The organism is Flavobacterium sp. HTF (assembly GCF_003105115.1).
In the GTDB taxonomy this organism is placed as follows: domain Bacteria; phylum Bacteroidota; class Bacteroidia; order Flavobacteriales; family Flavobacteriaceae; genus Flavobacterium.
On the sequence record NZ_QETH01000029.1, the window covers coordinates 1 to 49,885 of the forward strand.

Annotated in this window: 54 protein-coding genes; 33 read left to right on the plus strand and 21 right to left on the minus strand. The window is 34.3% G+C overall.

From position 1 onward, the window contains the following. The 3 genes from DCO46_RS10760 to DCO46_RS10770 form a co-directional block, all read right to left on the minus strand. On the minus strand, positions 1–658 hold a 658-nt coding region (locus tag DCO46_RS10760), incomplete at its 3' end, for a GNAT family N-acetyltransferase (RefSeq protein WP_116752557.1). Between the two features lie 32 nt (positions 659–690). Then, positions 691–1,293: a trimeric intracellular cation channel family protein gene (locus DCO46_RS10765; RefSeq protein WP_116752558.1), complete on the minus strand. Its 603-nt coding sequence runs from the start codon at positions 1,291–1,293 to the stop codon at positions 691–693. Between the two features lie 44 nt (positions 1,294–1,337). Then, positions 1,338–2,081 (minus strand): RDD family protein, encoded by a 744-nt coding sequence (locus tag DCO46_RS10770; protein WP_116752559.1) that lies wholly within the window; start codon positions 2,079–2,081, stop codon positions 1,338–1,340. 20 nt (positions 2,082–2,101) lie between these two features. On the opposite strand from DCO46_RS10770, the gene DCO46_RS10775 reads away from it, so the two are divergent. From DCO46_RS10775 to DCO46_RS10860, 17 genes are all read left to right on the plus strand, one after another. Then, positions 2,102–3,082, plus strand: a complete 981-nt coding sequence (locus DCO46_RS10775) for a stage II sporulation protein M (RefSeq protein ID WP_116752560.1) — start codon at positions 2,102–2,104, stop codon at positions 3,080–3,082. A 13-nt stretch (positions 3,083–3,095) separates the two neighbouring features. After that, on the plus strand, positions 3,096–3,872 hold the full coding sequence (locus DCO46_RS10780; protein ID WP_116752561.1) for a DUF4129 domain-containing protein: 777 nt from the start codon (positions 3,096–3,098) through the stop codon (positions 3,870–3,872). Next, positions 3,865–5,073 carry a DUF4350 domain-containing protein gene (locus DCO46_RS10785; RefSeq protein ID WP_116752562.1) on the plus strand — a complete coding sequence of 403 codons (1,209 nt, stop codon included), beginning with the start codon at positions 3,865–3,867 and terminating at the stop codon, positions 5,071–5,073. Before DCO46_RS10780 ends, DCO46_RS10785 begins: the two co-directional genes overlap by 8 nt. 39 nt (positions 5,074–5,112) lie before the next feature. Continuing rightward, positions 5,113–6,126 (plus strand): AAA family ATPase, encoded by a 1,014-nt coding sequence (locus DCO46_RS10790; protein ID WP_116752563.1) that lies wholly within the window; start codon positions 5,113–5,115, stop codon positions 6,124–6,126. A 69-nt stretch (positions 6,127–6,195) separates the two neighbouring features. Next, positions 6,196–6,813 carry a hypothetical protein gene (locus tag DCO46_RS10795; protein ID WP_116752564.1) on the plus strand — a complete coding sequence of 206 codons (618 nt, stop codon included), beginning with the start codon at positions 6,196–6,198 and terminating at the stop codon, positions 6,811–6,813. An 18-nt stretch (positions 6,814–6,831) separates the two neighbouring features. Then, positions 6,832–8,160 carry a DUF58 domain-containing protein gene (locus DCO46_RS10800; protein ID WP_165828912.1) on the plus strand — a complete coding sequence of 443 codons (1,329 nt, stop codon included), beginning with the start codon at positions 6,832–6,834 and terminating at the stop codon, positions 8,158–8,160. 119 nt (positions 8,161–8,279) lie between these two features. Further along, a complete protein-coding gene (locus DCO46_RS10810; protein ID WP_116752567.1) occupies positions 8,280–9,365 on the plus strand; it encodes a phosphoglyceromutase in 1,086 nt (361 codons plus the stop codon). Between the two features lie 196 nt (positions 9,366–9,561). Next, the gene (locus DCO46_RS10815; protein ID WP_116752568.1) at positions 9,562–10,350 is read left to right on the plus strand and encodes a TrmH family RNA methyltransferase; all 789 of its coding nucleotides are present in this window, start codon (positions 9,562–9,564) and stop codon (positions 10,348–10,350) included. 388 nt (positions 10,351–10,738) lie between these two features. Further along, the gene (locus DCO46_RS10820) at positions 10,739–12,958 is read left to right on the plus strand and encodes a RelA/SpoT family protein (RefSeq protein ID WP_116752569.1); all 2,220 of its coding nucleotides are present in this window, start codon (positions 10,739–10,741) and stop codon (positions 12,956–12,958) included. A gap of 15 nt (positions 12,959–12,973) precedes the next feature. Continuing rightward, positions 12,974–13,516: a hypothetical protein gene (locus DCO46_RS10825; protein ID WP_116752570.1), complete on the plus strand. Its 543-nt coding sequence runs from the start codon at positions 12,974–12,976 to the stop codon at positions 13,514–13,516. Between the two features lie 186 nt (positions 13,517–13,702). Further along, positions 13,703–14,161 (plus strand): Fur family transcriptional regulator, encoded by a 459-nt coding sequence (locus DCO46_RS10830; RefSeq protein ID WP_031453777.1) that lies wholly within the window; start codon positions 13,703–13,705, stop codon positions 14,159–14,161. Between the two features lie 93 nt (positions 14,162–14,254). Beyond that, positions 14,255–15,526, plus strand: coding sequence for an adenylosuccinate synthase (locus DCO46_RS10835; RefSeq protein ID WP_116752571.1), 1,272 nt, complete (start codon positions 14,255–14,257; stop codon positions 15,524–15,526). 49 nt (positions 15,527–15,575) lie between these two features. Next, positions 15,576–16,160, plus strand: a complete 585-nt coding sequence (locus DCO46_RS10840) for an NUDIX domain-containing protein (protein WP_116752572.1) — start codon at positions 15,576–15,578, stop codon at positions 16,158–16,160. A gap of 16 nt (positions 16,161–16,176) precedes the next feature. Further along, positions 16,177–16,746 (plus strand): hypothetical protein, encoded by a 570-nt coding sequence (locus DCO46_RS10845; protein WP_116752573.1) that lies wholly within the window; start codon positions 16,177–16,179, stop codon positions 16,744–16,746. Positions 16,747–16,833: 87 nt separating this feature from the next. After that, on the plus strand, positions 16,834–17,724 hold the full coding sequence (locus DCO46_RS10850) for a L,D-transpeptidase (protein WP_116752574.1): 891 nt from the start codon (positions 16,834–16,836) through the stop codon (positions 17,722–17,724). Between the two features lie 200 nt (positions 17,725–17,924). Next, positions 17,925–18,425 (plus strand): hypothetical protein, encoded by a 501-nt coding sequence (locus DCO46_RS10855; protein ID WP_116752575.1) that lies wholly within the window; start codon positions 17,925–17,927, stop codon positions 18,423–18,425. A gap of 74 nt (positions 18,426–18,499) precedes the next feature. After that, positions 18,500–18,865 carry a hypothetical protein gene (locus DCO46_RS10860; protein ID WP_116752576.1) on the plus strand — a complete coding sequence of 122 codons (366 nt, stop codon included), beginning with the start codon at positions 18,500–18,502 and terminating at the stop codon, positions 18,863–18,865. 66 nt (positions 18,866–18,931) lie between these two features. On the opposite strand, the gene guaB is transcribed toward DCO46_RS10860, so the two are convergent. The 4 genes from guaB to DCO46_RS10880 form a co-directional block, all read right to left on the minus strand. Continuing rightward, positions 18,932–20,404: an IMP dehydrogenase gene (guaB, locus tag DCO46_RS10865; protein ID WP_116752577.1), complete on the minus strand. Its 1,473-nt coding sequence runs from the start codon at positions 20,402–20,404 to the stop codon at positions 18,932–18,934. A gap of 207 nt (positions 20,405–20,611) precedes the next feature. Then, positions 20,612–22,012 (minus strand): DUF5723 family protein, encoded by a 1,401-nt coding sequence (locus tag DCO46_RS10870; protein WP_116752578.1) that lies wholly within the window; start codon positions 22,010–22,012, stop codon positions 20,612–20,614. Beyond that, positions 22,009–22,518 carry a hypothetical protein gene (locus DCO46_RS10875; protein WP_243416295.1) on the minus strand — a complete coding sequence of 170 codons (510 nt, stop codon included), beginning with the start codon at positions 22,516–22,518 and terminating at the stop codon, positions 22,009–22,011. Before DCO46_RS10875 ends, DCO46_RS10870 begins: the two co-directional genes overlap by 4 nt. A gap of 122 nt (positions 22,519–22,640) precedes the next feature. Beyond that, complete coding sequence (locus tag DCO46_RS10880; protein ID WP_116752580.1) at positions 22,641–23,507, minus strand: hydroxymethylglutaryl-CoA lyase; 867 nt, start codon at positions 23,505–23,507, stop codon at positions 22,641–22,643. Between the two features lie 210 nt (positions 23,508–23,717). Between DCO46_RS10880 and DCO46_RS10885 the strand changes: the two genes are divergently transcribed. Next, the gene (locus tag DCO46_RS10885) at positions 23,718–24,323 is read left to right on the plus strand and encodes a SatD family protein (RefSeq protein WP_116752581.1); all 606 of its coding nucleotides are present in this window, start codon (positions 23,718–23,720) and stop codon (positions 24,321–24,323) included. A gap of 4 nt (positions 24,324–24,327) precedes the next feature. Further along, positions 24,328–25,044, plus strand: coding sequence for a DUF3307 domain-containing protein (locus DCO46_RS10890; protein ID WP_116752582.1), 717 nt, complete (start codon positions 24,328–24,330; stop codon positions 25,042–25,044). On the opposite strand, the gene DCO46_RS10895 is transcribed toward DCO46_RS10890, so the two are convergent. Next, the gene (locus tag DCO46_RS10895; protein ID WP_116752583.1) at positions 25,030–26,064 is read right to left on the minus strand and encodes a quinone-dependent dihydroorotate dehydrogenase; all 1,035 of its coding nucleotides are present in this window, start codon (positions 26,062–26,064) and stop codon (positions 25,030–25,032) included. The two genes, DCO46_RS10890 and DCO46_RS10895, sit on opposite strands and share 15 nt — an antisense overlap. A gap of 245 nt (positions 26,065–26,309) precedes the next feature. Here DCO46_RS10895 and DCO46_RS10900 point away from each other — a divergent pair, with 245 nt between their 5' ends. The 5 genes from DCO46_RS10900 (at position 26,310) to DCO46_RS10920 (ending at position 31,808) form a co-directional block, all read left to right on the plus strand. After that, the gene (locus DCO46_RS10900) at positions 26,310–27,530 is read left to right on the plus strand and encodes an OprO/OprP family phosphate-selective porin (RefSeq protein ID WP_116752584.1); all 1,221 of its coding nucleotides are present in this window, start codon (positions 26,310–26,312) and stop codon (positions 27,528–27,530) included. An 85-nt stretch (positions 27,531–27,615) separates the two neighbouring features. Continuing rightward, on the plus strand, positions 27,616–28,566 hold the full coding sequence (locus DCO46_RS10905) for a DUF6515 family protein (RefSeq protein ID WP_116752585.1): 951 nt from the start codon (positions 27,616–27,618) through the stop codon (positions 28,564–28,566). A gap of 110 nt (positions 28,567–28,676) precedes the next feature. Continuing rightward, entirely contained in the window at positions 28,677–29,819 is a 1,143-nt protein-coding gene (locus tag DCO46_RS10910) for a formylglycine-generating enzyme family protein (RefSeq protein ID WP_116752586.1), read from the plus strand. Between the two features lie 122 nt (positions 29,820–29,941). Further along, entirely contained in the window at positions 29,942–31,219 is a 1,278-nt protein-coding gene (gene pepT / locus DCO46_RS10915; RefSeq protein WP_116752587.1) for a peptidase T, read from the plus strand. A gap of 1 nt (position 31,220) precedes the next feature. Next, a complete protein-coding gene (locus DCO46_RS10920; protein WP_243416296.1) occupies positions 31,221–31,808 on the plus strand; it encodes a YdeI/OmpD-associated family protein in 588 nt (195 codons plus the stop codon). A gap of 330 nt (positions 31,809–32,138) precedes the next feature. Here DCO46_RS10920 and yajC read toward each other — a convergent pair whose 3' ends face one another. The 3 genes from yajC to DCO46_RS10935 all read right to left on the minus strand — a co-directional run bounded on the left by yajC (position 32,139) and on the right by DCO46_RS10935 (position 34,715). Next, positions 32,139–32,414 (minus strand): preprotein translocase subunit YajC, encoded by a 276-nt coding sequence (gene yajC / locus DCO46_RS10925; protein ID WP_116752589.1) that lies wholly within the window; start codon positions 32,412–32,414, stop codon positions 32,139–32,141. Positions 32,415–32,469: 55 nt separating this feature from the next. Further along, entirely contained in the window at positions 32,470–33,381 is a 912-nt protein-coding gene (gene nusB, locus DCO46_RS10930; RefSeq protein ID WP_116752590.1) for a transcription antitermination factor NusB, read from the minus strand. Positions 33,382–33,608: 227 nt separating this feature from the next. After that, positions 33,609–34,715: a Glu/Leu/Phe/Val family dehydrogenase gene (locus tag DCO46_RS10935; RefSeq protein WP_116752591.1), complete on the minus strand. Its 1,107-nt coding sequence runs from the start codon at positions 34,713–34,715 to the stop codon at positions 33,609–33,611. 205 nt (positions 34,716–34,920) lie between these two features. Between DCO46_RS10935 and DCO46_RS10940 the strand changes: the two genes are divergently transcribed. The 4 genes from DCO46_RS10940 to DCO46_RS10955 all read left to right on the plus strand — a co-directional run bounded on the left by DCO46_RS10940 (position 34,921) and on the right by DCO46_RS10955 (position 38,629). Then, the gene (locus tag DCO46_RS10940; protein WP_116752592.1) at positions 34,921–36,699 is read left to right on the plus strand and encodes an ABC transporter ATP-binding protein; all 1,779 of its coding nucleotides are present in this window, start codon (positions 34,921–34,923) and stop codon (positions 36,697–36,699) included. A gap of 68 nt (positions 36,700–36,767) precedes the next feature. After that, positions 36,768–37,136: a PUR family DNA/RNA-binding protein gene (locus DCO46_RS10945; protein WP_116752593.1), complete on the plus strand. Its 369-nt coding sequence runs from the start codon at positions 36,768–36,770 to the stop codon at positions 37,134–37,136. 95 nt (positions 37,137–37,231) lie between these two features. Further along, positions 37,232–38,053 (plus strand): alpha/beta hydrolase, encoded by an 822-nt coding sequence (locus DCO46_RS10950; RefSeq protein ID WP_116752609.1) that lies wholly within the window; start codon positions 37,232–37,234, stop codon positions 38,051–38,053. A 21-nt stretch (positions 38,054–38,074) separates the two neighbouring features. Then, positions 38,075–38,629 carry an RBBP9/YdeN family alpha/beta hydrolase gene (locus tag DCO46_RS10955; protein WP_116752594.1) on the plus strand — a complete coding sequence of 185 codons (555 nt, stop codon included), beginning with the start codon at positions 38,075–38,077 and terminating at the stop codon, positions 38,627–38,629. 53 nt (positions 38,630–38,682) lie between these two features. Here the strand turns inward: DCO46_RS10955 and DCO46_RS10960 are convergent, their stop codons facing one another. After that, a complete protein-coding gene (locus DCO46_RS10960; RefSeq protein WP_116752595.1) occupies positions 38,683–39,018 on the minus strand; it encodes a tRNA-binding protein in 336 nt (111 codons plus the stop codon). A 132-nt stretch (positions 39,019–39,150) separates the two neighbouring features. Between DCO46_RS10960 and DCO46_RS10965 the strand changes: the two genes are divergently transcribed. The 3 genes from DCO46_RS10965 (at position 39,151) to DCO46_RS10975 (ending at position 41,452) form a co-directional block, all read left to right on the plus strand. After that, a complete protein-coding gene (locus tag DCO46_RS10965; RefSeq protein ID WP_116752596.1) occupies positions 39,151–40,044 on the plus strand; it encodes an alpha/beta fold hydrolase in 894 nt (297 codons plus the stop codon). A 114-nt stretch (positions 40,045–40,158) separates the two neighbouring features. After that, positions 40,159–40,713 carry a thioredoxin family protein gene (locus DCO46_RS10970; RefSeq protein WP_116752597.1) on the plus strand — a complete coding sequence of 185 codons (555 nt, stop codon included), beginning with the start codon at positions 40,159–40,161 and terminating at the stop codon, positions 40,711–40,713. Between the two features lie 358 nt (positions 40,714–41,071). Further along, positions 41,072–41,452, plus strand: a complete 381-nt coding sequence (locus tag DCO46_RS10975) for a GreA/GreB family elongation factor (RefSeq protein WP_116752598.1) — start codon at positions 41,072–41,074, stop codon at positions 41,450–41,452. Between the two features lie 90 nt (positions 41,453–41,542). Here DCO46_RS10975 and DCO46_RS10980 read toward each other — a convergent pair whose 3' ends face one another. The 9 genes from DCO46_RS10980 to DCO46_RS11020 all read right to left on the minus strand — a co-directional run bounded on the left by DCO46_RS10980 (position 41,543) and on the right by DCO46_RS11020 (position 48,301). Continuing rightward, positions 41,543–41,866 carry a c-type cytochrome gene (locus DCO46_RS10980; protein WP_116752599.1) on the minus strand — a complete coding sequence of 108 codons (324 nt, stop codon included), beginning with the start codon at positions 41,864–41,866 and terminating at the stop codon, positions 41,543–41,545. Between the two features lie 93 nt (positions 41,867–41,959). Further along, positions 41,960–42,892, minus strand: a complete 933-nt coding sequence (locus tag DCO46_RS10985) for a peptidylprolyl isomerase (RefSeq protein WP_116752600.1) — start codon at positions 42,890–42,892, stop codon at positions 41,960–41,962. Positions 42,893–42,949: 57 nt separating this feature from the next. Next, on the minus strand, positions 42,950–44,110 hold the full coding sequence (locus tag DCO46_RS10990) for an MFS transporter (RefSeq protein WP_243416297.1): 1,161 nt from the start codon (positions 44,108–44,110) through the stop codon (positions 42,950–42,952). A 307-nt stretch (positions 44,111–44,417) separates the two neighbouring features. After that, entirely contained in the window at positions 44,418–44,765 is a 348-nt protein-coding gene (locus DCO46_RS10995; protein WP_116752602.1) for a cupin domain-containing protein, read from the minus strand. 11 nt (positions 44,766–44,776) lie between these two features. Next, positions 44,777–45,322 (minus strand): NADPH-dependent FMN reductase, encoded by a 546-nt coding sequence (locus tag DCO46_RS11000; RefSeq protein ID WP_116752603.1) that lies wholly within the window; start codon positions 45,320–45,322, stop codon positions 44,777–44,779. Between the two features lie 3 nt (positions 45,323–45,325). Continuing rightward, on the minus strand, positions 45,326–46,033 hold the full coding sequence (locus tag DCO46_RS11005; protein ID WP_116752604.1) for an aspartate/glutamate racemase family protein: 708 nt from the start codon (positions 46,031–46,033) through the stop codon (positions 45,326–45,328). A 22-nt stretch (positions 46,034–46,055) separates the two neighbouring features. Continuing rightward, a complete protein-coding gene (locus tag DCO46_RS11010; RefSeq protein ID WP_116752605.1) occupies positions 46,056–46,922 on the minus strand; it encodes a Zn-dependent protease in 867 nt (288 codons plus the stop codon). Positions 46,923–46,935: 13 nt separating this feature from the next. Beyond that, positions 46,936–47,808, minus strand: a complete 873-nt coding sequence (locus DCO46_RS11015; protein WP_116752606.1) for a sugar phosphate isomerase/epimerase family protein — start codon at positions 47,806–47,808, stop codon at positions 46,936–46,938. 28 nt (positions 47,809–47,836) lie between these two features. Next, positions 47,837–48,301 (minus strand): nuclear transport factor 2 family protein, encoded by a 465-nt coding sequence (locus tag DCO46_RS11020; protein WP_116752607.1) that lies wholly within the window; start codon positions 48,299–48,301, stop codon positions 47,837–47,839. Between the two features lie 195 nt (positions 48,302–48,496). Between DCO46_RS11020 and trmD the strand changes: the two genes are divergently transcribed. Together trmD and rplS are read left to right on the plus strand one after the other, a co-directional pair. Next, the gene (gene trmD / locus DCO46_RS11025) at positions 48,497–49,177 is read left to right on the plus strand and encodes a tRNA (guanosine(37)-N1)-methyltransferase TrmD (RefSeq protein WP_116752608.1); all 681 of its coding nucleotides are present in this window, start codon (positions 48,497–48,499) and stop codon (positions 49,175–49,177) included. A 306-nt stretch (positions 49,178–49,483) separates the two neighbouring features. After that, on the plus strand, positions 49,484–49,834 hold the full coding sequence (rplS, locus tag DCO46_RS11030; RefSeq protein ID WP_007804248.1) for a 50S ribosomal protein L19: 351 nt from the start codon (positions 49,484–49,486) through the stop codon (positions 49,832–49,834). Positions 49,835–49,885 lie beyond the last annotated feature (51 nt).

Genomic DNA, 49,885 nt, shown 5'->3' on the forward strand with positions numbered 1-49,885 from the left:
ACTGATTAATATGTGTAGGAAAAAAAGATTTTAAACGGTTTATTTCTTTTATGGAATGAACAGGCTTTGCGTTATGTTTTTTATCCAGATTCGGAATTAAAATTTGATTCCAAAAAAGTTCAAAATTATTTTCTTCCTTTATAATCAACTGATTTGAAACTGCTTTTTTAAAATTTCTTTTTCTAATTTTTGAAATAGCATTTTCCTGTGACAAATCAATTACGGAAAGAGAATCCCTTCGGATCAATTTTGCTTCTGCTAAAAACAAGCTATATAAAATTTCCTCTGCAGGCTTTCGGTTATAAATTGACGGAAGTATTTTAATCATCAATTTCGAGATTTTATTTTCATTCAGAAAAATCAAAACTGACTGAAAAATTTCAATTACAGAACTTAATCTGGTCTGGTCATTATAAACCAGACTTCCATAAGTAAGTCCCTGATGCGAATACACTGAATTTTCCAGTTTATTGGCAGGCAAAACTGCTGCTAACTTTTTATTTTCAAAAACAAGGAGAGAAAAATCATCAAAACGATCTTTGTGGTATTCCATAAAATCACGATGAAACAAAAACGTCGCATTTTTGGCCTGACCAATAAAGTCGTTCCAAATTGCATAATCGTCCGGATCATATTTTTTTATGGTATATTTTGTCATAGATTTTAATATTTTCCAGATTTCTTAAAATCTTATTTGTGATCAAATGCTTTTAAATACCATTTATATTTTACAGCCAATAATCGTATCGCAATGATAATCAAAGAAGTTACCAAATATAAAATATCATCTTCAAGATTTAATTTCCTAAGAAGGAAAAAAATGATTCCGCCAAAAATACAAATCGTTGCATAAATTTCCCTTCTGAAAATAGTTGGAATTTCTGTACACAAAATATCACGAATCACACCGCCAAAACAGGCTGTCATGGTTCCCAGAGCAATACATATTACAGGATGCAATCCGATAGAAAGTCCCTTTTCAAGACCGATTAAAGTAAAAACACCCAAGCCAATAGTATCAAATAAAAATAAGGACGTCCTTAATTTGTCAAATCTTTTACGGAATAAAATGGCCAGTACAAATCCTAAAATTATCACATACACGTATTGCAGATCCATCATCCATCCGACAGGCGTTCTTCCAATTAAAACATCACGGAGTGTCCCGCCGCCAACCGCAGTAACAAATGCAATAATAAAAACCCCAAACGGATCGAGTTTTTTGTGCATCGCTGTTAAAGCACCGGACATTGCAAAGGCCATCGTGCCAATTATATCTAATAAGTGAAACATTTCTTTTTATTACGAAGTTGCGAATGCTTATAAAACATTTCGGGTTACATATTCTGTGTATAAAAATTGTAATCTTTTAAAATGGTGCGAAGAAAATCACGTTGGTTTCCTGATTGGTTTTTGATTCCGGTAACGCTTTCAACCTTGGCGACTAATTTTGTTATTGTTTCGTAATCATTTTTAAGTTCTGCCTTTTGAAAGGTTTCCTTAACAATACGCATATCATTATCAGACAACTTAATAACCAAAGGATATGTGGGAATATAAGCAGTTCCGATTTCCTCAAGAATCGTGTGACTTATGTTGATTTTGTTCTTTAAAGTAATTACAGACGTACCTGCAACCATATCACCTAAACGCTGTCCTTTTTTACTTGATGCAACTGTTATTAAAGCAATTGCGCCGCTAAAAATAGAAATATCAACCAGCCTGAAAAACCAGCGCATAAGATAATCACCGAAACCTGCCTGATAGCCGTCAATTTTTACAACTTTAATTTTAACTAGTTTTTTTCCAATCGTCTGTCCTTCAAAAATGCTTTCCAGAGTGATCGAATAAATTACTACCGGTAAATAAAATAAGAAAATAATAGACATTCTCGACCAGTTGTCTAATTTATCCAGCAGCAAACCAAGCTTGAGCCAGTAAAAAAATACCATGGTAATTACTATAACATAGGCTATTTTTATAGCAAGATCTATAAAATAAGATCCTATTCGCTCGCCCGCAGAGGCAGCTATAAAATTTATTTTGACATTTTGTGTCGTATTTATTGATAATTCTGACATATTTTATATTTTAGCCTTCAATGAGAGAGATCGCCTTCATAAAACAAAATAAAGAAAAATGGCTGGAATTTGAGCTAGCAATTTTCGGTAAAGCTAAAAAAAATCCTGATGAGTTAGCTAATTTGTACATTCAAATGATGAATGACCTGTCGTATGCCCAGACGTATTATCCAAAAAGTAAGACGGTAATTTACTTAAACCATCTGGCATCGCAGATTTATCAGAAGATTTACAAAACCAAACGGGCTGAAAGAAACAGGTTTATGGAATTTTTTAAAACCGAAGTTCCGTTGCTGGTTTACGAATACAGACGATACTTAATGTATTCGTTTGTTCTGTTTTTTATAACCGTAGGCATTGGTGTGGTTTCTGCTATTTATGATCAGAATTTTGTCCGTTTAATTCTGGGCGATGGCTACGTTAATATGACTTTGGACAATATTAAAAAAGGAGATCCAATGGCTGTTTACGGGACCGGAAGCAATTGGGGAAGTTTTATCGGTATTACAATGAATAACCTTTATGTAGGCGCGAGATGTTATATTTATGGCATTTTTGGCGGACTTGGAACTTTTTATATTTCGATGCAAAACTGTATTATGTTAGGCTCTTTTCAATACTTTTTTTATGAACAGGGAGTTTTCTGGAAAAGCGTGCGCGGAATCTGGATTCATGGTTCGATGGAAATTTTTGCGATTGTAATCGAAACCGCTGCCGGATTTATCCTGGGCGCTTCTATTCTTTTTCCTAAGACTTTTTCGAGAATAAATTCTTTTAAAATTGGTTTTAAAAACAGCTTCAAAATTTTCCTGAGCACATTTCCATTCACGATCAGTGCCGGATTTCTTGAAGGTTTTATCACAAGATATTCGATCGATATGCCTAACTGGTTAAGCAGTTTTATTATTTTGTTTACTTTAGGTATAATTTCATTTTATTATCTGGTTTACCCTTTTATCGTTCACAAAAAAACACAACAACTATCAGCCAATTTGACTTAACCAGAAACCAGTAATGAATAAAATTTTCTTTGTTTTATCCTTTCTTTTTTTCTTTAGCATATCAAATGCCCAGGATGATCTGGAGACCGATACAGCTTATGCAGAAACACCTTCGGTAAAATATACCGAAAAAGATATCCAAATCGATTCGGGTGCAGTTGAGGCTAAAAATTTCCCTAAAAATTTTAAGAAAAAATATACCGACAGTGATTTTGTATACGAATACAAAGCCCCTGAAAAAAATTGGTGGGATCATTTTAAAGAATGGCTTGCCAGCATTTTAAGAAACCTCTTTACTTTTAAAAATCCGGCTGCAGCGCTCAATGTGGTAGCTATCCTTTTAAAAGTAATAGCAGTCGTGATTATTGTTTTTGTAATTTATCTGATTGTAAAAGCGCTCATCGGAAAAGAAGGAAAATGGATTTTTGGTAAAGATGCCAACAAAAAAACAATTCATTATTCTGAATTAGAGAAAAATATCCACCTTTTGGATTTTAAAAAATTAATTCAGGAGAGCCTCGAAAAAGGCGAAAGAAGAATTGCTATTCGTTACTACTATCTATGGCTGTTGAAAGTTATGGCGCAGAATCACTACATTGAATGGGATATCGAAAAGACCAATTCAGATTATTTGTACGAGATTCAAAGCCCTGTTTATAAAGAAGATTTCACCTATTTGTCTTATTTATACAACTATATATGGTATGGTGAATTTGAAATTGACGAAACTATTTTCAAAAAAGCCGAAACCCGCTTTAAAAAATCAATAAAAACCTTTGGCAATGAATAAATCGATCAAAATTTACATCGCTATTCTGGTTTTTGTTTTTGCAATGATTTTAATAGCAAGCTCAGGACAGCGCAAGCCTATTGACTGGCGTCCAACCTATTCTGTTAATGATAAAATCCCGTACGGATTATATATTTTTGATAAGGAAATCAACAACATTTTAAAAAACCAGAAAATCGAAAGGGTTTCTGCTGTAACGCCATATGAATTTTTAGATTCAAAATACGTTCCTGATACAGTTGTCGGGAAATATAAAATAAAAGGAACCTTTTTTAGCATTGCTGAAAACAACGAAATTGACGATCAGTCTATTAAAGAACTTTTCTATTTTGTTTCTCACGGAAACAGCGTTTTTCTAAGTATGAAAAACTTTCCTCAGACTTTAATGGACAGTTTAAAAATTGAGCTAAATACCGATTTTCAGGCTGTTGAAAATTCAACTGTCTGGCTGGCAAATAAAAAATTAGACAACAAAAAATATCGTTTTAAAGATGATAGTGGTGTCGAAAATTATTTTGCAAAAATTGATACCGCAAGCACTACCGTTCTTGGCTATCAGGGCAATGAAAAGCAGAAACACGTTAATTTTATAAAAGTTCCGTATGCAAATGGGTATTTCTATTTGCACATGCAGCCTGTTGCTTTTACAAATTATAATTTATTAAAAGCAGATCATTATCAATATGCCGAAAAAGTACTTTCGTATGTTCCAAAAGGAGACATCTACTGGTACACAAAAGGCCAGAACAACGAATCAATTTCTGATTCGCCTTTACGTTATATATTAAGTCAGCCTGCGCTAAAATGGGCGTGGTATTTATTTATAATCGGAATTCTGATTTTTATTCTTTTTAATGTAAAACGAAAACAACGAATTGTTCCGATACTAAAACCACTGCCAAACCTTACCGTTGACTTTACCAAAACAATTGGAAATTTATATTATCAGGAAGGCGATCATGGCAATATTATCGATAAAAAAATCATTTACTTTCTGGAAAGAATGCGAAATGAATATTTGCTCGACACCACAAAACTTGACGAAGATTTTATAAAAAAACTACAGCATAAATCCGGAAAAAATGAAGATGATATCCGGGATCTTGTATTTTTGATTAACGAACACAGAAAAAGTTATCACGGAAGTCTCGAAGAAGATTTAATAAGAATCAATAATGCAATCGAGAAGGTTTTACACTAATATTTAACAGAATTCACTCAAAAGAAAACATACCAAAACATGGACGATTTTAATACATCAGAAGCAGAAATTACAAACGAAAATGTAAATTTTGAAACCAGATTAAATTTAGCACCTCTTTTAGAGCATGTTAATACAATCAAGAAAGAACTTGAAACAGTAATTGTGGGTCAGCACAAAATGATTGACCAGCTTTTGGTTGCCATCCTGTCAAACGGACACGTTTTACTGGAAGGTGTTCCCGGAGTTGCCAAAACAATTACCGCCAAATTATTATCAAAAACATTGAATATCGGTTTTAGCAGAATCCAGTTCACACCGGATTTAATGCCTTCTGATATTTTGGGAACTTCCATTTTCAACTTAAAGAGCTCTGAGTTTGAATTTAAAAAAGGGCCTATTTTCTCTAATTTGATTTTGATTGACGAGATCAACCGTGCTCCTGCCAAAACACAGGCTGCCCTTTTTGAAGTTATGGAAGAGCGTCAGATTACAATTGACGGTTCTGCTTACCAGTTACAGACTCCCTTTTTGGTTATTGCTACACAAAATCCCGTGGAACAAGAAGGAACATACCGTTTACCGGAAGCACAATTAGACCGTTTTTTATTCAAAATTAAAATTGATTATCCAAAATTAAACGAAGAAATTTTAATTATACAGAGAGAGCATTTATTACAGGATCATGGTAAATTAGAAGCCATAAAAACGGTACTTTCTGCCGAGGAAATCAAAGGGTACCAGGCACTTATTAAACAAATCAGGGTTGAACAAAATCTACTGGAATACATTGCCCGAATTGTAGTAAATACACGTGAAAATGCATTTTTATATTTAGGGGCTTCGCCTCGTGCATCGATCGCCATTCTTAATGCTTCAAAAGGTTTTGCTGCCATAAACGGCCGTGATTTTGTAACACCGGAAGATATTAAAGAAGCTGCTGTTCCTGTTTTACAACACCGTGTAATTGTTACGCCGGAACGCGAAATGGAAGGTATCACAAGTTCTGAAATCATTAAACAAATTATAGAAACGGTAGAAATACCAAGATAATTTTTAGTTGTAGTATTACTATTTAATCAGTAAAAAAATACTGATATTTAAAATTCTAAACCTTTTTTAATGAAATTGTCTAAACTTTTTTTCCTGCCGTTTATCTGGGTTTTATTTCTCGGTTTTAAATCTGTATCTGTTGATTCTACAGTTACAAAAAAGTCATTTTATTTTGTGAATGACAAACAGCAGCTTGAAACCCTGCTTTTGAAAACTTATGAATGGGTTGAAACCAAAAATTCAAATAATGATTTTAATCCTGTTGCAAATAAAAAAGGCGACAAATACATTGGATTAAACTTAAAAGAGCACAATAAAAGATTAGAAGAGCTTAAAAAAACCAATTTTTTTTCGCAGCAATTTTTGGACAATTATAATAAAATTGCCCTAAAAATTGATGCCAATCTCAAAAACAAAAAGATAGAATGGTTCGTTGGAGATTTGCCTCCGTTTGGCAATGATGCAAATGCCTGGTGTGATTGCCAGGACAATCCTGAGGAGTATTGGAAAACCTTAAAAATAAATAATCTTAAAATTGAAAATGATAAGGCTAGTTTTAGCTGGACATGGACAAAGTGGAAAGATGATTCTAAATATGCTGTGAAAGCTGTTAAAGAAAACGGAATATGGAAAATAGCTTATTTAGAAGGGTTTGATTATGAAAATCTTACTAAAATATACAATTAAACTTTAAAATTTTTAAAATTGAAATTCATAAAAAGCCTTTACTTAAATAACTTCTTTTTCTATGTGCTTTTGGGCATCATCGGAATGTTTGTCTGTGCTTTTATTTTTCCAACTTTATACAACGGGGTCTGGTTTATCGTTTTGGTATTAAGTACTTTTTTAGCACTTGATATTTTACTTTTATATTTAGCTAAAACAGGAATTGAGGCTAACAGGCATATGCCGGAGAAACTTTCGAACGGGGATTTAAATCCGGTAAAAATTTCCATAAAAAACCATTATAGTTTCTCTATTTTGGTTAAAGTTATCGATGAAATTCCATTTCAGTTTCAGGTACGTGATTTCAAAATATTAAAAAACATCAAAGCTTCTGCTCAGGAAGAAATGGGTTATGATTTACGCCCGACTGAGCGTGGGGAATATTATTTTGGAAATCTTAATATCTATGTTTCTTCACCTTTAAAATTAATTTCAAGAAGATTTACTTTTGATAAAGATCAGATGGTTCCTACCTATCCGTCGTTTATACAATTAAAAAAATATGATCTTTTTGCGTTTTCTAATAACCAGCAATACGGAATAAAAAAAATTCGCCGCATTGGTCACACCATGGAGTTTGAACAAATTAAAGAATATGTTCAGGGCGATGATCTGAGAACTTTGAACTGGAAGGCAACAGCAAAGAAAAATGCCTTAATGGTCAACCAGTTTCAGGACGAGAAATCACAATCTGTTTACCTGGCGATTGATAAGGGGCGTGTTATGCAAATGCCTTTTAACGGATTAAGTTTATTAGACTATGCTATAAATTCTACTTTGGTTTTGTCAAATGTCATTCTGAAAAAGCAAGACAAAGCAGGAATATTTTCATTCTCTAAAAAAGTAGAAAACAGGGTTTTTGCCGAAAAGAGAGGCTCTCAGATGCAGAAAATACTGGAAACTTTATACAATGTCAAAACTGATTTTTTTGAGAGTGATTACAGCCGCTTGTATGTTGATATAAAGAAAAACATCAATCAGAGAAGTTTAATTATTCTGTACACGAATTTTGAAACGATGGACGGTTTAAATCGTCAGCTGCCTTATTTAAAAGGAATTGCAAAAAGCCATTTATTGGTCGTGATTTTCTTCAGCAATACAGAATTAAACGAAATTATCAATAAAAAAACAGATACGATTCAGGAAGTTTACGACAAAGTAATTGCAGAAAAATTCATGTTCGAGAAACGCCTTATTGCCAACGAGTTAAAGAAATATGGGATTCATTCGATATTAACGCAGCCCAAAAACCTGACGTTGGATGCTATTAACAAATACCTGGAAATAAAGTCCAGAGGGATTTTGTAATTTGCTGTTTTGTAAATTTATCGTTATTTTTAAGATATGAATAAATTATAGCTTTATAGCTATCAGTATTATTCGCTAGTTTTAAACTATTTATAACTTCCAGTCTTAATTTAACGAAAATGAAAAAAATATTTATACTCTTCTTTATATTCATAAGCTTTTTATCTACTGCACAAAAAACAGAAAACATTATTATCATCACTACAGACGGTTTTAGATGGCAGGAAGTCTTCAAGGGATTAGATTCTAAAATTGCCGGCGATAAAAACTTCAATCAGGATGACAAATCCTATATCAATAAAAAATACAAAAGTTTTGACGATAAGGAAAGCCGTAAAAAAATAATGCCTTTTCTCTGGTCCGAAATTGCTGCAAAAGGTCAGATTTATGGCAATCGTGATCTTGGAAATAAAGTGGATGTATCAAATCCTTATTGGTTTAGTTATCCCGGATACAGCGAAATTATGACCGGAAATGTAGATAAAAGAATCGATTCAAACGGACATAAGGCCAATCCAAATGAAAATGTTTTGGAATTCCTAAATCAACAACCCGAATTAAAAGGAAAAACCATTGCTTTTGGAGCCTGGGATGCTTTTGACCGGATTCTGAATGAAAAAAGAAGCAACTTCCCAGTTATTTCTGCCTTCGATAATGTTGGAGGAGATAAACCAACAGAAATTGAAAAGTTATTAAATGAAATGAGAAATAACTCGTTTAAGCCATTTCATGAAGATGAATGCCTGGATGTTTTTACACATTATCAAGCGGTAAACGAACTTAAAACAAATAAGCCAAAAGTACTTTATATTGCCTACGGCGAAACGGATGAATGGGCACACTCTGGACATTACAGATCGTATCTTGATGCTGCAAATCAAGTGGATAACTACATTAAAGAAATTTGGGATTTTGTACAAAATGACCCACAGTACAAAAACAAAACTACTTTATTTATTACCGTAGATCACGGACGTGGTGATAAGAAAAAAGAACAATGGAAGGATCATGGTGAGAAAATTGAAGGTGCATCAGAGATTTGGTTTGCTGCCATGGGACCCGAAATTGCTCCAAAAGGCGAAATCAAAACAGAATCGCAATTATATCAAAAACAATTTGCCCAGACTATTGCCAAACTTATGGGTTATACTTTTACAGCCGATCATCCTGTAGAAAAAGAAGTTACAGAATTGTTTGAAAAATAATTTTTTTTTCGCCACAAATTCCACGAATTTCCACGAATCACTATATATATATAATATTAAATCCAGATTATAATTCGAGGAAATTCGTGAAATTCCTGGCTAAAAAGCTTTGTTGCTAAACCTACAAGGTTTTAAAAACCTTGCAGGAAGAAAAAAACTCAGTACCTTAGCGCCTTAGAACCTTAGTTGCTCAATAATGAAACAAATTACTTCAATACAAAATCCGTTTATAAAATCTCTTGTTTTACTGCAGGAAAAAGCGAAAGCCAGAAAGCAAACCGGAACATTTTTGATTGAAGGATTACGTGAAATTTCACTAGCCATAAAAGGCGGTTATGAAATAGAAACGGTGTTGTTTTTACCTGACTTAGTTTCTGAAACAGAAATCACTAATTTGATTAAATCTTCTTTTCAGTTGATTGAAATTAACAAAGAAGTTTACCAAAAACTGGCCTATCGCGACACAACCGAAGGAATTCTGGCTGTAGCCAAAACCAAATCGTTGCAATTATCAGATTTAAAATTATCTGAAAACCCATTAATTTTAGTGGCTGAAGCTCCTGAGAAACCAGGAAATATTGGCGCACTTTTACGTACTGCCGATGCTGCCAATCTGGATGCCGTTTTGATAGCCAACCCAAAAAGCGACTTATACAATCCGAATATTGTACGCTCAAGCGTTGGATGTCTTTTTACCAATCAAATTGCCACGGGAACTACGGCAGAAATCATTTCATTTTTGAAAGAAAGAAAAATTGATTTCTATTGTGCTACATTACAGGATTCAACTTCCTATCATACCCAAAATTTTACTACTCCAACGGCTTTGGTTGTCGGAACAGAAGCGACAGGATTAACACAGGACTGGCGAGATGCTTCGACCCAAAACATTATCATTCCGATGCAGGGTGAAATCGACAGCATGAATGTTTCAGTTGCAGCAGCTATTTTAATTTTTGAAGCCAAACGTCAGAGAGGGTTTTAATTTTTAGATTTTAGATTTAGTCCCGAAGCCTCGGGATTAGATTTTAGATTTTAGATTTTAGATTTTAGATTTTAGATTTTAGATTTTAGATTTTAGATTTTAGATTTTAGATTTTAGATAAAATTAAAAATCAGAGGTTCTGATTTTTAATTTTCAACGTTTATTATCAGCATAACTATTAACATCATGCAACTTAGCAGACTGATATCCAATGGTATTTTTGTTCAAAGTAGAAATCAATTTACACCTGTAAAATTTTAGATATTGCATTCAAAAACCTAAACTCTAATCCCGTCACGATGATTCGGGATCGGGACTAAAATCAGCAATCATTTCCCTTGTGTATGTTGCAACTTATTCCTATTTTTAGTACTTGAACTATGCCGTTATGACTGAAATAGATATTGAAAAAGAAAACAAAGCAATTGCGCAGGAATACAAAGAATTACTTCGAATTAGCTACCAGACTTTATCGCCCGCTGACAAAAAACTAATCAGAAAAGCTTTTGATGTAGCGGTTGATGCGCACAAAGAGCAACGTCGCAAATCCGGAGAAGCCTATATATTTCATCCTATTGCAGTTGCAAAAATTGTTGCTTCCGAAATTGGTTTGGGAGCGACCTCTATTGCTGCGGCCTTACTTCATGATGTTGTAGAAGACACTCCCGTTACGGTGGAAGAAATTGAGCGTTTATTTAATCCAAAAGTAGCGCAGCTGGTTGAAGGGCTGACCAAAATTTCATTGGTTCAGAAAGATTTGAATGCTTCTATGCAGGCAGAAAATTTCAGAAAAATGATTCTGACACTGAATGATGATGTTCGTGTAATTTTGATAAAACTGGCCGATCGTCTGCATAATATGCAAACGATGGATTCTATGGCAGAATACAAACAAACCAAAATTGCTTCTGAAACTTTATACATTTATGCTCCCCTTGCCCATCGTCTGGGACTTTACAACATTAAAACCAAACTAGAAGATTTAGGATTAAAATATACTGAACCTGCCGTCTATGATGACATTGTAAGTAAAATCAGGGAGACCAAAGAAGAACAGGATGCTTATATAAAAGATATTTCAGATGTCTTAAAAAAATCTTTAGACAAAGAAAACATAGATTACATCATAAAAGGAAGACCAAAATCTATTTATTCGATTCGTCGAAAAATGCGTGCTCAAAACGTAAGTTTTGATGAAGTTTATGACAAATTCGCCCTTAGGATTGTTTACAAATCAGATCCTCACGACGAAAAATTCGTTGCCTGGAAAATATATTCCATCGTAACCGATCATTACAGACCGAGTCCGAGCCGTTTGCGTGACTGGATTTCATCTCCAAAATCAACCGGTTATGAAGCTTTGCACATTACCGTAATGGGACCAAAAGGCCGTTGGGTAGAAGTTCAGGTTCGAAGCGAACGAATGGATGAAATTGCCGAAAAAGGATATGCTGCACATTATAAATACAAAAATGGCGCGACCGAAGAAAGTGGTCTGGATGTATGGCTGAATTTACTCCGCGAAGCGTTGGAAAATCAGGAAACAAATGCAGTTGATTTTGTGGAAGATTTTAAAATGAATTTATATTCAAAAGAAATCTTCGTTTTTACCCCGAAAGGAGAAATCAAATCACTCCCAAAAGGCGCAACTTCTCTCGATTTTGCTTTCAGTATTCACTCAGAAATCGGAATCAAAACAAGAGGGACACGTGTAAACGGTCGTCTTGTTCCATTAAATCATGAACTTAAAAGTGGCGATCAGGTTGAAGTTATTACTTCTCAAAATCAAAAACCAACAGTAAACTGGCTTGAATATGTAACTACTTCAAGAGCAAAAAACAAGATTAAAAACGTTCTTAACGAGAACACCAAAAAAATTGCCGAAGAAGGAAAAGAATTACTTACCAGAAAGCTAAAGCATTTAAAAATAACAATCAACGAACAGGTTATCAATGAGTTGGTAAATTTCTTCAAACTAAAAACAAGTTTAGACTTATTTTTCAGAGTTGGAATTGGAGCTATTGAAAACCAGCAGTTAAAGGATTATGCGGCGCAAAAAGGCAATACGTTTATCAATTTCTTTAAAAATAAAATTAAGCGAAATAAAGATACTGCTGCCGAAGACATTCATAAACCAGTCATCAGCAGTAATTATGATATGTTGGTTTTTGGAACCGAACATGACAAACTTGATTATAAACTTTCGCAATGTTGTAACCCAATTCCCGGAGACGATGTTTTTGGTTTTGTAACTATAAATGAAGGAATTAAAGTTCATAAAAAAGATTGTCCGAATGCAATCGGAATGCAGTCAAATTATGCTTATCGTATCATGAGTGCCAAATGGATTGATTCGTCCCAGGAAGAATTCAAAGCCATTATCAATATTACCGGAATGGATGTTTTGGGTTTAACGAACCAATTGACACGAGTAATTTCGAACAATATGAGCGTAAATATCCAGAGTATTTCTTTGAGTACTGATGCGGGAATTTTTCATGGTCAGATTGCGGTAATTGTAAAAAATAATACCATTCTGAAGAAAATGATCAATGCTATCAAGAAAATTGACGGTGTCGACAAAGTAACAAGAGAATACAGAACATAATTTTTAGGATTAATTATGAAAAATGATTCTTTGGAAATCCCAATATTAAAATTTGATGAAGACGGAAGGCTTATAATTGCCGCATCTGAATCTTCTTCTAAATATGATTTCGATTTCTTTCAGGGAAAATCTACTATCCAGAACAAAAAATTAAAAAAACGTTTTGCCAATTGTACCGAATGGATTGAATTTCCGTCAACGCAGGAGATGTATAAGGTTTTGAACGGAATTGGCAATATCGATAATTTTCTTGCGACTTTTGATGGTGAACCCTTTGAGGGAATGACCGTTCGTTTGTTTAACCCTGCAACAAAATTGTGGAGTATTTATTGGTCAGATTCCAATACAGGGGTTTTAGACAGACCAGTTGTTGGTTCTTTTGAAAATAACGTCGGGCATTTTTTCTCAGAAGACATTTTTGAAGGAAGAGATGTAATACAGGTTTTCAGATGGGATGCCAGAGACCAAAAAAATCCGGTATGGAGCCAGGCGATGAGCGACGATAAAGGAAAAAACTGGGAATGGAACTGGTATATGTTTATGACCAAAACCGAATAAATATTTTGTTAGTTTTATCTCAAATAAAAATAAATATGTTAATAAAGTAACGTGTAACAGATAAACAAAATGTATTGCAAAACCCATAAAACAAAAGTGTTGGCAATACCAAAATCGAGCTTCGAAAGTTAAACTTTGAACCTTAAACTTTTATTCATTAAAATAAAAATTTATCTTTGCCAGATTATGACACTAATTTCAACTGACAATACTAAAAATCAAGAAATTGTAAAAAATGTTTTTACAATGTATCTTGAGCAGAAAGGACATCGTAAAACTCCTGAGCGTTATGCTATTCTTCAGGAAATTTATGATAGTGAAGAGCATTTTGATATAGAAAACCTTTATATCAAAATGAAAAACAAAAACTATCGTGTAAGTAGAGCAACTTTATACAACACGATCGAGTTATTGTTAGACTGCGCCCTGGTTCGAAAACATCAATTTGGGCAAAATCAGGCTTACTACGAGAAATCTTATTTTGATAAGCAGCACGATCACATTATCATGACAGATTCCGGAGAAGTAATTGAGTTTTGCGACCCAAGAATTCAGACCATCAAAAAAACAATCGAGGAAATATTTGACATTGAGATTACCAATCACTCATTGTATTTCTACGGTAACAAGAAACAAAATCAATAATCCGGAAGGAGAATTATTCAAAAAATAAAAAAGAAAATTAACTACATTAATCAGTAGGACGACTTAGATTGTCCCAACGCAAATTAAAACAGAATGACCGTAGATTTATTACTAGGATTACAATGGGGAGATGAAGGTAAAGGAAAAATTGTAGACGTACTTACCTCAAATTATGATATTATTGCACGTTTTCAGGGAGGACCAAATGCAGGACATACATTAGAATTTGACGGAATCAAACACGTACTTAGAACTATTCCTTCAGGAATTTTCCATAAAAATTCAGTAAATATCATCGGAAATGGTGTTGTAATTGACCCGGTAGTTTTTCAGAAAGAAATTGAAGGTTTAGAAAAATTCAATCTTGATATTAAAAATAAATTAATCATTTCAAGAAAAGCGCATTTAATTTTGCCAACTCACCGTTTGCTTGATGCAGCTTCTGAAGCTTCTAAAGGAAAAGCAAAAATTGGTTCTACTCTTAAAGGAATCGGACCAACTTATATGGACAAAACAGGTAGAAACGGTTTACGTGTTGGAGATATTGAATTAGAAGACTTTAAAGATCGTTACAGAGCTTTGGCTGACAAACATGAAGCAATGATTGCTTTTTATGATGTAGCGATTCAATATAATTTAGCAGAACTTGAAAAAGAGTTTTTTGAAGCTATCGAAGAATTGAAAAAACTGGATTTTATTGACAGTGAAGAATATATATACCAGGCTCAAAAAGCAAACAAATCTATTTTGTGCGAAGGTGCCCAGGGTTCTTTATTAGATGTAGATTTCGGAACGTATCCTTTTGTAACTTCATCAAATACTACTGCTGCAGGAGCTTGTACAGGTTTAGGAATTGCTCCTAACAAGATCAAAGAAGTTTACGGAATTTTTAAAGCTTACGTTACACGTGTAGGTAGCGGACCTTTCCCAACGGAGCTTTTTGACGAAGTTGGTGCTACAATGGCAAGAGTGGGTAACGAATTTGGATCTGTAACAGGAAGACAAAGACGTTGCGGCTGGTTAGACTTAGTAGCTTTAAAATATGCTATTCAGGTAAATGGTGTTACGCAGTTAATGATGATGAAAGGCGATGTTCTTTCTGGTTTTGAAACTTTAAAAGTGTGTACGGAGTACAACTACAAAGGTCAAAATATTGCTCACTTTCCTTATAATATCGAACCTGAAAACGTAACTCCGGTTTACAAAGAATTTAAAGGTTGGAAAGCAGACTTAACCGGATTGACAACGTACGATCAGTTACCAATTGAGCTAAAAGAATATATCGAATTTATTGAGAAAGAAGTTGAAGTGCCAATCAAAATTGTATCGGTTGGACCAGACAGAAAGCAAACTATAACAAAATAACATTCTAAACGCTCTGATAATCAGAGCGTTTTTTTTTACAATATTTATCATGAGAAAAAATCCTGAAATTGAAATTAAAGAGACTAAGTTACTATCAGACAATTGGTATGTATTGAACAAAGTTACCTTTAATTATAAAAAAGAAAACCAGCCAGCAGAATCACACATTCGTGAAGTGTATGATCGCGGAAACGGAGCCGGAATTTTACTTTACAATACGGTTAAAAAAACAGTTATCCTAACGAGACAATTTCGCTTGCCGACTTTCCTGAACGGAAACAAAACCGGAATGATGATCGAGGTTTGCGCAGGTCTTTTGGATAAAGATAATGCTGAGCAGGCCATCATTCGTGAAACTGAAGAAGAAACAGGTTATCGCCTAAATAAGGTTCAGAAAGTGATCGAAACCTATATGTCCCCTGGATCTGTAACGGAGATTTTGTATCTTTTCGTTGGTGAATATGAGGAAAGTATGAAAGTAAGTGAAGGCGGCGGATTAGATGCTGAACAGGAAAACATTGAAGTTCTTGAATATACCTTTGAAGAAGCTTATGCCATGATTGAATCCGGTGAGATTACAGACGCCAAAACTATTTTATTATTACAGCACACGAAAATAAAGGGATTGATTTAAAAAACCAACCATATTAATGAGCCAAACCCAAAAAATTAATATCTGGCAAGAATTTGCCAAAGAAACCAATGGAATTTTTACCGAAGGATATTCCTGGAATTCTGATTCAACAACAATTGAATATAAACAATGGAAAATCATTTTTGATAACTATACTTTATGGTCTGGAAAATACAGCACTGAAATGACTCGTATTGTTGTCCCAATTGTTTTGAGTGATAATTTTAAGTTTGAAATTTACAATGAAGGCTTTATCAGGAAAATTGAAAAGTTTTTTGGAGGACAAGATATAGAAACTGGAAATTCAGATTTTGACAAAGCTTTTACAATAAAAAGTAACAATGAATTTAAAATAAAAACTTTACTCAGAAATAAAAAACTTAGGGACTTAATCCGATCTCAAAAAATTATCAATATTCAAGTTTGCAATAACAAAGGTATTTGGGAAGAAGAGCTTCCAAAGGGAGAATTTGAATTATCTTATTTTGCAGATGGGGAAATTGATGATATTAAGACTTTAAAGTCATTACTTCTTCTTTTTAATCTAATACTTGATCAGTTATTTCAAATGAACTCAATTCAATAAAATGCAAATCAAATAAATAATTTAAAAAATTCTATAAAAGTATTTCGATGTAAAAAATAGACCTTTATGATATCAAATAATATCATTATGAAAAAACTATATTACACATCGAACGCCTTGCTAATTTTAGTTTTAGTTTTATTGGTTTCCTGTAATAATCAAAATAAGACTGAAAAAAATGAGCCAAAAATAAAAGCCAAAGAACACAAAAAAATTGAATACAAAAAGCCTGCTTCTGTTTCTTATCATTTTGAAAAAACAAAAGAATGGCTAAAAACAAATGAAGCTGACAGCAGCAAAGCCAGCATTGTTTATGCAATAAACCGAACAGACAAAGCTAATCTTGCAAAAAAGGACTCTATTGTAGTTCCTGAGGATTTTAGCGGGGATTTAGTTTATTATCTTCCTTTTCCAATTCATGTTACTGCTTTAGAAGATGTTTCTAAAGTTCTTATTTTCTCCTATCCTACCCAGACTTTTGCCGCTTATGAAAACGGAGAATTAGTTTATACCGGTCCAACAAATATGGGAAGAAAAAAAGACCAAACACCAACAGGCTTATTCTTTACCAACTGGAAAGCGGAGAAAACAACCAGTACTTTTAATGATGAATGGGACTTAAAATGGAATTTCAATATAGAAAACAAACTTGGAGTTGGTTTTCACCAATATGAATTACCGGGTTATCCGGCATCGCATTCCTGCCTTAGACTTCTTGAAAAAGATGCAAAATACTTATATAAATGGGCTGATGAATGGATTTTAAAAGATAAAGAAAATGTAAAAGTAAAAGGAACTCCGGTTATAGTTTTTGGAAGCTATAATTTTGACGGCCCAAAACCATGGTATGATTTGGTCAAAGATCCTAAAGCTTTAGACATTTCTGAATCTGAAATTGAAACTCAGGTAAAACCTTTCCTAAAACAGATATTAGACAATCAAAATATCAGAGAAACAGATCAGACAACTACTAAATAAACTATATTATTTCTTTCCTGAAAAACAGCCGGCACAATCAAATTGTGTTGGTTGTTTTTGTTTTTAATACAAGAAAAAAAGAGAATTTTAAAGAAAGTTAATCTGATTTTTAGGGTAATCTTTTTATAAATTTCTTATTTTCGTTTAGAAAAATCTCTCCTCTAAAATAGTTGAGAAATAAAAATCAAAACCGATATACAATGTCAAAGAAATTTATCCTCCTGTTCTTTCTATCAAGTCTTTTTGCAATTGGACAAACCAAGAAGGCTTCAAAATTAGAAACGTATACCAGCCGAAAAGAAATTTATGAAATAAAATACAATCCTGAAAAATGGATTTTGACCGAGACCTCTGACTGGGATGTACAATTTCACGACAAATACAATTTGGTTAATGCTTACTTTATTGAATATGATTATTTCATTACAGATAAAAAGCTTAAAAGCACAATTGAAGACGAATACAAAGAGTTTGGTAAAATCAAAAACCTTAAGATTACCAAAAAGAAAATAAACGATTTAACCGTTAATTATTTTGAATGTGAATTAGATTACAACGATATGTTATATAAATATCAGGGATTTATCTACAACGGAAAAGGTGGTTCAATCCAAATGCAATATGGCGCACAGGCAGAAGCACTGGAGCAAAATCAGGATATTATTGACGAATTGAATAATGGAATTTCGATCATAAAATAAATTAAAAAAGGCATAAGAAACTAAATCTTATGCCTTTTGTTTTATATCAGGAACTAAAAAACATTCTAAATACTATGAATAATAAACTTGATCAATTTGGAAAATTCTTTGTTGAAAATTTGAGAGACAAAGGAATTAGTCATGCTGAAGTTTTACTAAATAATAAATCTAAGGCTCCTTCTTCGTTAGATTTACAATCAGAACTTAACAAGTTTAATGATCTGGAAAAAGAATTAATTATGAAGACTGTGATTAGTAGTATTGATGTTGCCATACATGACTTCCTATTTGCTTTACAAGAACTGGCAGATTTTGATAATAATATTAAAATAATAGTCGATGATGAAAACATTGTAGAACTTAGTGATGGAATTCACGGCGAGTCCTATTCTGATGATGGCTGGAATGCAAGATATAGCCAATTTGGTGATGCTGAATAATCTAAAGACAAAAAAAGGGCATAAGAATTAGTTCTTATGCCCTTTCTGTTATGTCAAAACTAAAAATTATCTTGAGTAATTTGGAGCTTCTTTAGTAATAGTCACATTGTGTGGATGGCTTTCAGTAATTCCACTTGAAGTAATTCTAACAAAACGTCCTGATTCCTGCAAAGTTGGAATATCTTTAGAACCACAGTATCCCATTCCGGCACGAAGACCTCCGATAAACTGAAGCATACTTTCGTTTAATTCTCCTTTGTAAGGTACACGTCCAACAATTCCTTCCGGAACTAATTTTTTAACATCGTCTTCAACATCCTGAAAATAACGATCTTTAGACCCTGTTTGCATAGCTTCAACAGAACCCATTCCACGGTATGATTTGAATTTTCTTCCTTCAAAAATAATAGTTTCTCCGGGAGATTCTTTTGTTCCTGCTAATAATGAACCTAACATTACACAGTCAGCACCTGCAGCAATTGCCTTAGGAATATCTCCTGTATAACGAATTCCACCATCAGCAATTACCGGAACTCCGGTTCCTTTTATAGCAGCAGCTACTTCAAGAACAGCTGAGAATTGAGGGAAACCAACACCTGCAACGATACGTGTTGTACAGATAGAACCAGGACCGATTCCAACTTTTACACCATCAGCACCATTTTCTACTAAATATTTAGCAGCTTCCGGAGTTGCAATGTTTCCAACAATAACATCTATTTGCGGGAATTTTGATTTTACTTCTTTTAATGTATTTACTACACCTTCAGTATGTCCGTGTGCTGTATCGATAATGATGGCATCTACTCCCGCTGCAACTAGTGCAGCTGCTCTTTCGACAGCATCACCTGTAACACCAATCGCAGCAGCAACTCTTAAACGTCCAAAAATATCTTTGTTTGCGATTGGTTTTTGAGTCAGTTTTGTAATGTCTCTGAAAGTAATTAAACCAACCAGTTCATTTTTAGCGTTTACAACCGGCAGTTTTTCGATTTTATGGCCTTGCAAAACTACTTCTGCCTGTTCTAATGAAGTTCCTTCGGCAACAGTAACCAGATTTTGACTTGTCATAACCTCAACGATTGGTCTTGCTCCGTTTTTTTCGAAACGTAAATCACGGTTTGTAACAATCCCTTTTAAGATTTTGTTTTCATCAACGATAGGAATACCGCCAATTCCGAATTCCTTCATGGCATTTTTTGCATCTGCAATAGTAGAATTCATTGGTAAAGTTACCGGATCGATAATCATACCTGCTTCGGCACGTTTAACTTTTCTAACCTTCGCTGCCTGTTGCTCGATGGTCATGTTTTTATGTAAAACACCAATTCCGCCTTCCTGCGCCATAGCAATTGCCATTGCACTTTCAGTTACGGTATCCATAGCAGCTGATACTATTGGAACGTTTAGTGTTATATTTCGTGAAAATTTTGATTTGATACTCACTTCGCGGGGAAGCACATTAGAGTAGTTAGGTACTAATAATACATCGTCGTAAGTTAAACCTTCGCCGATAATCTTGGAGTTGTGTGCTATCATTGTTGCAATTTCTAGTTGAATTGCGTGCAAATATAGTGAATAAATTGGCAACTTGTTCACTCAGTCAATCATAAAATTATATTTACAGGAAAGCCCTTACAATATTAAAACTCCATTTTTTAAAAATTAAATTCCAATATCAGTATTATTTTTTAATACTAAAGAGGTATTGAAATTTGCAATTTGAAAATTGGGATTTCACAAAATCTAATCTTCCTTATCCTGAAAAACAAAATTGAACCCAAACTGAAATGCTACACTATTTGCTTTAGATACATCTTTATATTCCAAAACATTATCGACCAGTGCATAAATATTAAACTTACCTAAAGTACCCGAAAGTCCGAGACCAATGTTTTTATTTGAAAAAGTATCAAATGTATACGTGGCTTTTACATCTAATTTTTGAAAAATACTTCGCTTGTAAAATGCCGTGACAGCCGCAATTGGCGATCTTGGGGCAGACATAGCAAAAAACTGAATTCCTGCATCATTCAGATAACGTCTTTGTATTTGCCCTCTGCAATTACAATCTTCGTCTGACCGGTATTCTCCAAATGAATATTGAAGGGATGAATATACTTTTACGGGTCTCCATGTGGTGTATTTATTATAAAGCGTATCTCTGGGAATGGCTTCGTCAAATTCATCAAAAACATTTTCAGGGTCATCTGATCCTAAAAAATCAGGATTTACACCATTATAATGATACGTTCCTTTGTAGGTTAATGTTTCAATATCTTTGGATTGCTTTATAAAACCGACATCTATGACGCTGGCTGTGAACTGAAGGTTTTCTTTAAAATAATAAGTAAGTCCGGCATCAAGGCCTAAACCAAGACTTCCGTTAAAAAAAGTATTATGAGCAATATCTTTGGCTATATTTCCTTCGTATTCATCTTTTGTAAATTTTGAAATTCCGGAGGTTTTGAGTTCTAAATTTGATGATATGGTCTGGTCATATATATTAGGCATTGTAGCACTCTGCCCTGTATAGATATATCCTGAGTTACCGGTTGAAGTGGCATTGGCACCGCTAGAGTATATTTTTGCACGCCCGCCCAAAACCAGTTTTTTATTTATTTTTTTATGGAAACCTACATGAAATACAGAAAGCAATTCTGCTTTCAGGCTGAGATCGCCTAAATTGAATGATTTCCCAATATAATTTTTGTTTCCGTCTAATGCCAGCAATGCAAGGTCTTTGGGCATGTACATAAAAAAATCAAATTCCTGATACATTCCAAATGATATATAAGACTGACTTTCTCTTCCTCCTACTCTGAAACCGCCCGAAAATAATTCTAACTGCTGATTTGTCACCATTCTGTCATTGCTTGAGGACTTATTGATAACATTACGGACTTTATCATTAAAATCAACGCCATTATCTGCAAATAAATCATAAGCCGAAAAACTGCTTGACCCGAGATTAGCAGAAACTCCGGATAAAACCGGAACTCCGAAATAAAATTTATATGATACATCGGCACCGGGATTTACAAGTGACGATTGCGGAATTGAAGTAAAATTATACAGCACTTCTTTATTTTGAGAATAAGAAGAAATCTGAAAAAGGGCAAGTAATAGGATTAATACCTTCTTCATTCTATCTCTAAATAAGCTGTTGCACTTGATTTCAGTTTTATATTCCCGGTACTATCCTCATTTAATGGCGGCCCAGTGGCAACAATTAATACAAAACCAATTTTGACGGTTTGTTTTAGCAACTCTAATCTTTGGTTTTCAAATACTTCCGTAGGATATTTTATAACATTTGGACTTCCTGTATAGGCCGGAACAGGAAAAGAAATTGTTTCCAGAGTTTCATCATTTGCATTGAGCAATAGCAGTTGTAAATCAAAAGCCCTGTCAATTGTATTTTCTATTTCAAAATCAAATTCTGCTTTTAATAAATCTTCTGTGAAAAATTTATCTTTAAATACATCAAATTCACGCGCATCAAAAGCAATATGAGTTCCCCCATCATCTCTAAGCTGACTGGCAGGCACATTAAAATGGGCAAGGTTAGCAACCACTACAGGTTTTAATTTTAAATCATTGACCTGATCAAAATCTAAATCACTTGAACATGAAATAAATAATAATGGCAAAAAAAAGAATCTGAATACTTTATTTTCAAAAAACAATTTCATAACTACATAGAAATAAGATTTAACTTACAACGAATAAAGTTATCGATTATTATTACATTGATAATAAAGATACTATAATTTTAGTGAAATTTTCCAAACAATTTTGAAGCCTCGTTATAAGCACTTTCAAAACTTAGTGAGTTTAAGCCTGTTATTTTTTTATTTGCAGTAAAATAGGAAATCAGTTTTTCTGTTGGCATATTTCCGGTAAGCTTATCCGTTGCCATCGGACATCCTCCAAAACCCTGAATAGCACCATCAAAACGTGTACAGCCTGATTGGTATGCGGCATCGATTTTTTCGAACCAGGTACTGGGTGTGGTATGCAAATGAGCACCAAATTCTATCTGAGGATATTTTGGAATGAGATGTGAGAAAAGATAAGTAATTACTTCTGGTGTTGAGCTTCCTACAGTATCTGAAAGCGATAAGATTTTCACTCCCATAGTAGACAATTTTTCTGTCCACTCTCCTACTATTTCAACATTCCACGGATCTCCGTATGGATTTCCGAAACCCATTGAAAGATACGTTACAACTTCTTTATTTTTTTTATCCGCTATTTCGAGAATTTCCTGAAGTGTGATTAAAGATTCTGCTATGGTCTTGTGCGTATTCCGCATCTGAAAATTTTCTGAAATAGAAAAGGGAAACCCTAAATACTGAATGGGCTGATGTTCTGCTGCCTGAACTGCACCCTGGGTATTGGCAATAATTGCCAGCAATTTACTTGTGGTCTGGGAAAGATCCAGCTGCGCCAGTACTTCGGCCGTATCCTGCATTTGCGGAATAGCCTTTGGAGAAACAAAACTTCCAAAATCAATAGTATCAAAGCCAACTCTGAGTAAGGCTTGTATATAAGTAACTTTATTTTTTGTCGGAATAAACGTTTTGATACCTTGCATGGCATCGCGCGGACATTCAATAATTTTGATTTCTTTATTCAAAGCTTATTCTTTTGTGAATGCTAAGTTAGTTTCTTTTTTAAAGAAATAAAAGTTATAATTTTTTTAAATTATATTACACAATATAGTAATACAATAAATTATTACCCAAAAACGTAATAATTATAAATATTACCAAAAAACGTAATAATTAAAAAAATTACTTATATTTGTAATAGGAATAATATTATTTTTTTAATTATATTTGAAATCATGACTAGTGTAATTACAGGCGATATAATAGATTCAAGGAAACAGGAATCTAAAAACTGGGTAGAAAGTTTAAAAAAAATTCTGTCTCCATTTGGAGAAACACCGACCCAGTGGGAAGTTTACAGAGGTGATGAATTTCAAATCGAGATAAAAAATCCGGAAGATGCCTTATGGTCTGCTATTTTAATAAAAGCCCATTTAAGAGCCCAAAAACTAGATGCACGCATGAGTATTGGTTTTGGGGACAAAACGCATAATGGTGAAAAAATATCCGAAAGTTATGGATCTGCTTTTATCAATTCGGGAGAACTTTTTGAAACTTTAAAAAAGCAGAAAGTAACTTTAGCGATGCGCACAGGCAATGCGTCAATAGACGAAAAAATGAATCTGATGATTCAGCTCGCGTTGACATTTATGGACAACTGGCTTGTGCAATCTGCAGAATTTGTGGCTGCAGCAATAGAAAACCCAGGCTTATCGCAGGAAGAATTAGGACAGAAATTAGGAATTAACCAGGCTGCTGTAAGCCGAAGACAAAAACGTTCCCAGTTTGATCTGGTTATGAATTTAGACCGTTATTTTAGAACTCAGATAAAACAATTATAATCTTATGATTTTATTTATAAAACTGCTTTTATCACATTTATTAGGTGATTTTACATGGCAGCCCAATTCATGGGTAACCGATAAAGAAGCTAAAAAACACAAAAGTATTTATTTATATCTTCATATTCTTCTGCACGGTGTTTTGGCTGCAGTTCTGGTTTGGGAAATTCAGTTTATTCCTTATGCTATCTTAATTGCAGTTACTCATGGAATTATTGACCTAATCAAACTAAATTTCCAAAAAAATACAACAAAAAGGACATGGTTTATTGTAGACCAGATTGTACATCTGCTGGTTTTAACCGGAATTGTATTTTTGTATCAAAATAATACAATAAATATAATTTGGTTTGATAATCAGTTTTGGATTTTGATAACCGGTCTTTTATTTATAACAAAACCGGTATCTGTTTTTATTAAAACAATTATTTCTATCTGGAGTCCCGAAAACAGTAATAACCAAAATGATAATTCGCTTGCCAATGCAGGAAATTATATCGGAATATTAGAACGCTTATTTGTTTTCTGTTTTATCCTGACAGGCCATTTTGAAGCCATAGGATTTTTACTGGCTGCAAAATCTATTTTCAGGTTTGGAGACCTGAAAGAAGCCAAAGACAGAAAACTGACTGAATATGTTTTAATCGGAACTCTGATAAGTTTCGGATCTGCTATTGTTACCGGACTTATAGTACAGGCACTACTTTTACAGCTGCTTTAAAACTTTTTTATTGATTGCTTTTATCAAAGCCGGACCTTCATAAATAAAACCGGTATAAAGCTGCACTAAGCTGGCTCCTGCATTTAATTTCTCTATTGCATCGTCAGCAGAATGTATTCCTCCCACTCCAATAATAGGGAAGGCTTTATTGCTTTTTTCAGATAGAAAACGAATCACTTCTGTCGAACGTTTTGTTAATGGTTTTCCGGATAAACCTCCCATTTCCGTTTGGTTTGAAGATTGTAATCCGTCACGGGAAATGGTTGTATTGGTAGCAATTACTCCTGCAATCTGAGTAGTTTTTACAATATCAATTATATCAAGCAATTGCTCATCTGTTAAATCCGGGGCAATTTTCAAAAGAATTGGTTTTATCTTTTGAGTGCTTGTTTTTTGCTTTTCAACATTTCTGTTTTGTAAAGTCTGCAAAAGAGCAGTTAAAGGCTCCTTATCTTGCAAGGCTCTTAAATTTGGCGTATTCGGTGAACTTACATTCACAACAAAATAATCTACATGATCAAACAGCGCATCAAAACAAATAATATAATCGTCAACGGCATTTTCATTTGGGGTTACTTTATTTTTTCCAATATTTCCTCCAATCAAAACTCCCGAATTTTTCTTTAAACGCTCTACAGCTTCCAGAACTCCTCCATTATTAAACCCCATTCGGTTAATAATCGCCTGATCTTCTTTTAATCTAAACAACCGTTTTTTTGGATTTCCTTCCTGTCCCACCGGAGTTACAGTTCCGATTTCTATAAAACCAAAACCAAAGTCTGAAAGTTCTTTGTATAACTTTGCATCTTTATCAAATCCTGCCGCAAGTCCAACCGGATTTTTGAATTTAATTCCGAACACTTCTCTTTCTAACCGGGAATCTTTTACCTCGTAAATTGATCTTATAATTGCCGAAACTCCTGGGATTTTTGAAATGAATTTTACAAATGAAAAAGTAAAGTAATGCACTTCTTCAGGATCAAACCAAAAAAGTATCGGACGAATTATCAATTTATACATAAGAGTTGTGTTGTTATTTTTCGGTTGCAAATTTAAATATTATAGTTTAAAAAGGTGCTTTTTTACAAAAACAAATAATTTCATTTTTGTTCAATTCTCCAATAGGCAACCTAAATATTTCCGTTTTATTGCGTTGCAAGTTATAATATGAAACCAGTTGAAGGCTTTTGGCATTCTAATCCATGGTATTTATTATTTAATTTTGAGGGACTTAACAAAATCTTTTATACAAACTTATTGATCTTATGTATAAAGAAAATAAAATAAGTCCAACCTCTAAAAGCCTCTTTTTAATTTTATTATTATTAATTGGTGTTAAAGTATTTTCACAAATAGAAAAAGACACCTCTAAATTAATGAATGTCAGATATGGCAGCAAAGGAATTGAGTTAGAAACCCGGGACAAAAAATTTCTGTTTCAATTACAAAGCAGGCTGCAATTTCGGTTTTCCACTCCGTACGATGCAGATCCTTTAACTTATGACGATTATGGTCAGCATACACAAACTACTTTTAAAATCAATCGGGCCAGACTAAAAGTTGGCGGCCATGCATTCGAACCCTGGCTTAATTATTATTGGGAGTATGAGCTGAGTCAATCCAACTTACTTGATTTTAGAATCATGATAGAAAAATGGGATTGGTTAAGTTTTAAGGCAGGTCAATGGAAAACAGAATTTACTCGCGAACGTTTCATTAGCAGTGGTGAACAACAAATGGTTGAACGATCTTTAATCAATCGCCCTTTTACTGTTGACCGACAATTAGGGGTTGAAATTTATGGCCATTTGAAAGGAAAAGGAATTGCCGATTTTAATTATTGGGCAGCTGCCTTAACCGGAACAGGAAGAGGAAACACTGCAAATGACGATGGTAATTTAATGTACTTTGGAAGAACACAATGGAATTTTCTAGGAAGATTTTTAGATTTTGAAGGATCTGATTTGGAATTTCATGAAAAACCGACTCCTATTATTGCCTTTTCGGCAATAACAAATCGAAGCCCGTATACACGATTTTCACAAGCTGGCGGAGGTTCTTTGGAAGGTTATGAAAATGGAGAACCGGGTCAGTACAGAGTAAATCAATGGAATCTGGAAACAGCTTTGATGTATCGCGGATTTTCCTGGCAGAGCGAATGGCATACCAAGGAAATTATTGACAAACGGAATAATAACCAGACAACAATATTAAAAGGTTATTATGTGCAGGCTGGTTATTTCTTTTACAATATTCTGAACTGGTGGCCACAACATTTGGAAATGGCTGCAAGACATGCTACATATAAACCGGATAATTCGATAAAACAAAATCGGCAAAACGAATCTACTCTGGCTTTTAACTGGTTTTTTAAAGGACATAAAAACAAGCTCACTTCTGAAATAAGCTATTTCAGTTTTGAAGATAAAACGCTTCCGTTAGAACAAGGCTGGCGCTTTAGAATACAATGGGACATTTCATTATAAAAGCAAAAACTCAGAGTTAAAGTCTTGATTAATTCACACAAAATCATTCTTTTTTCTTAACTTTAATCTATATAAACAGTTGAAAATGAAAAACATAACCCCTACACTAAAAAAATCAGCACTGGTGTGTCTGATTGGAACATTTTTCCTGATTTCGATTGATAGTCTGGCACAACGTCACGGTGGCGCCGGTCACAGAAACGGTGGAGCAACACAAGTAAGGCCTACAAGACCTGCAAATCAATCCAGACCTGCCGTAAACAAACCTAATAGAACGAGACCAGCTGCAACGAGACCAGGATCAAATAATTCCGGAACTAAAATAAGCAGGCCTACAAATTCTAATTCAAAAATCAGTAATAGAAATAATGCAACAACAAGAAATTCCAATAATACAAGAAACTCAAATAACAGAAACACAAACATAAGCGGCAATACAAGAAACAGAAATGTTGACCGAAGCAGAGATATTACCATCAATAACAACCGTAATACAGTAGTAAGAAGAAATACAGTAGTTTACGCCCGTCCGCCCTATAGATATGGCGGCTACAGATATCATGCTTATAATCCGTATTTCTTTCATCCTTACAGACCTTTTTATTATGGACCTGTTTGGCATCCGTGGGGATTTTTTGTTGCTACTTTAGCTGTTACAGCAATTGTTGTCAGCGTTGAAAATAATCAGTATCATTATGATCAGGGGGTTTGGTATGCCCCTTCAAACGGAGGTTATACGGCTGTGCCTGCCCCCGTTGGCGGAACAGCAAATAACATTCCGAGTGGTGCACAAACGGTAAATACAGGAACGGTCAATAATTACTATTATGGCGGAACTTACTATGAAAAAGATGGCAATTCATACAAAGTAGTTGCTCCAACCGCAGGAACAGTTGTAGATCATTTACCTGAAGGCGGTGAAGAAGTTACAATTGGAGATGTAAAATACGTGAAATTTGGTGAAACCTATTACCAACCCATTCAGGTTGATGGAAAAGACAAATATGAAGTCGTTCTGGTCGAAGAAGATAAATAACAAAATATAATTATTTTATTAATTCCATCAAACTAATATAACTTTAAAAGTTATTTTCATACTTTTGATTTAACTTATTGATAACCAATACAGCTTAAAAAACCATTATAATGAAAAATAAAACTTTTTGGATTTTCGCTTTGCTGACAATCTGCATAATTTCAATCACTTACGGGGTAACAAGATTAATTACCCCAAAAGAAAAAGCAAGTAAAACAGCAATGGAATGTCATGAAACTCCAAATACTGAAGAGGCATCAGTATTTAAACCCACTATCGAAAATAAAAATAAACCGGGGGTAAAAGCACCCAAAGGGATGGTTTGGATTCCGGGTGGTGAATTTTCTATGGGAAGCAATGTCGAAGACGAGAGCTTATGCAGTATAAAAGGAGTTACAAAAGACGCCGCCCCTATTCATCGTGTATATGTTGATGGCTATTTTATGGATGAAACAGAAGTTACAAATGAACAATATGCCGAATTTGTAAAAGCCACGGGTTATATTACAGTTGCAGAACAAAAACCAACGAAGGAAGAATTTCCAACGGCAGCCGATGAAGACTTAATCGCCGGGTCTGTTGTCTTTTCGCCTACGCCGTCAGCAGTAAACTTAAATAATTTCCTGCAATGGTGGGCTTATATTGGCGGAACTGACTGGAAACATCCGGAAGGTCCGGGAAGCTCTATAGCCGGAAGAGAAAAATATCCTGTTGTTCAGATTGCTTATGAAGATGCTGCTGCTTATGCAAAATGGGCAGGTAAAAGATTACCAACCGAAGCCGAATGGGAATTCGCTGCAAGAGGAGGAAAAACCGGAAACTTATATGCCTGGGGAAATACCTTAAAACCAAAAGGAAAATTTCAGGCAAATATTTATCAGGGGCATTTCCCGATAAAAGATGGTGACACAGGCGAAGATGGTTTTAAAGGTATTGCGCCTACTGCTCAATATGCTCCAAATGCATACGGTTTGTATGACATGGCAGGAAATGTATGGGAATGGGTTAATGACTGGTATAGTGTAGATTATTATAAATCTCTGAGCGAAAATGGTAAAGTAGCCAAAAACCCGCAGGGGCCTGAAGCTTATAATGATCCAAACGATACAAATGAAATAAAAAAAGTACATCGTGGAGGATCTTTTCTTTGTACTGACCAATATTGTACACGCTATATGGTGGGTACAAGAGGAAAAGGAGAAGTACGATCTGCTGCAAATCATCTTGGTTTTCGATGCGTAAAAAGCATATAAAAATATATAAAGAACATAAAAACGGATTCTATTCATTTAGAATCCGTTTTTGTTTGATTTGATATAAAAAACTCTAATTTTCGAGCTAATAAAAATACTTATCTTTGCTAAAAAAATAAAAAATGCAACATATTATTGATCGTTTTATCAGTTACGTCACCATAGACACAGAATCTGATCCAAATTCGCAAACAACTCCAAGCACACAAAAACAATGGAATCTTGCCAATAAATTAGTCGAAGAATTAAAAACAATTGGCTTGCAGGATGTTACAATAGACGACAAAGCTTACATCATGGCAACTTTACCGAGTAACGTTGAACATGAAGTTCCAACAATTGGTTTTATTTCCCATTTTGATACTTCACCTGATTTTAGTGGCGCCAATGTAAAACCTCAGATTGTCGAAAATTATGACGGAAAAGATATTATTCTGAATGCTGAAAAAAACATCGTTTTATCTCCAAATTACTTCAAAGATTTATTACAATATAAAGGTCAGACGATCATTACCACTGACGGAACAACTTTGTTAGGTGCCGATGACAAAGCCGGTATTACAGAGATTGTTTCTGCAATGGAATATTTGATTCAGCACCCGGAAATCAAACACGGCAAAATCAGAATTGGATTTACTCCTGATGAAGAAATCGGTCGTGGGGCACATCATTTTGATGTGGAGAAATTCGGAGCGCAATGGGCATACACCATGGATGGAAGCCAGATTGGTGAATTAGAACATGAAAATTTTAACGCTGCAGGAGCAAAAATTACCTTCAAAGGAAAAAGCGTTCATCCTGGTTATGCCAAAGGAAAAATGATCAATTCAATGCTTTTGGCAAATGAATTTATCAACGAACTTCCGAAAGGAGAAACTCCTCAGGAAACAAAAGGTTATGAAGGTTTCTTTCACGTACATCATTTAACAGGAAGTATCGAAGAAACTGTTCTGGAACTTATTATCCGTGATCATAACAAAAAGAAATTCGAAAAAAGAAAAGAACTTATTGGTAAAATCACCAAAGCTTTTAATAAAAAATTCGCTAAGAAATTTGGGGAAGATATTGTAATTGCAGAAGTAAGAGACCAGTATTTTAACATGAAGGAAAAAGTACTTCCTGTAAAACATATCGTTGATATTGCCGAAAAAGCAATGCGTGAATTGAATATCAAACCTATCATAAAACCAATTCGTGGCGGAACAGATGGTTCTCAGTTATCGTATATGGGTTTACCTTGTCCGAACATTTTTGCGGGCGGACATAACTTTCACGGAAAATATGAATATGTTCCGGCAGAAAGCATCCAGAAAGCGACTGATGTCATTGTGAAAATTGCTGAATTAACAGCAATTCCGGGAGTTTTTGATGTTGCCGAAAAAACTAAAAGAAGCAAGTAAGTTGGAATCTCAGTCTGATAATAAAGGTATTTGGAAATTTAGCCAAAAATGGGAAGAAGAACTACTTCTGCTCCAATCTATTATTGACAAAACAGAACTGACAGAAACCACAAAATGGGGCGGCCCGGTTTATGTTTTTAACAAAAAAAATGTAATTGGCCTTGGCGGCTTCAAAGATTATTTTGCCATTTGGTTCTTCAACGGCGTTTTTCTTAAAGACGAAAAAAAGAAATTAATAAATGCTCAGGAAGACAGAACCAAATCACTTCGTCAGTGGCGTTTTACTTCAAAAGAAGAAATAAACGAGACAGTCATTTTAGAATATATCAAAGAAGCGATTGAAAACGAAAAACAGGAAAAAATCATTAAACCTTCAAAAAAGGAAGCTATTGTGTCTGAACTTCTGGAAAAAGAAATGATTCAGAACCCTGCATTAAAAGCAGCTTTTGAGAAATTTTCCCCTTATAAGCAATATGAGTTTTTAGAATATATTGAATCTGCAAAACAAGAAAAAACCAGAATTTCCAGGATTGAAAAAGTCATTCCAATGATTTTAGGCAATCGTGGACTGAATGATAAATATCGATAAAATTAAATTCCAATCCGGAAGCTTCGGGATAAATTCCAAATTCCAATTTTCTGGAGATTCTGAATATACCGAAGCTTCGGAAGAAGAATTTCCAACTACACGAAAACCTTTGTCAAAGTTTAAAATTTGGCAAAGGGTTTTCGCTTTTTTGTGATCCTGACGAAGGAAGGATCATACAAGAAACTCAGCATAATCGTCAATCTTGTGGATTCTGGCATGTGATCCTTCCTTTGTAAGGATGACAAGATTGGGCAAATCAAATCTTTAAACAAAAAAAAATCCCAAACTCCATTTTGGAATTTGGGATTTTTGTTTTTTTGAATTTAAAACTTAAGCTTTTTTATTCAAAGCAGCAGTTTTCTCTAAAGAAATAGCTGATCTGTCTATTTTTAATTTTCCTGACATTGTTTCTATTACTAAAGTAGCTTCAGAAATTTCAGTAACTTTTCCGTGAATACCTCCAATAGTGATAATCTTGTCTCCTATTTTTAAACTTTGAGCAAATTCTTTCTCTCTTTTAGCCTTTTTTTGTGCTGGCATAATCATAAAGAAATAAAGGACTACGAACATCAATAAATAAGGAGCAAATTTCATTATATCTTGCATAATTTTTTGTTTTTATTGTTTAGAATTTATGTTTGTTTTTGAGAATTTATTTCAATTACATCAAACCTCTTCCAACTTTAATCAGCTTTTTGCTGGCTTCCAGTTCTTTGACTAAATTGTCTAAAATTCCGTTGATAAAAATACTGCTTTTTGGTGTAGAATACTCTTTTGCAATTTCTAAATATTCGTTAAGAGTTACTTTAACCGGAATTGAAGGAAATTTTAAAAACTCACAAATCGCCATTTTTAAAATAATAGTATCAATTTCTGCAATACGGTCGCTGTCCCAGTTTGGTGTTTTGTCTTCGTATTCTTTTGCTAAAACAGACTCATTTAAAACTGTTCTTCTGAACAGGTCTTTTGCAAAATCTTTGTCTTCAACATCTTTGTACAATTTTGGAACTCTGAAATCATCTGAATCTTCCGTTTTGATAGCTTTCAGTTGTTTGATAATATGTGTATTTACAACCGGAATATCATCAACCCATGTTAGTTTATCATCTTCCAGGTACTCATATAATTTTTCGTTCGGAACGATAACATTTTCAAACAAATCAATTATAAATTGTCTGTCTTCTTCAAATGTATGCGTAGCATTGCTCATGTAGTTTTTATACAAATCGCTTGCTTTAATATCATTTAAAAGTAAAATGATATAATCATCGTTTAATGACCAGTTGTTGATTTTACGGTTTTCTAAAGCGATACTCAAAGAGTTGCTTTCTGCAAGAAGCTGAAAAATTTTGTTTTTGATAAATTTTTCGTTCGGATTACGTTCTGCTGCAGTTGCAAGATGTTTTTTACTTGAAAGATGTAAAAAAACAGATTCTTTTTTACATATCTCTATTAATGAAGATAACATTATTAAATATAAGTCCTGAATATTATCTATGCTGTAGAAAAGAAATTTCTCTTCTTTTTCGAGATTATCAGAACCGCTTTGATGCATAGCATAAATGGATTGCATTACCTTAACGCGTATGTGTCTTCTATTTACCACCTTGTAAGAACATTTAAAAATTAGGGTGCAAAAATAAGAATTAAAGAGGTTAAATTAAAATTTTATCCAATAAAAAACGCAATTCGCAAGTAATTAAGTCTGAGTCTAAAAAAGAGTTCCGTTTTTTGGCTGAGTTTTAGAATTATCTGAAAACTTAAGCCAAAAAACGGGACAATAAATTATTAAAAAACTATTTATTTTTTGCTGTTTTCTAATTTTCTCTGATCGATACGATTCTGAGCAATTGTAAGCGCAGCTTTATGTGTTGTCATTCCGTTTTTCACGGCATAATCGATAATCTCTAAAGTAGTATTATAGATATTCTCTGTTTTGCTCATGATTTCGGCTTTACCGTAATGCTCCAATTCAGCATATACATTGATGATTCCACCAGCATTTATAAGGAAATCAGGAGCATATAAAATACCTCTTTCCTGTAATCTTGCACCGTGAACATTTTCATCTGCTAACTGATTGTTGGCAGCACCGGCAATTACTTTTGCTTTAATCTTATCTACTGTCGCATCATTGATAGTTGCTCCCATTGCACATGGTGCATAGATGTCAACATCTGCGGTGTATAAATCTTCGCCAGTATAAATGGTTGCATTATATTTTGAAGCTACCTGATATAATTTCTCTTCGTTGATATCGGTAATCGTAACCTGTGCTCCTTCTTTAGTCAAATACTCAACCAAAGTTTCACCCACGTGTCCGATTCCCTGAACCAAAACTTTTTTACCATCCAGAACATCAGAACCAAACTGACTTTTTGCAGCTGCTTTCATTCCTAAATAAACACCGTAAGCTGTTACAGGAGAAGGATTTCCGGAACCACCTCTTTCTTCAGAGATACCGGTAACATAAGGCGTTACATCTCTTACAGTATCCATGTCCTTAGTTTCCATTCCAACATCTTCTGCTGTAATATATCTTCCGCTCAGAGAGTGAACAAATTCACCAAATTTACGCATTAACTCAGGTGTTTTCTGTGTTTTCGCATCACCAATAATTACTGCTTTTCCACCACCAATATTAAGTCCTGTAATAGCAGATTTATAAGTCATACCTCTTGAAAGACGTAAAACATCGTTTAGAGCTTCCCATTCAGTATTATAATTCCACATTCTGGTACCTCCTAAGGCCGGCCCCATAACAGAATTATGAATACCAATAATTGCTTTTAAACCCGTATCTTTGTCATTGCAAAATACAATTTGTTCGTGATCGTCAAAAGATAACTGACCAAAAACAGGATCCATTTTTTGAAGTTCTTTTCCAGTTGCGAAAGTTGCATCCATAGCGCTACTATTTATTTGTTTAAAATTATGAATTTGTCAAAAAGACATCTCAAACATAAACAAAAAATACACTTGTGCTAATTTTTTATCTTTAAAATAACAAATTATCAATCGGTTTATTTTGATTAAATTGTATTTTACATTGCTTTTAATTGAAAGTAACTTATAAAATCAATATCATTTCAACATTGAATATCTTAAAAAAATGAAAGAATTACGCTATTTAAACAAATACTTCATTAAATATAAATACAGTTTTTTATTAGGAATTTTAATCACCATAATCGCACAAATTTTCTTTTTATTTACTCCCAAACTGGTCAGTGAGTCTTTTGATGTGATTGAAAGCTTTTTGAAATTATCAGAAAGTGATCAGAAATTACAAATAATCAGAAGTTTTCATAAACAGGAACTGCTTCATAATGTGTACTTAATTATCGGAAGTGCTGTTGTGGGCGGAGTACTTACGTTTTTAATGAGACAAACTTTGATTGTCATGTCGCGTCATATCGAGTTTGATTTAAAAAACGAAGTTTTTAAACAATATGAAAACCTTTCACAAAACTTTTACAAGCAAAACCGAACCGGAGATTTAATGAACCGGATCAGTGAAGACGTTTCTAAAGTTCGTATGTATGTCGGGCCGGCCGTCATGTATACAATCAACACTTTTATACGCTTTGCCATTGTTATCATCTATATGTATAATGTTTCGCCTTTACTGACTTTATACACGATTTTGCCCTTGCCTATTTTGTCTTATTGCATTTTCAGGCTAAGTTCAGAAATCAATAAACGTAGCACTACCTTTCAGCAATATTTATCTAAAGTTTCCAGTTTTTCACAGGAAATATTTTCAGGGATTCGGGTTATAAAAGCCTATTCTTTAGAGAATCAGCATCAGGACAATATGATAGCACTTGCCGAAGAAAGCAAAAGCAAGAGTTTGAGCCTGGCAAGAGTGCAGTCATTGTTTGGCCCGTTAATGATTGCTCTGATCGGAATCAGTAATCTCGTTGTGATTTATTTCGGAGGAGTTATGTACATCAACGGAACGATTCCGAATATCGGAACCATTGCAGAATTTATTCTATATGTAAACATGCTGACATGGCCTGTTGCTTCTTTGGGCTGGGTTTCGTCTATGGTTCAGGAAGCCGAAGCTTCTCAAAAACGTTTAAATGAATTTTTGAAAATTGAACCGGAAATCAAAAACAACAATACTGATTCATCTGATATTCAGGGATCAATTTCATTTGAAGATGTAAGTTTTACTTATGAGGATACCAATATTCAGGCTTTAAAAAATGTCACTTTTACAGTAAAAAAAGGTGAAACCTTAGCCATTTTAGGAAAAACAGGTTCCGGAAAATCTACTATTTTGTCCTTAATCTCCAGATTGTATGATGTCACAGACGGAAGAATAACAATTGACCAAAATGAAATCAGTACTTTAAACCTAAACGACTTAAGGAACAATATTGGGATTGTACCGCAAGATGCTTTTTTATTCTCGGATACTATTAAGAACAACATCAAATTTGGTAATCAGAATGCCACTGATGAAGAAGTAATTGAAGCGGCAAAAAGTGCTGTGGTTCACGACAATATTATCACTTTTAACAAACAATATGACACCATTTTGGGCGAAAGAGGAATTACACTTTCGGGCGGGCAAAAACAGCGCGTTTCGATAGCGAGAGCCATTATAAAACAACCTGCAATTCTTCTTTTTGACGATTGTCTGTCTGCGGTAGACACTGAAACTGAAGAAACTATCCTTAATAATTTATTTGAAATTTGTAAAGATAAAACTACAATAATTGTCAGTCATCGGGTTTCTTCTGCTAAAAATGCCGATAAAATAATCATTTTAGAAGATGGTGAGATCATACAACAAGGCTCTCATAATCAATTAATAAATCAGGATGGTTATTATGCGTCGTTATATTTAAAACAACTTTCGGAAAAAGAATTACTTTAAATGTTGCGTAATAGATAATTTTTTATGATTTTTGAGTACTATTAATTCCAAAAATGATAGAATGTATTATGAGAGAAAATGACATGTTAGAAAAAGAAGAGATTTTTTCTAAAGTATTACGAGCAGGAAGAAGAACCTATTTCTTTGATGTAAGGGCTACCAAAGCTGACGACTATTATATTACTATTACCGAAAGCAAAAAATTTACCGAAGAAGATGGTTCATTCCACTTTAAAAAACACAAAATTTACTTGTACAAAGAAGATTTTGGATCTTTTGCTGAAATATTGGAAGAAATGACTTCATATGTTTTGAACCACAAAGGTGAAGAGGTAATTTCTGAAAGACATCAAAAGGATTTTAAAAAAGAATACGGTTCTGATAAAACAGAAGGTCAGGTATCAAGTTTTACAGATATTGATTTTGACGATATTTAGCCCTAAAATAGCTTTTTAAAAAGTACGAGTCCAACATGTCCAGCATTTTGGACTTTTTTTATATCTTTAAATCATTCGCTCTTAAAATTTATAAAATGAAAAAAATACTTCTTCTTTGTTTCTTCTTCTTTGGCATTACTCTTTTTGCACAGAAAACAGAATATGAAACAAAATCTAATATTCAATATTACGATTCGGCAATTAATAAAAATGACAGTTATATTAATGAACGCTGTGTTCTGGATATTTATTATCCAAAGAACAATAAAAATTTTGCAACTATCGTCTGGTTTCATGGCGGAGGCCTGACCGGAGGAAGCAAAGAAATCCCGGAAGCATTAAAAAATAAAGGTTTTGCAGTTATTGGAGTAAATTACAGATTATCACCAAAAGTAAAAGCTGCAAAATGTATTGAAGATGCCGCAGCTGCCGTTGCATGGGCTTTTAAAAATATTGGCAGTTACGGCGGTGATCCTTCACTGATTTTTGTCTCAGGTCATTCTGCCGGAGGATATCTGGCTTCTATGGTTGGCCTGGATAAAAAATGGCTGCAAAAAGAAGGAATCGATGCTAATAAAATAGCAGGATTAATTCCGTTTAGCGGTCAGTGTATTACTCATTTTGAAATTAGACGAGAAAACGGAATTCCCGATACTCAGCCAACAATAGACAGCTTTGCACCACTTTTTTATGTTCGTGCCGATGCTCCGCCATTATTGCTTATTACCGGAGACCGTGAACTCGAAATGTTAGGCCGTTATGAAGAAAACGCTTATATGATGCGTATGATGAAACTTGTCGGACACAAACAGACTAAACTTTTTGAATTAGACGGTTACGGCCACGGAATGACAGAACCGGGCTTTCCGCTACTTGTCAATGAAGTGAACAGAATTATAAAAGAAAATAAGAAATAATCCTAAAATAAATCCACGGCAATGGAAACAAATTTATTAATATTACCCGGGCTCGGTAATTCCGGCGAAAAACACTGGCAAACGTTTTGGCATGAAAAATTCAAAAATTCAAAACGAATTGTTCAGGACAACTGGAATGAACCAGTTCGTGAAGACTGGATCACCAGATTAAAAGAAGAAATATCAAAACTTGAACAGCCGACCATTCTTGTCGCACACAGTTTAGCTGTTTCATTAGTTTTACACTGGGCAGTTTCAAATAATAATAAAAATATTGTCGGAGCTTTACTGGTTGCTCCTGCAGATGTCGATTCGCCTGAACATACTCCTGAAATTATTCGCAATTTTTCTCCGATGCCTATCGCAAAACTGCCATTTCCTTCTATTGTTGTGGCTAGTGAAAATGATCCGTATGCTTCTTTTGAAAGAAAAAAATATTTTGCGGAACAATGGGGAAGCGATTTTGTAAATGTCGGTCAGCAGGGCCACATTAACTCTGATTCTGATTTGAAATATTGGGAAGAAGGGCAGTTGATTTTACAACAACTGATTGAAAAAATAAAATCCAAATCATAATACTTTTAGATTTCAGTCCCGATTTTCAAGATAAAACCGGGACTGAAATCTAATTAACCAATTCTTAAACCATTTTCAATTTTAAAATCCGGAGCCAGTAAAATCACATCTCCCTCCTCTCCTACTGCACCAAGAACTAAACATTCGCTCATAAATTTTCCGATTTGTTTTTTAGGAAAATTTACAACACCAACAATCTGTCTGTTTAACAGCTCTTCTTTTGAGTATCTTTTGGTGATTTGTGCCGATGACTTTCTGATGCCAATTTCTGAACCAAAATCAATCGTAAGCTGATAAGCCGGTTTTCTTGCTTCAGGAAAATCATTTATATCTATTATCGTTCCGACACGCATATCGGTTCTTTCAAATTCATTCCAGGTTAAATCCATATTTCATTTTAAATTACTGGTTACAAACCTATTAATTTTGTAATTAATAGTACTAATTCTATAACCCATTTTTTTGGCTTAGCTTTTAATTTTACTGTATAAAACTTTAAACTAACATAAAAATATATAAAAATGGAACATACTGAAGCAAATGCCTGCATGACGATTAAAGATTTTGAATCTAACCTGAAACAGGTGCATACCGATAAATATATTGAAACAGCACAAAATGTACGATTATATGTAAAAGATTATGGTACGGGTAAACCTGTTATCCTGATTCATGGCTGGCCGCTTTCTAATGAAATGTGGGAATATCAGATTGATTTTCTGGTTCAAAACGGATTTAGGGTAATTGCCTATGACCGCCGTGGATTTGGTAAATCTTCACAACCCTGGGACGGATATGATTATGATACTTTGTCTGATGACTTACAGGAAATTATCGAACAACTGGAACTGACAGATGCAACATTAGTTGGTTTCTCTATGGGCGGTGGCGAAGTAGTGCGTTATTTTAGCCGTCATGGTGGTAAAGGTGTCTCAAAAGCAGCTTTAATTTCTTCTATAATTCCATATTTATTAAAAACAAACGACAATCCTGATGGTCATCCAAGAGAAAAAAGTGAAGCGACTGCAGCTGCTATTAAAGAAGACCGAATCGCTTTTATCGATAATTTCGGAAAAACTTTTTTTGGCGTAAATATCATCAACAAACCTATAAGTTCGGCTTTGTTAGAATATTACAGAAACCTTTGTTCTGTTGCTTCTCCAAGAGCGACATTAAGATGTGCAGAATCTTTTTCGTTTACTGACTTTAGGGATGAATTAGATTTTGTAAAAGTTCCTACATTAATAATTCACGGTGACGATGATAAAATTGTACCGATAGATTTAACATCAAAAAAAGCTGCTGAAGGTATCCGTACAAGCACTTATATTGTTTATGAAGGTGCTCCGCACGGCTTGTTCTATACCGAGAGAGAAAAATTAAATAATGATTTACTGAATTTCCTGAATTCATAAATCAATAAGATATAAATCCGGAAAGTTTTTAAAACGCTCCGGATTTTTTTTACCTTATAGTGCTTTTTATACCGAATTAAAGTTAATTTTGATTTTACTTAATTCCTTTTAAAAATGGCACAAACTCCTTCAAATATGTTACCGCTCGGAACCCTTGCTCCGGATTTCAGACTAAAAGATACAAATTCGAATTACGAATATTCATTTGAAGATTTGAAAGGAACAAAAGGAACCCTTGTGATTTTTATGTGCAATCATTGTCCGTTTGTACTTCATGTAATCAATGAAATTGTCATGATTGCAAACGATTATCGTGTACAGGGAATTGGTGTTATTGCTATCTCCAGCAACGATATTGAAAAGTTTCCACAGGATTCGCCTGAAAAAATGACTGAATTTGCTTTTCAGAACAAAATAGATTTCCCTTACTTATTCGATGGAACACAGGAAGTCGCCAAAGTTTTTGATGCTGCCTGTACTCCAGATTTCTATTTATTTGATAATCGCAATCGTTTGTTTTATCGCGGACAATTGGATGACTCGAGGCCAAACAATGGAATTCCGTTAAGCGGAAGCGACCTGAGAAGTGCCATCGATGCCATAATTTATAACCGAACTTTAAAAGATTCTCAAAAGCCCAGTATTGGCTGCAACATTAAATGGAAGTAGATAATTTCCTTTGATTCTAAAAAGTTTGGCTATCTTTGCTAATCAGCTTCTTGATGCTATGCGAAATATATTATCACTTATAACAGGTTTCGGTTTCTCATTTTCTTTTATAAGAGAATCGATTACTGCTGTCATTATTTCACATAACAAGGCCTTTATTAATTAGGCCTCCGTCTCTATCAATTTCTTCTTTCAGGCGGAGGATTTACATCAGATTTTAGTAGTTTATTTTATTGGAGAGATTCGTCTCTGCCTGATAATTTTATTCGTATTTCAGTTTTCTTTCAAATGGTACTTATACAAACAATTTGCATTCCATTTCAAATTTATAATTTTCAAATAATTAATACATAACAATATGAAACCGACACCCGTTTTTAGTTCATCAGATTATCATTTACTGAGAGAATTGATATTAAAAAGTAAGAATTCGACAAATGCAAAAGAAGCCGGGCTTCTTGCTCAGGAATTAGACCGTGCCATTGTCAGCAAAGAAAAGAATATTGACAACTCGATTATCCGAATCAACTCATTCGTTACAATAGAAGATGTAAATGCAAAAAAACAAATGAAAATCCAGATTGTTTTGCCTTCTATGGCCGATGTTAAAGCAGGGAAAATTTCGATTCTGGCACCTTTGAGTGTTGCTATAATTGGTTTTAAAGAAAATGACGAAGTTGACTGGGAATTACCTGCCGGAATAAAAACTTTAAAAATAATTGCTGTGGGCAATGAATAACTTTTTAAACACCTCAATGTATGAAGGTGTTTTTTTATGTCTTAATTGAAATAAAAAAAGCATCCTGCTAAGAATGCTTTTCCTGAAATTTTATAATCTCGAATGAATATAATTCGTAATTGAAGCCATTTGAGTTTCGTCTAAATGCGCTTTTTTACCCATGCTCACCAATATTGGTGTCCACTCTTCTTTTGTAAATTTTTTCGGTTCAAATAATTTGTGGCAATTTGCACAATTGTTATTGTATAGGTTTTGACCTTCTGCTAATTCTAATGATAATGCTGCTACCGGGGCTTCTGTTACCGGAGCTGTTGGGGCTACCGGAGTTGTTGTTGTCGCTACTGCAGTTTTTTTAGTATTGCAGGAAACCAAAAAAACAGTTACTGCGGCAAGGGTTAAAAATTTTGATTTCATTTAATTTGTTTTTTACATCGTAAATATAAAAAAAATCCCATTCGACAGGCGAACGGGATTTTATTATTTAGAGTATTTAAAACTATTTGCGTTTTATTTTACTTCCATTAATTCAACATCAAAAATCAAAGTTGCGTTTGGTGGAATAACTCCTCCTGCACCAGCAGATCCGTAAGCTAAATGAGATGGAATCACGAAACGTGCTTTGTCTCCAACCTGCAGTAAAGCAATACCTTCATCCCATCCTTCGATAACCTGACCCTGACCTAATCTGAATTCGATTGGTTTTTTTCTTGGATAAGAAGAATCAAAAACTTTTCCTGTTTCTAAAGATCCTTCGTAATGTACAGCAACAGTTTTTCCTGCTTCTGCTCTTTTACCATCCCCTTTTTGAATCATTTTGTAACGAAGACCGCTTTCTGTTTTATCAAAACCAGCAGCCAGTTGCTCCATTTTTGCTTCAGCAGCAGCTTTTTCTGCAGCTTCACGTTTTGCACGAGAACCTTCAAAAACTCTAAAAGCTTCAATAGCATTCCATTTTTGAGCTTCGTCTCCTACTCTTACGATTTCTATAGATTCTAAAGCATCTCCCTGAGCAACAGCATCAACAATATCCTGTCCTTCTACAACATGACCAAAAACAGTATGTTTTCCGTCTAACCATGAAGTTGGAACGTGAGTGATATAAAATTGAGATCCGTTTGTACCAGGACCTGAATTAGCCATAGCCAAAACTCCCGGACGATCGTGTTTTAAACTTGGGTGAAATTCATCATCAAATTTGTAACCAGGACCGCCTGTTCCAGTTCCTGAAGGACATCCTCCCTGAATCATGAAATCAGGAATTACACGGTGAAATTTTAATCCGTCGTAAAATTTATTTCCTTGTGGTTTGATTTTATTTTCTAAGTTTCCTTCTGCTAATCCTACGAAGTTACCTACTGTACCTGGTGCTAAATCGTGTGCCAGTTTTACTAATATTGAACCTTTGCTAGTATTGAATTTAGCGTATATTCCGTTTTCCATTTTCGTTATTTTTAATTTAATGCAAATTTACAAATTAATTTTTTATCAATTTATGCTTTATTTCTTAAGTTCCGATCCCGAACTGTCGGGACGGGATGATTTATAAGTCAGCACATAAACTGTTAATGCCAGTAAAGCCAAAACCGCACAGCCAATCGCAACAGCATGCCATCCGCCTAACTTCCACAAAAACAAACCGTATGCAGAACCGGCAGCAGTTCCTAAGAAGCTAAACGACATAAATACCGTATTTAACCTGTTTCTTGCTTCCGGCAAAAGCGAATAGACCCTGGTCTGGTTTGAAATGTGAACACCCTGAATTCCGACGTCAATGAATACAATTCCGATAATGACACCAATTATACTTTCTATAGAAAAATAGAAAATAATAAAACTGATTAACATTAATAAGCAGCCGTAACCCACTGCAATTCTTGGATTTCCTTTGTCTCCCATTTTACCAACCAAAGGCGCGGCCAAAGCTCCTGAGGCGCCTACAATTCCGAAAAGCCCGATGGTCGCACTATTAAAACTAAACGGTTCTCCTGAAAGCAATAAAACCATGGTTGTCCAGAAAGCGCCAAATTGTGCAAAACAAAATACGTTTATCAAAGTGGCTTCACGCAGGACGGGTTGTGTTTTTATGAGCGTAAAAAGCGATTGTATTAATTGTCCGTACGAACCTTGAAACTGAGGTTTATTAACCGGGAATTTTCTTTGAATGGCAAAAAAGATCAAAAGGCAAATTCCGGCTGCGATCCAGAACATGGATCTCCAACCCCAAAGCTGGCCTATAAAACCGCTCAAAGTTCTGGAAAGCAAAATTCCTACCAGCAAACCACTCATAATAGTACCTACTACTTTTCCGCGCTGTTCGGGAGCTGTTAATGAAGCTGCCAACGGCAGAATAAGCTGTGGCACGATTGAGGTAATTCCTAAAAACAAGGAGGCTATTTGCAAAATGAAGAAACTTTGGGCTGTAGCCGCAATTATCAGGGCAATTACAGACGCAAAAGTGGTCATCAGAATTTGTTTTTTTCGCTCAATTTTATCGCCAAGCGGTACCATAAAAAACAATCCGATTGCATAACCTGCCTGCGTAAGATAGGTTATCGTTCCGGCACTGGCTTCAGGAATTTTAAATTCGTTGGCAATTAAAACAATCAGAGGCTGGCAGTAATAAAGGTTTGCAACTATAAGTCCAGTGCAAACTGCCATAAATAAGACATTCGTTTTGGATAAATTCATTTTGCAAAAATACTATCAATATTTAATCTAACCTTAAAAAAGTTCATTTTTTGTTTTAAAAAATTTGTATAAAACTCTGTGTAGATCTAGTCCACAGATGAAACTGATTCGCTATCGCGAAGACGCGGATTTATGCGGATTTAGAACCTAAATAATAGGTTTAGGTTATTGAAAGTGTTTTTATAAACAAATGTCTTGTCTTAAATAAAAATCAGTTAAAATCTGCGTCTTCGCAATAGCGAATCCGTATAATCCGTGTGCTAAATTTCAACGCTAATTATACAGATAGCAGAAAATCTTCCCGCATTGGACTAAAAACATCGGTCAGCATTCCGGTTTCCAGACATACAACACCATGAATGGCATGAGGCGGAATATAAAAACTGTCTCCTTCTTTCAGGGTTTGCGTCACTCCGCTGATGGTTACATCAAACTTTCCACTTGCGATATACGTTACCTGAGAGTGATAATGTTCGTGCAGAACGCCAATGCCGCCTTTTTCAAAATGAACATTTACAAGCATCACTTTGTCATCATAAGCGAGGATTTTACGTTTTATTCCTTCCCCTACTACTTCCCACTCTATTTCATCTCCTTTTATAAACTCTTTACTTGTTGCCTGCATATTTTCTTTATTTAATTTAAATCCTCCATTTGGTTTTCAAAATTTCTTATGAATTCCAAAAGATTACTTAACGTGGTTTTATCCGTAATATTTCCATCAATATCCATTTTTCCTCTAATTCCCTGAATCAAAAGCTGGGTTTTATCTGTAAAATCAGTTTCAATGGTTTTCATTATTAAACCCAATTGTTCGTGACCTTTTTCTCCTGATGCCGAAGCAGTTATCAAACCCACTTTTTTATTTGAAAAAACGGTAGTCGAAACGCACCATTCCAGTGCATTCTTTAAACTTCCCGGCAGACTGAAAACATATTCGGGTGTACAGATTATGACTCCGGCTGCAGTAGCAATTTTATTCCTGAAAAGAGTTACTTTTTCGGGCGGATTATCGGTATCTGAATCCGGATTAAAATGAGGAATACTTTCTAAATCCTCGAATATTTCAACCTCAAACTTACTACTCATATTCTTTGAGATGAATTTCAGAATCTTAAAGTTGCTGGAATCCTTTCTCGTGCTTCCCGAAATGGCAAATATTTTATTTTTTGCACCAGTCATTTTTCAATACTTTTCGTCTGCCGAAACAGCAAAATTTACCGCTGCCTCAGAATGAATTTTCGTCGTATCAAAAACAGGAACCGAAACATCTTCCTGACTTATTAACAACGGAATTTCGGTACAACCCAGAATAATTCCTTCAGCACCGTTTTCAATTAATTTTTCAATAATATTAAGATACGCCCTTTTGGTTTGCTCCTTGATGATACCGCGCCCCAGTTCCTCTTTTAAGGTTTGCTGAATAAAATCTCTTTCTTCCTGTAAATAAGGAACAATAGCTTCCACATTATTTTCAGCAAGTTTATTTAGGTAAAAATCCATTTCCATAGTGAATTTTGTTCCCAATAAACCCACTTTTTTTAATCCTTGTTTATTGATTGCATTTGCGGTAGCCGTTGCAACATGAATTATCGGCAGTTTAATTTCTTTTTCGAGCCTGTCTGAAACGGCATGCGCTGTATTGGCACATAAAACAATACCTTCGGCACCACTTTTTTCCAGGCTTTTACAGGCATTTAAAAGCAGTTTAAAACTCGCTTCCCAGTCTCCATTGGTATTATTTCTCTGGAAATCATCAAAATTTAAAGAGTAAATTATACACTCGGCAAAATTAAGACCTCCTAATTTTTCGTTTATTCCTTCATTAATAAATCTGTAATAATCAATTGTCGAAACCCAGCTGATTCCGCCTACAAGTCCTAGTTTTTTCATATATGTGCTTTAATTGCTTTTTTCATCGGGTGCTTACCATATCTTTCTTCATTAATTGCAATTCATCTGTCAGATTATTGCGCTGAAAAAAATTAGCGAGTTCACTAAGCCTTTTTTTATTGTCGTAATTTATACCGGTATTTAATTTTTTCTGGCAAACAGAACATAACCTTATAGAGTGTCCATCCGTTTCGGATAAACTATTTGTGCCATTCATTACACAATTAGCATCAATACAATGATGCAGTCCAAACATATGCCCAATTTCATGGGAACATATTTTCATCAATCGGGATAAGCATAAATTAAAATTGGCATCGGTTAGCTTTTCATCCTGTAATCTGTAGATGGAACTTACACCAATTTTCTGACTGTAAGAAGCTAACCCGAAAACAAAATTCCATTCTGGTTTTGGGTACAAATCTTTTTCTGTCAGGGCCATTAAAGCGATTCTTTTTTCCGGTTTTTCTTTTTTCAGAACACTATCCAGGATATAACCGGCCAGAAACTGCTCGTAGTTTTCGGTGAGTTTCCTTCTGGCGTGGGCGGGAATAATATCATTTGAAGCTCTTTCTCCAATTTTGGTTTCTAACTGAAAGTATATTTCAAGATATTCTCTCAGTAATTCAATCTGTTTATTTTGCAGGGCTGTAAAATCACCAATGGGTTTGATATAAATAATATTAGAATCGTCTGTCGGAGTAATATGTTTTGAATTTTCGAATTGTTCAAAAGTCTGTCCTTTCTCCGGATGCGAATCCAGCCATTCTCCTGGTGCCGGCGTTAATAATGCAATATCATTGGCTTTAATCTTGTCAAAATATTCATCTTTCTTATCAGAATGGCAGGAAAACAGAAGTACAAGAATGAAAAGAGAAAGTTTTCTCATAAATAGCAGTAGTTTAAATTAAGTGGTTTGAAATAAAATCACAACTCGTTTTTACAGATTTAAAAGAATCAACTGCGAAATTATTTTCCTGTTCTACAAAAAAATGTTTCATTCCAGCGAGTTTTGCTTCTTTAAAAATGGGTTTAAAATCTATAGAACCTGAACCAATTTCGGTATTTAAAGCCGGATTAAGGTTATCCATATCCTTAACGTGCCACATTTTAAAACGTCCCGGGTTTTCCTTAAATAATTGCACCGGATCTTTTCCCGAACGGACAACCCAGTATAAATCCATTTCAAAAAACACCAGATCTTTATTTGTTTCTTTCAATAGAATCTCATAACCTGTTGTTCCGTTATGATTTTCAAATTCAAAATCATGATTATGGTAAGCCAGTTTTAAACCTGCTTTGTGACACATTTTTCCGGCTTCGTTTAACCGGACAGCAATTTTTTTATAGTCATCACTATTTTGCCTGAAAGGCGGATCTACCCACGGAATAGTCAGGTACTCGCTTTTGAGGATTTTGGCCGCAATAATTGCTGCTTCTAGTTCTGCAGTATTCCCGTCAGCTAAAAAACTGCCGATTCCGTAATGACCGCTTACGGCACTTAATTTATTAGCGTCCAGAATTTTCTTTAATTCCATTGGAGTCAATCCCCAAAACTGATCTTTTATAGAAAACCCATACGTTTCTACGGTTGTAAACCCGGCAGAAGCTACTTTCTCCAATGTTGTTTTTATATCTTTTGGAAATTCGTCACGCAAGGTATATAACTGTAAACCAATTTCTTTTCTGTTCATATTAAATGCAAATGAAGGCATGGCTAAAACAGCAGCAGTTGCCAGGCTGCCATTGATTATGAAGGTTCGTCGGGAAGTCATAGTCTTTTAATTTAAAGTAAAACTACTTTTATTTCTTAGATTTCGAATCATCAAAATTGTCAAAATAAGTAAAGTCTTTGGTTATTTTTCCGTTCTCAATTGTAAATATAGTACAAATCGGCAGCTTAAATTTTGTGCTGTCGGCAGCAGTTCCTGTAGAAACAAATTCTACTATGATATGTTTTTCGTCTGATGGATAAACATTTACAACCTCATCATGCAGATCAGAAAAAACAGCATTCAGCTGCGAATACTTTTCAATGGTTTGTTTTCTGGTCTGCGTTATCATTTCTGTACCAAACGAAGGATCTTTAAAATCGGATACCGGCGAGTACATATCTGCCAGTTCTTTCCATTCGTGTTTATTGAAATGTTCAAAATATTGTTTTACTATTTTTTCTTTTTCTGTCGGGTCCAGGTTAGAAACCTTAGGCTGGTTATTGCAGGAAAAGAGAATAAACGCAGTGATAACCGGCAGGAATATTTTTTTCATCCTAACTTATTTAAACAGTTAATTTATAAAGAGATAAATTCATCAAAATTTTAATTAAAAATAATAAAAAGCTTCTGATAAATTTCCGGAAAGCTCATTTGTTTGCAAGTTATTTCTGTTATCAAATTTTAAAACATTAAAATTCCCAAAAATTAACTTTGTATCTTTGCCGCTTAGAACAATTGAAGAAAAGAAATGCGAATTGACATTATAACGATTTTGCCTGAATTATTAAAAAGCCCGTTTGAGGCTTCGATTATGAAACGTGCTATTGACAAAGGTTTGGTAGAAGTTCATTTTCATAATTTACGTGATTATACTACAAACAAACAGAAAAGTGTTGATGACTATCCTTTTGGCGGTGGCGCCGGAATGGTGATGACCGTACAGCCCATTGACGATTGCATCACGCATTTAAAAAGCCAGCGCGAATACGACGAAATCATTTATATGTCACCTGATGGCGAAACCCTGAACCAGAAAATGGCCAATACGATGTCAATGTATGAAAACATTATCATTTTATGCGGACATTATAAGGGTGTAGATCAACGGGTTCGCGATCATTTTATTACAAAAGAAATTTCAATTGGAGATTATGTTTTATCCGGAGGAGAATTGGGCGCTTTGGTTTTGTCCGATGCCCTGATCCGCTTAATTCCCGGTGTTTTGAGTGACGAAACTTCGGCATTAACAGATAGTTTTCAGGATAATTTACTTTCAGGCCCTATATACACAAGACCGGCAGATTATAAAGGATGGAAAGTCCCGGAAGTTTTAACCAGCGGCCATTTTGCCAAAATCGACAAATGGCGCGAGGATATGGCGTATGAACATACCAAAAACAGACGCCCGGATTTACTGGAAGAACATTAAAATTAAATTCCAAAATTTTAAAATTCCAAATTCCAATTAATCATTATTTTTTAAATTGGAATTTGGAATTTCTCTATTGAATTTTAACCTTCCCAATTGGAATTTGGAATTTCTGTATTGGAATTTGGAATTTCTGTATTGGAATTTGGAATTTCTTTATTGAATTTTAATCTTCTCGATTGGAATTTGGAATTTATTTTTCTTGGAGTTTTAATTTTTTTGACTACATTTGCACCCAAATTAGACCAACCTCTGGCGAGATCCGTGAATGTTGCTCTATCTAAAAACACCATAATTAAAGATATCATGGCAGATTTAATGAAATTCGTTCAAACCGAATTAGTTGCTAAAAAAGATTTCCCTGTTTTCGGAGCTGGAGATACTATCACAGTTTTCTACGAAATTAAAGAGGGTGAAAAAACAAGAACTCAGTTTTTTAAAGGAGTTGTTATTCAAAGAAGAGGTTCTGGTAACACAGAAACTTTTACTATTCGTAAAATGTCTGGAGCTATCGGAGTTGAGCGTATCTTCCCGGTAAACTTACCAGCTTTACAAAAAATTGAAATCAACAAAAAAGGAGCTGTACGTAGAGCTAGAATTTTCTACTTCAGAGAACTTACTGGTAAAAAAGCTAAGATTAAAGATAAAAGAAGATAATCATTTATCTCTTTGTTATAAAAAAACTCGTTTCATTTATTTGAAACGAGT

What these genes read in the sequence shown, in the direction of transcription:
- DCO46_RS10885 (WP_116752581.1), top strand. Translation starts at nt 23,718, where the DNA reads ATGACTAGTGTAATTACAGGCGATATAATAGATTCAAGGAAACAGGAA.
- DCO46_RS10905 (WP_116752585.1), top strand. Translation starts at nt 27,616, where the DNA reads ATGAAAAACATAACCCCTACACTAAAAAAATCAGCACTGGTGTGTCTG.
- DCO46_RS10790 (WP_116752563.1), top strand. Translation starts at nt 5,113, where the DNA reads ATGGACGATTTTAATACATCAGAAGCAGAAATTACAAACGAAAATGTA.
- pepT (WP_116752587.1), top strand. Translation starts at nt 29,942, where the DNA reads ATGCAACATATTATTGATCGTTTTATCAGTTACGTCACCATAGACACA.
- DCO46_RS10940 (WP_116752592.1), top strand. Translation starts at nt 34,921, where the DNA reads ATGAAAGAATTACGCTATTTAAACAAATACTTCATTAAATATAAATAC.
- trmD (WP_116752608.1), top strand. Translation starts at nt 48,497, where the DNA reads ATGCGAATTGACATTATAACGATTTTGCCTGAATTATTAAAAAGCCCG.
- DCO46_RS10830 (WP_031453777.1), top strand. Translation starts at nt 13,703, where the DNA reads ATGACACTAATTTCAACTGACAATACTAAAAATCAAGAAATTGTAAAA.
- DCO46_RS11005 (WP_116752604.1), bottom strand. Translation starts at nt 46,033, where the DNA reads ATGAAAAAACTAGGACTTGTAGGCGGAATCAGCTGGGTTTCGACAATT.
- DCO46_RS10835 (WP_116752571.1), top strand. Translation starts at nt 14,255, where the DNA reads ATGACCGTAGATTTATTACTAGGATTACAATGGGGAGATGAAGGTAAA.
- DCO46_RS10955 (WP_116752594.1), top strand. Translation starts at nt 38,075, where the DNA reads ATGGAAACAAATTTATTAATATTACCCGGGCTCGGTAATTCCGGCGAA.
- DCO46_RS10780 (WP_116752561.1), top strand. Translation starts at nt 3,096, where the DNA reads ATGAATAAAATTTTCTTTGTTTTATCCTTTCTTTTTTTCTTTAGCATA.
- DCO46_RS10815 (WP_116752568.1), top strand. Translation starts at nt 9,562, where the DNA reads ATGAAACAAATTACTTCAATACAAAATCCGTTTATAAAATCTCTTGTT.
- DCO46_RS10910 (WP_116752586.1), top strand. Translation starts at nt 28,677, where the DNA reads ATGAAAAATAAAACTTTTTGGATTTTCGCTTTGCTGACAATCTGCATA.
- DCO46_RS10850 (WP_116752574.1), top strand. Translation starts at nt 16,834, where the DNA reads ATGAAAAAACTATATTACACATCGAACGCCTTGCTAATTTTAGTTTTA.
- DCO46_RS10825 (WP_116752570.1), top strand. Translation starts at nt 12,974, where the DNA reads ATGAAAAATGATTCTTTGGAAATCCCAATATTAAAATTTGATGAAGAC.
- DCO46_RS10765 (WP_116752558.1), bottom strand. Translation starts at nt 1,293, where the DNA reads ATGTTTCACTTATTAGATATAATTGGCACGATGGCCTTTGCAATGTCC.
- DCO46_RS10845 (WP_116752573.1), top strand. Translation starts at nt 16,177, where the DNA reads ATGAGCCAAACCCAAAAAATTAATATCTGGCAAGAATTTGCCAAAGAA.
- DCO46_RS11015 (WP_116752606.1), bottom strand. Translation starts at nt 47,808, where the DNA reads ATGACTTCCCGACGAACCTTCATAATCAATGGCAGCCTGGCAACTGCT.
- DCO46_RS10990 (WP_243416297.1), bottom strand. Translation starts at nt 44,110, where the DNA reads ATGGCAGTTTGCACTGGACTTATAGTTGCAAACCTTTATTACTGCCAG.
- DCO46_RS10810 (WP_116752567.1), top strand. Translation starts at nt 8,280, where the DNA reads ATGAAAAAAATATTTATACTCTTCTTTATATTCATAAGCTTTTTATCT.
- DCO46_RS10860 (WP_116752576.1), top strand. Translation starts at nt 18,500, where the DNA reads ATGAATAATAAACTTGATCAATTTGGAAAATTCTTTGTTGAAAATTTG.
- DCO46_RS10945 (WP_116752593.1), top strand. Translation starts at nt 36,768, where the DNA reads ATGAGAGAAAATGACATGTTAGAAAAAGAAGAGATTTTTTCTAAAGTA.
- DCO46_RS11010 (WP_116752605.1), bottom strand. Translation starts at nt 46,922, where the DNA reads ATGAGAAAACTTTCTCTTTTCATTCTTGTACTTCTGTTTTCCTGCCAT.
- guaB (WP_116752577.1), bottom strand. Translation starts at nt 20,404, where the DNA reads ATGATAGCACACAACTCCAAGATTATCGGCGAAGGTTTAACTTACGAC.
- DCO46_RS10840 (WP_116752572.1), top strand. Translation starts at nt 15,576, where the DNA reads ATGAGAAAAAATCCTGAAATTGAAATTAAAGAGACTAAGTTACTATCA.
- DCO46_RS10970 (WP_116752597.1), top strand. Translation starts at nt 40,159, where the DNA reads ATGGCACAAACTCCTTCAAATATGTTACCGCTCGGAACCCTTGCTCCG.
- DCO46_RS10900 (WP_116752584.1), top strand. Translation starts at nt 26,310, where the DNA reads ATGTATAAAGAAAATAAAATAAGTCCAACCTCTAAAAGCCTCTTTTTA.
- DCO46_RS10985 (WP_116752600.1), bottom strand. Translation starts at nt 42,892, where the DNA reads ATGGAAAACGGAATATACGCTAAATTCAATACTAGCAAAGGTTCAATA.
- DCO46_RS10855 (WP_116752575.1), top strand. Translation starts at nt 17,925, where the DNA reads ATGTCAAAGAAATTTATCCTCCTGTTCTTTCTATCAAGTCTTTTTGCA.
- DCO46_RS10975 (WP_116752598.1), top strand. Translation starts at nt 41,072, where the DNA reads ATGAAACCGACACCCGTTTTTAGTTCATCAGATTATCATTTACTGAGA.
- DCO46_RS10980 (WP_116752599.1), bottom strand. Translation starts at nt 41,866, where the DNA reads ATGAAATCAAAATTTTTAACCCTTGCCGCAGTAACTGTTTTTTTGGTT.
- rplS (WP_007804248.1), top strand. Translation starts at nt 49,484, where the DNA reads ATGGCAGATTTAATGAAATTCGTTCAAACCGAATTAGTTGCTAAAAAA.
- nusB (WP_116752590.1), bottom strand. Translation starts at nt 33,381, where the DNA reads ATGCAATCCATTTATGCTATGCATCAAAGCGGTTCTGATAATCTCGAA.
- DCO46_RS11020 (WP_116752607.1), bottom strand. Translation starts at nt 48,301, where the DNA reads ATGAAAAAAATATTCCTGCCGGTTATCACTGCGTTTATTCTCTTTTCC.
- DCO46_RS10785 (WP_116752562.1), top strand. Translation starts at nt 3,865, where the DNA reads ATGAATAAATCGATCAAAATTTACATCGCTATTCTGGTTTTTGTTTTT.
- DCO46_RS10995 (WP_116752602.1), bottom strand. Translation starts at nt 44,765, where the DNA reads ATGCAGGCAACAAGTAAAGAGTTTATAAAAGGAGATGAAATAGAGTGG.
- DCO46_RS10935 (WP_116752591.1), bottom strand. Translation starts at nt 34,715, where the DNA reads ATGGATGCAACTTTCGCAACTGGAAAAGAACTTCAAAAAATGGATCCT.
- DCO46_RS10770 (WP_116752559.1), bottom strand. Translation starts at nt 2,081, where the DNA reads ATGTCAGAATTATCAATAAATACGACACAAAATGTCAAAATAAATTTT.
- DCO46_RS10795 (WP_116752564.1), top strand. Translation starts at nt 6,196, where the DNA reads ATGAAATTGTCTAAACTTTTTTTCCTGCCGTTTATCTGGGTTTTATTT.
- DCO46_RS10965 (WP_116752596.1), top strand. Translation starts at nt 39,151, where the DNA reads ATGGAACATACTGAAGCAAATGCCTGCATGACGATTAAAGATTTTGAA.
- DCO46_RS10960 (WP_116752595.1), bottom strand. Translation starts at nt 39,018, where the DNA reads ATGGATTTAACCTGGAATGAATTTGAAAGAACCGATATGCGTGTCGGA.
- DCO46_RS10820 (WP_116752569.1), top strand. Translation starts at nt 10,739, where the DNA reads ATGACTGAAATAGATATTGAAAAAGAAAACAAAGCAATTGCGCAGGAA.
- DCO46_RS10775 (WP_116752560.1), top strand. Translation starts at nt 2,102, where the DNA reads ATGAGAGAGATCGCCTTCATAAAACAAAATAAAGAAAAATGGCTGGAA.
- DCO46_RS10870 (WP_116752578.1), bottom strand. Translation starts at nt 22,012, where the DNA reads ATGAAGAAGGTATTAATCCTATTACTTGCCCTTTTTCAGATTTCTTCT.
- DCO46_RS11000 (WP_116752603.1), bottom strand. Translation starts at nt 45,322, where the DNA reads ATGACTGGTGCAAAAAATAAAATATTTGCCATTTCGGGAAGCACGAGA.
- DCO46_RS10895 (WP_116752583.1), bottom strand. Translation starts at nt 26,064, where the DNA reads ATGTATAAATTGATAATTCGTCCGATACTTTTTTGGTTTGATCCTGAA.
- yajC (WP_116752589.1), bottom strand. Translation starts at nt 32,414, where the DNA reads ATGCAAGATATAATGAAATTTGCTCCTTATTTATTGATGTTCGTAGTC.
- DCO46_RS10950 (WP_116752609.1), top strand. Translation starts at nt 37,232, where the DNA reads ATGAAAAAAATACTTCTTCTTTGTTTCTTCTTCTTTGGCATTACTCTT.
- DCO46_RS10890 (WP_116752582.1), top strand. Translation starts at nt 24,328, where the DNA reads ATGATTTTATTTATAAAACTGCTTTTATCACATTTATTAGGTGATTTT.